The organism is Halorubrum pallidum (assembly GCF_055380345.1).
The window spans coordinates 450446-506531 of sequence record NZ_AP043945.1 but is presented as its reverse complement, the minus strand read 5'-3'; the positions used below and the strand labels follow the sequence as shown (position 1 = coordinate 506531).

General features: G+C 66.5%; 52 protein-coding genes, 1 tRNA gene and 5 pseudogenes (2 of these 58 cut by a window edge). 33 read left to right on the top strand and 25 right to left on the bottom strand.

Translation table 11 applies throughout. The features are described from left to right. A protein-coding gene (gene glmM / locus ACZ45C_RS04140) for a phosphoglucosamine mutase (protein ID WP_460559218.1) crosses the window boundary here: on the bottom strand, positions 1 to 728 show its 5' portion. It extends 637 nt beyond the left edge of the window; 728 of the gene's 1365 nt are visible here — the first part of the coding sequence; the start codon lies at positions 726 to 728; its stop codon lies off the left edge, out of view. 126 nt (positions 729 to 854) lie between these two features. Here glmM and ACZ45C_RS04135 point away from each other — a divergent pair, with 126 nt between their 5' ends. Further along, complete coding sequence (locus ACZ45C_RS04135; RefSeq protein WP_460559216.1) at positions 855 to 1442, top strand: hypothetical protein; 588 nt, start codon at positions 855 to 857, stop codon at positions 1440 to 1442. Between the two features lie 40 nt (positions 1443 to 1482). Here ACZ45C_RS04135 and ACZ45C_RS04130 read toward each other — a convergent pair whose 3' ends face one another. The 4 genes from ACZ45C_RS04130 to ACZ45C_RS04115 all read right to left on the bottom strand — a co-directional run bounded on the left by ACZ45C_RS04130 (position 1483) and on the right by ACZ45C_RS04115 (position 3858). Then, positions 1483 to 2091: a DUF7504 family protein gene (locus ACZ45C_RS04130; protein ID WP_460559214.1), complete on the bottom strand. Its 609-nt coding sequence runs from the start codon at positions 2089 to 2091 to the stop codon at positions 1483 to 1485. Between the two features lie 43 nt (positions 2092 to 2134). Beyond that, positions 2135 to 2527, bottom strand: coding sequence for a hypothetical protein (locus ACZ45C_RS04125; RefSeq protein ID WP_460559212.1), 393 nt, complete (start codon positions 2525 to 2527; stop codon positions 2135 to 2137). Then, entirely contained in the window at positions 2527 to 3222 is a 696-nt protein-coding gene (locus ACZ45C_RS04120; RefSeq protein ID WP_460559210.1) for an RAD55 family ATPase, read from the bottom strand. Before ACZ45C_RS04120 ends, ACZ45C_RS04125 begins: the two co-directional genes overlap by 1 nt. 141 nt (positions 3223 to 3363) lie before the next feature. Then, complete coding sequence (locus tag ACZ45C_RS04115; RefSeq protein WP_460559208.1) at positions 3364 to 3858, bottom strand: chemotaxis protein CheW; 495 nt, start codon at positions 3856 to 3858, stop codon at positions 3364 to 3366. A gap of 102 nt (positions 3859 to 3960) precedes the next feature. Between ACZ45C_RS04115 and cheB the strand changes: the two genes are divergently transcribed. The 14 genes from cheB to ACZ45C_RS04045 all read left to right on the top strand — a co-directional run bounded on the left by cheB (position 3961) and on the right by ACZ45C_RS04045 (position 20049). Further along, the gene (gene cheB, locus ACZ45C_RS04110) at positions 3961 to 5076 is read left to right on the top strand and encodes a chemotaxis-specific protein-glutamate methyltransferase CheB (RefSeq protein ID WP_460559206.1); all 1116 of its coding nucleotides are present in this window, start codon (positions 3961 to 3963) and stop codon (positions 5074 to 5076) included. Then, positions 5076 to 7352: an ATP-binding protein gene (locus ACZ45C_RS04105; protein WP_460559204.1), complete on the top strand. Its 2277-nt coding sequence runs from the start codon at positions 5076 to 5078 to the stop codon at positions 7350 to 7352. Before cheB ends, ACZ45C_RS04105 begins: the two co-directional genes overlap by 1 nt. Continuing rightward, complete coding sequence (locus tag ACZ45C_RS04100; protein ID WP_460559202.1) at positions 7349 to 8152, top strand: CheR family methyltransferase; 804 nt, start codon at positions 7349 to 7351, stop codon at positions 8150 to 8152. The genes ACZ45C_RS04105 and ACZ45C_RS04100 overlap by 4 nt, the downstream gene beginning before the upstream one ends. Next, the gene (locus ACZ45C_RS04095; protein ID WP_460559200.1) at positions 8152 to 9360 is read left to right on the top strand and encodes a HEAT repeat domain-containing protein; all 1209 of its coding nucleotides are present in this window, start codon (positions 8152 to 8154) and stop codon (positions 9358 to 9360) included. Before ACZ45C_RS04100 ends, ACZ45C_RS04095 begins: the two co-directional genes overlap by 1 nt. Continuing rightward, complete coding sequence (locus ACZ45C_RS04090; RefSeq protein ID WP_460559198.1) at positions 9361 to 10227, top strand: CheF family chemotaxis protein; 867 nt, start codon at positions 9361 to 9363, stop codon at positions 10225 to 10227. 348 nt (positions 10228 to 10575) lie between these two features. Further along, complete coding sequence (locus ACZ45C_RS04085) at positions 10576 to 12600, top strand: hydantoinase/oxoprolinase family protein (protein ID WP_460559196.1); 2025 nt, start codon at positions 10576 to 10578, stop codon at positions 12598 to 12600. Then, on the top strand, positions 12597 to 14225 hold the full coding sequence (locus tag ACZ45C_RS04080) for a hydantoinase B/oxoprolinase family protein (protein ID WP_460559194.1): 1629 nt from the start codon (positions 12597 to 12599) through the stop codon (positions 14223 to 14225). The genes ACZ45C_RS04085 and ACZ45C_RS04080 overlap by 4 nt, the downstream gene beginning before the upstream one ends. Positions 14226 to 14294: 69 nt before the next feature. Next, positions 14295 to 15008, top strand: coding sequence for an HAD family hydrolase (locus tag ACZ45C_RS04075; RefSeq protein WP_460559192.1), 714 nt, complete (start codon positions 14295 to 14297; stop codon positions 15006 to 15008). Continuing rightward, entirely contained in the window at positions 15005 to 15685 is a 681-nt protein-coding gene (locus ACZ45C_RS04070; protein WP_460559190.1) for a class II aldolase/adducin family protein, read from the top strand. The genes ACZ45C_RS04075 and ACZ45C_RS04070 overlap by 4 nt, the downstream gene beginning before the upstream one ends. A gap of 64 nt (positions 15686 to 15749) precedes the next feature. Next, complete coding sequence (locus ACZ45C_RS04065; protein WP_460559188.1) at positions 15750 to 16733, top strand: ribose 1,5-bisphosphate isomerase; 984 nt, start codon at positions 15750 to 15752, stop codon at positions 16731 to 16733. Next, positions 16730 to 17923 (top strand): carbohydrate kinase family protein, encoded by a 1194-nt coding sequence (locus ACZ45C_RS04060; protein ID WP_460559186.1) that lies wholly within the window; start codon positions 16730 to 16732, stop codon positions 17921 to 17923. Before ACZ45C_RS04065 ends, ACZ45C_RS04060 begins: the two co-directional genes overlap by 4 nt. A 73-nt stretch (positions 17924 to 17996) precedes the next feature. Continuing rightward, on the top strand, positions 17997 to 18527 hold the full coding sequence (locus ACZ45C_RS04055; protein ID WP_460559184.1) for a DUF5817 domain-containing protein: 531 nt from the start codon (positions 17997 to 17999) through the stop codon (positions 18525 to 18527). Between the two features lie 83 nt (positions 18528 to 18610). Further along, positions 18611 to 19624, top strand: a complete 1014-nt coding sequence (locus ACZ45C_RS04050; RefSeq protein WP_460559182.1) for a DUF7490 domain-containing protein — start codon at positions 18611 to 18613, stop codon at positions 19622 to 19624. Further along, positions 19621 to 20049, top strand: a complete 429-nt coding sequence (locus tag ACZ45C_RS04045; RefSeq protein WP_460559180.1) for a hypothetical protein — start codon at positions 19621 to 19623, stop codon at positions 20047 to 20049. The genes ACZ45C_RS04050 and ACZ45C_RS04045 overlap by 4 nt, the downstream gene beginning before the upstream one ends. 33 nt (positions 20050 to 20082) lie before the next feature. Here the strand turns inward: ACZ45C_RS04045 and ACZ45C_RS04040 are convergent, their stop codons facing one another. Both ACZ45C_RS04040 and ACZ45C_RS04035 read right to left on the bottom strand, forming a co-directional pair. Continuing rightward, on the bottom strand, positions 20083 to 20421 hold the full coding sequence (locus ACZ45C_RS04040) for a hypothetical protein (RefSeq protein WP_460559178.1): 339 nt from the start codon (positions 20419 to 20421) through the stop codon (positions 20083 to 20085). 48 nt (positions 20422 to 20469) lie between these two features. Continuing rightward, positions 20470 to 21306, bottom strand: a complete 837-nt coding sequence (locus ACZ45C_RS04035; RefSeq protein ID WP_460559176.1) for a ubiquinol-cytochrome c reductase iron-sulfur subunit — start codon at positions 21304 to 21306, stop codon at positions 20470 to 20472. 206 nt (positions 21307 to 21512) lie between these two features. On the opposite strand from ACZ45C_RS04035, the gene ppc reads away from it, so the two are divergent. Beyond that, positions 21513 to 24215: a phosphoenolpyruvate carboxylase gene (ppc, locus tag ACZ45C_RS04030; protein ID WP_460559174.1), complete on the top strand. Its 2703-nt coding sequence runs from the start codon at positions 21513 to 21515 to the stop codon at positions 24213 to 24215. 232 nt (positions 24216 to 24447) lie between these two features. Here ppc and ACZ45C_RS04025 read toward each other — a convergent pair whose 3' ends face one another. Together ACZ45C_RS04025 and ACZ45C_RS04020 are read right to left on the bottom strand one after the other, a co-directional pair. Beyond that, positions 24448 to 25134, bottom strand: coding sequence for an SCO family protein (locus ACZ45C_RS04025; protein ID WP_460559172.1), 687 nt, complete (start codon positions 25132 to 25134; stop codon positions 24448 to 24450). Between the two features lie 102 nt (positions 25135 to 25236). Continuing rightward, positions 25237 to 25740, bottom strand: coding sequence for a winged helix-turn-helix transcriptional regulator (locus ACZ45C_RS04020; protein WP_460559170.1), 504 nt, complete (start codon positions 25738 to 25740; stop codon positions 25237 to 25239). A gap of 164 nt (positions 25741 to 25904) precedes the next feature. Here ACZ45C_RS04020 and ACZ45C_RS04015 point away from each other — a divergent pair, with 164 nt between their 5' ends. Next, positions 25905 to 26258, top strand: coding sequence for a DUF7471 family protein (locus tag ACZ45C_RS04015; protein WP_460559168.1), 354 nt, complete (start codon positions 25905 to 25907; stop codon positions 26256 to 26258). Positions 26259 to 26299: 41 nt separating this feature from the next. On the opposite strand, the gene ACZ45C_RS04010 is transcribed toward ACZ45C_RS04015, so the two are convergent. From ACZ45C_RS04010 to ACZ45C_RS04000, 3 genes are read right to left on the bottom strand one after another with little or no spacing between them, the layout of a single operon-like run. Next, positions 26300 to 27166 (bottom strand): copper ABC transporter permease, encoded by an 867-nt coding sequence (locus tag ACZ45C_RS04010; RefSeq protein ID WP_460559166.1) that lies wholly within the window; start codon positions 27164 to 27166, stop codon positions 26300 to 26302. Next, positions 27163 to 27978 carry an ABC transporter ATP-binding protein gene (locus tag ACZ45C_RS04005; RefSeq protein ID WP_460559163.1) on the bottom strand — a complete coding sequence of 272 codons (816 nt, stop codon included), beginning with the start codon at positions 27976 to 27978 and terminating at the stop codon, positions 27163 to 27165. The genes ACZ45C_RS04010 and ACZ45C_RS04005 overlap by 4 nt, the downstream gene beginning before the upstream one ends. Continuing rightward, positions 27975 to 30017: a NosD domain-containing protein gene (locus tag ACZ45C_RS04000; RefSeq protein ID WP_460559161.1), complete on the bottom strand. Its 2043-nt coding sequence runs from the start codon at positions 30015 to 30017 to the stop codon at positions 27975 to 27977. Before ACZ45C_RS04000 ends, ACZ45C_RS04005 begins: the two co-directional genes overlap by 4 nt. 169 nt (positions 30018 to 30186) lie before the next feature. Between ACZ45C_RS04000 and ACZ45C_RS03995 the strand changes: the two genes are divergently transcribed. Further along, complete coding sequence (locus ACZ45C_RS03995; RefSeq protein WP_460559159.1) at positions 30187 to 30984, top strand: sulfite exporter TauE/SafE family protein; 798 nt, start codon at positions 30187 to 30189, stop codon at positions 30982 to 30984. Between the two features lie 136 nt (positions 30985 to 31120). Beyond that, positions 31121 to 31936, top strand: a pseudogene (locus tag ACZ45C_RS03990) (RNA-guided endonuclease InsQ/TnpB family protein); the annotation flags it as partial. Positions 31937 to 31949: 13 nt separating this feature from the next. Here the strand turns inward: ACZ45C_RS03990 and ACZ45C_RS03985 are convergent. Further along, on the bottom strand, positions 31950 to 33224 hold the full coding sequence (locus ACZ45C_RS03985) for an IS4-like element ISH8B family transposase (RefSeq protein WP_010890432.1): 1275 nt from the start codon (positions 33222 to 33224) through the stop codon (positions 31950 to 31952). A 116-nt stretch (positions 33225 to 33340) separates the two neighbouring features. On the opposite strand from ACZ45C_RS03985, the pseudogene ACZ45C_RS03980 reads away from it, so the two are divergent. From ACZ45C_RS03980 to ACZ45C_RS03970, 3 genes and pseudogenes are all read left to right on the top strand, one after another. Continuing rightward, positions 33341 to 33790, top strand: a pseudogene (locus ACZ45C_RS03980) (zinc ribbon domain-containing protein); the annotation flags it as partial. Between the two features lie 176 nt (positions 33791 to 33966). Next, positions 33967 to 34524 (top strand): nitrous oxide reductase accessory protein NosL, encoded by a 558-nt coding sequence (locus tag ACZ45C_RS03975; RefSeq protein ID WP_460562119.1) that lies wholly within the window; start codon positions 33967 to 33969, stop codon positions 34522 to 34524. 80 nt (positions 34525 to 34604) lie between these two features. Next, positions 34605 to 35817, top strand: a pseudogene (locus ACZ45C_RS03970) (transposase); the annotation flags it as partial. A 31-nt stretch (positions 35818 to 35848) separates the two neighbouring features. Here ACZ45C_RS03970 and ACZ45C_RS03965 read toward each other — a convergent pair. Then, complete coding sequence (locus tag ACZ45C_RS03965; protein ID WP_460562121.1) at positions 35849 to 36679, bottom strand: IS5 family transposase; 831 nt, start codon at positions 36677 to 36679, stop codon at positions 35849 to 35851. Between the two features lie 70 nt (positions 36680 to 36749). On the opposite strand from ACZ45C_RS03965, the pseudogene ACZ45C_RS03960 reads away from it, so the two are divergent. Then, positions 36750 to 37130: pseudogene (locus ACZ45C_RS03960) on the top strand (transposase); the annotation flags it as partial. A gap of 332 nt (positions 37131 to 37462) precedes the next feature. Here ACZ45C_RS03960 and ACZ45C_RS03955 read toward each other — a convergent pair. The 3 genes from ACZ45C_RS03955 to ACZ45C_RS03945 all read right to left on the bottom strand — a co-directional run bounded on the left by ACZ45C_RS03955 (position 37463) and on the right by ACZ45C_RS03945 (position 40278). Then, positions 37463 to 37918, bottom strand: a complete 456-nt coding sequence (locus ACZ45C_RS03955; protein ID WP_460562123.1) for a 30S ribosomal protein S19e — start codon at positions 37916 to 37918, stop codon at positions 37463 to 37465. An 82-nt stretch (positions 37919 to 38000) separates the two neighbouring features. Further along, positions 38001 to 39344: a hydroxymethylglutaryl-CoA synthase gene (hmgB, locus tag ACZ45C_RS03950; RefSeq protein ID WP_460562125.1), complete on the bottom strand. Its 1344-nt coding sequence runs from the start codon at positions 39342 to 39344 to the stop codon at positions 38001 to 38003. Positions 39345 to 39468: 124 nt separating this feature from the next. Next, positions 39469 to 40278: a hypothetical protein gene (locus ACZ45C_RS03945; RefSeq protein WP_460562127.1), complete on the bottom strand. Its 810-nt coding sequence runs from the start codon at positions 40276 to 40278 to the stop codon at positions 39469 to 39471. 190 nt (positions 40279 to 40468) lie between these two features. On the opposite strand from ACZ45C_RS03945, the gene ACZ45C_RS03940 reads away from it, so the two are divergent. Both ACZ45C_RS03940 and ACZ45C_RS03935 read left to right on the top strand, forming a co-directional pair. Next, the gene (locus tag ACZ45C_RS03940) at positions 40469 to 40966 is read left to right on the top strand and encodes a type IV pilin domain-containing protein (RefSeq protein WP_460562129.1); all 498 of its coding nucleotides are present in this window, start codon (positions 40469 to 40471) and stop codon (positions 40964 to 40966) included. Positions 40967 to 41464: 498 nt separating this feature from the next. Next, positions 41465 to 41807: pseudogene (locus ACZ45C_RS03935) on the top strand (IS6 family transposase); the annotation flags it as partial. 28 nt (positions 41808 to 41835) lie between these two features. On the opposite strand, the gene ACZ45C_RS03930 reads toward ACZ45C_RS03935, so the two are convergent. The 4 genes from ACZ45C_RS03930 to ACZ45C_RS03915 all read right to left on the bottom strand — a co-directional run bounded on the left by ACZ45C_RS03930 (position 41836) and on the right by ACZ45C_RS03915 (position 44836). Then, positions 41836 to 42792: a DUF7260 family protein gene (locus tag ACZ45C_RS03930; RefSeq protein ID WP_460562131.1), complete on the bottom strand. Its 957-nt coding sequence runs from the start codon at positions 42790 to 42792 to the stop codon at positions 41836 to 41838. A 281-nt stretch (positions 42793 to 43073) separates the two neighbouring features. Further along, on the bottom strand, positions 43074 to 43916 hold the full coding sequence (locus tag ACZ45C_RS03925) for an eIF2B alpha/beta/delta subunit family protein (RefSeq protein ID WP_460562133.1): 843 nt from the start codon (positions 43914 to 43916) through the stop codon (positions 43074 to 43076). 100 nt (positions 43917 to 44016) lie between these two features. After that, complete coding sequence (locus tag ACZ45C_RS03920) at positions 44017 to 44562, bottom strand: DUF1684 domain-containing protein (protein WP_460562135.1); 546 nt, start codon at positions 44560 to 44562, stop codon at positions 44017 to 44019. 199 nt (positions 44563 to 44761) lie between these two features. Beyond that, positions 44762 to 44836 (bottom strand) — tRNA-Arg (locus tag ACZ45C_RS03915). Positions 44837 to 44941: 105 nt separating this feature from the next. Here ACZ45C_RS03915 and ACZ45C_RS03910 point away from each other — a divergent pair. Next, a complete protein-coding gene (locus tag ACZ45C_RS03910; protein WP_460562137.1) occupies positions 44942 to 45568 on the top strand; it encodes an AAA family ATPase in 627 nt (208 codons plus the stop codon). Next, on the top strand, positions 45565 to 46017 hold the full coding sequence (locus ACZ45C_RS03905; protein WP_460562139.1) for an RNA-binding domain-containing protein: 453 nt from the start codon (positions 45565 to 45567) through the stop codon (positions 46015 to 46017). The genes ACZ45C_RS03910 and ACZ45C_RS03905 overlap by 4 nt, the downstream gene beginning before the upstream one ends. A gap of 39 nt (positions 46018 to 46056) precedes the next feature. On the opposite strand, the gene ACZ45C_RS03900 is transcribed toward ACZ45C_RS03905, so the two are convergent. The 3 genes from ACZ45C_RS03900 to ACZ45C_RS03890 all read right to left on the bottom strand — a co-directional run bounded on the left by ACZ45C_RS03900 (position 46057) and on the right by ACZ45C_RS03890 (position 48446). Continuing rightward, positions 46057 to 46659, bottom strand: coding sequence for a transporter (locus tag ACZ45C_RS03900; protein WP_460562141.1), 603 nt, complete (start codon positions 46657 to 46659; stop codon positions 46057 to 46059). A gap of 122 nt (positions 46660 to 46781) precedes the next feature. Next, complete coding sequence (locus ACZ45C_RS03895; RefSeq protein ID WP_460562143.1) at positions 46782 to 47702, bottom strand: DMT family transporter; 921 nt, start codon at positions 47700 to 47702, stop codon at positions 46782 to 46784. A gap of 60 nt (positions 47703 to 47762) precedes the next feature. Continuing rightward, positions 47763 to 48446 carry an ArsR/SmtB family transcription factor gene (locus ACZ45C_RS03890; protein ID WP_460562145.1) on the bottom strand — a complete coding sequence of 228 codons (684 nt, stop codon included), beginning with the start codon at positions 48444 to 48446 and terminating at the stop codon, positions 47763 to 47765. A 120-nt stretch (positions 48447 to 48566) separates the two neighbouring features. Between ACZ45C_RS03890 and gpmI the strand changes: the two genes are divergently transcribed. The 6 genes from gpmI to ACZ45C_RS03860 all read left to right on the top strand — a co-directional run bounded on the left by gpmI (position 48567) and on the right by ACZ45C_RS03860 (position 55484). Further along, entirely contained in the window at positions 48567 to 50165 is a 1599-nt protein-coding gene (gene gpmI, locus ACZ45C_RS03885) for a 2,3-bisphosphoglycerate-independent phosphoglycerate mutase (protein ID WP_460562148.1), read from the top strand. A 37-nt stretch (positions 50166 to 50202) separates the two neighbouring features. After that, complete coding sequence (gene lipA, locus ACZ45C_RS03880; RefSeq protein WP_460562150.1) at positions 50203 to 51219, top strand: lipoyl synthase; 1017 nt, start codon at positions 50203 to 50205, stop codon at positions 51217 to 51219. A 111-nt stretch (positions 51220 to 51330) separates the two neighbouring features. Further along, the gene (locus ACZ45C_RS03875) at positions 51331 to 52452 is read left to right on the top strand and encodes a branched-chain amino acid ABC transporter permease (protein ID WP_460562152.1); all 1122 of its coding nucleotides are present in this window, start codon (positions 51331 to 51333) and stop codon (positions 52450 to 52452) included. Continuing rightward, a complete protein-coding gene (locus ACZ45C_RS03870) occupies positions 52449 to 53768 on the top strand; it encodes a branched-chain amino acid ABC transporter permease (RefSeq protein ID WP_460562154.1) in 1320 nt (439 codons plus the stop codon). The genes ACZ45C_RS03875 and ACZ45C_RS03870 overlap by 4 nt, the downstream gene beginning before the upstream one ends. Next, positions 53761 to 54651: an ABC transporter ATP-binding protein gene (locus tag ACZ45C_RS03865; RefSeq protein ID WP_460562156.1), complete on the top strand. Its 891-nt coding sequence runs from the start codon at positions 53761 to 53763 to the stop codon at positions 54649 to 54651. The genes ACZ45C_RS03870 and ACZ45C_RS03865 overlap by 8 nt, the downstream gene beginning before the upstream one ends. Further along, a complete protein-coding gene (locus tag ACZ45C_RS03860) occupies positions 54648 to 55484 on the top strand; it encodes an ABC transporter ATP-binding protein (protein WP_460562158.1) in 837 nt (278 codons plus the stop codon). The genes ACZ45C_RS03865 and ACZ45C_RS03860 overlap by 4 nt, the downstream gene beginning before the upstream one ends. 91 nt (positions 55485 to 55575) lie before the next feature. Here ACZ45C_RS03860 and ACZ45C_RS03855 read toward each other — a convergent pair whose 3' ends face one another. Further along, on the bottom strand, positions 55576 to 56086 hold the end of the coding sequence (locus ACZ45C_RS03855; RefSeq protein WP_460562160.1) for an ABC transporter substrate-binding protein. It continues 881 nt past the right edge of the window; the window shows 511 of its 1392 coding nt (coding positions 882–1392); its start codon lies beyond the right edge, outside the window — the gene reads right to left on this strand; it ends in the stop codon at positions 55576 to 55578.

The window sequence follows — 56086 nt, the reverse complement described above, 5'->3', positions numbered from 1 at the left end:
GCGCGGTCGGCGTCGCCGTCGTGAGCGATTCCCACGTCCGCGTCGGAGGTCGCGACGAGCCGAGAGAGGTCGGCGAGGTGTTCGGGGACGGGCTCCGACTCCCGGCCCGGAAAGTGACCGTCGGGCGTCGCGTTCACCGTCAGCACGTCACAGCCCAGTTCGCGGTATATCCGAGGCGACGCCACCGAGGCCGCGCCGTGTCCCGGGTCGATCGCGACCGTGAGGTCAGCGTCGTCGACGGCCTCGACGTCGACCGCGTCGGCGAGTTGGGCGACGTAGTCGTCGACGACGCCGCCGACCCGCGTGGTCGCGCCGGCGGTTCGCCAGTCGGCGTGGTCGTACTCGTCGTCGAGCACGCGGCGCTCGACGCGTTCGAGCACGCCGACGGACAGCTCGACGCCGTCGTCGCCGACGAGCTTGATCCCGTTGAACTCCGGGGGGTTGTGCGAGGCGGTGACCAAGACGCAGGGGACCGCCGCCGACTCGCAGTAGTTCCCGACCGCCGGCGTCGGCACCACCCCGAGCCGGTCGACGTCACAGCCGACGGCGGCGAGGCCGCTCGCGGCCGCGTTGGCGAACAGCTCGCCGGTGGTGCGGGTGTCGCGGGCGACGGCAACGCGGTCGGCGTCCCACACCGACCCCGCCGCCTTCGCGATGTCGAGGACGAGCTCCGGCGTGAGGTACCGAAGTGCGACCCCGCGAATGCCGCTGGATCCGAACAGCTCCATGGGCGGTCATGGACCGCCCGACGGGAAAGCGGTTCCGAACCGGGTGGAATCGAGGGGAGGGACGCCGCGGCGTGACCGTCGAGGGGTCGCCGTGCGGTTCAAACCCGTGCCGCCCCACTCGCTCGCATGGAGCACACGCGACGCGATCTGTTGGGAAGCGGAACCCTCGCCGCGGTCGGTCTCGCCGGCTGTCTCGACTTCGCGGCCGGCGACGGTCCGCAGGGACCCGAGGGAACGCCGGAGACGCTGACCTGCGAGGACGATTCGTTCGTCCGGCTCGACCCCCCGATCGACGGCCCGATCGAGGGAACGGTCGTCGAGACCCCGTCGACGACGGTGGAACTGTCGAGCGAGGGCTCCGCGGAGACGTACGGACAGTCGATTCGGGTGGTGCTTCGAAACACCGGAGACGCGGCGACGACGACGCTCGGCGAGCACGCGTACGCGATACAGCGCGAGACGGAGTCGGGCTGGCTCGAGGTCAGAGGGTCGACCACGGGTGAGTCAGCGGAACTCCCGCAGTCCGAGGAGGCGTTCAAGACGACCGGCGCGTACAGCTGGGAGATACGACTCGACGAGGCGGCGATAGCGTCGGCGGTTCCCGACCTCGTTGTCGACGTCTGTCCCCCGCTCGGACCGGGAACACACCGGTTCGTCTACTGGGGTATCGTCGACGCGCCGCCGCTCGGCGTCGAGTTCGATCTGATCGGGTGAACGCGACGCGGAGGGCAGGCGGACCGCGTCCGCTCCGAACTCAGTACGGCGTCCACTCCGAGGGCTGTTCCACGCGTCCGCGGACCCGGAACTCCCGGTCGTCGCCGTCGACGCGCGTTTCGAGGACGACCTCGAACGGCTCGTGGAGGGTGTGAACGACCTGCTCGTCGTGGGCGGTCGAGTTGAGCACGCCGACGAAGGGCCACCCCTCGCCCGAGGTCTGTGAAGTCAGCACGCGGGTGAACTGGTAGATCCGCTCTGGGTCCCAGTACATCAACAGCTGCGAGAGAGAGTAGACGCCGACGGCGCGCTCGCGGCCGGCGGAGGACTCGACGACGTCGGTGAACTTGATCCCGATGTCGGTGAGGTTCCCCGCGCTGGCGACGTACTTCGTCGACGGGGTGTCGGCGCGCTTGTCGCCCTGTTCGTGCGTGACGCAGTCGATGACGATCAGGTCGTCTCCGGTGCGGCCGGTGATCGACTCGTAGTCGCTACGGACCTTCTCCGCGGTTCGGCCCGTCGAGATCACGACCGGACCGTCCGTCCACTCGGCGAGCAGTCGGGTGAACAGGTCGTACTTCCCGCTCATCGGAGGGCCGCTGACGAGGACGCTGTCCGCGTCCCGGACCGCGTCGGGAAGTACGGTCATGTGTCTGGATTGTAGCGAGGGCGGGTAAAACCCTTCCGAGGATTCACTTACGGAGCATCGACGGGAATTCGAGCGAAGACGGCGGCCCCTCCCGCGGTCGCTTCGTGAGAGACAGCTCCGTCAGCGCCCCGGGCAACGCGGCGGAGACGGGAGCGACGCGAGGCGCGCCGCCGCCGTCGACCAGCTCGTCCCACACCGCCTGCGGGTCGTCGGCGCCGGCCTCGGCGGCGGCCTCCAGCGCCTTCGTCCGCCCCTCGTCGTAGGCGAGTTCGACGAGACTCCGGTCGTACGCGCTGTCGAACGCCTCCAGCACTCGGTCCAGTTCTGCCGGCTGCCCGCGACCGATCTCGGCGGCGACGCCGAGCGCGAACGCCCGTTCGACCGCCTCCTCGCGCTCGAGGCCGTCCCAGTCGGTTCCGAACGTGCGGTCGTACATCAGTGCGTCACCGTCGCGGCCGCCCCCACGCGGAGTCCGCCGTCGGTGAACTCGACGTCTTGGATGTCCGTGTTCACGTCGGTGCCGCGCATCTTCAGCACCTGTATCCCGCGGCGCATCCCCTCGTCTTCGAGGTAGTTGTGCATGAAGACGACGCCGTGCGCGAGGTAGTGCTCCTCGGAGTACGCGCTCGGATCGGTCATCTCGGAGATGAGAAGGGTGGTCGCGTCGGTCCGCTTCAGCGAGGAGAGCAGCTGGACCATGGTGTCCTCGTCGTCGTCGAGGAGAAAACGCAACAGCATCGTGGAGTCGAAGACGACCCGGTCGATGTCGCGGGAGTTGATGAATCCGGTGAGGCGGTTCGTGACGCCGGAGTGGTCCCGACGCTCACCCGGGAGTCCGAAGAAGCGACGGCCGTCCGACGAGAACGAATCGAGGAAGGTGACCCGGTCGGTGTCGAGGGCGCGGTCGAACCCGAAATCGTACTCGCTCATGTCGCGGCGGATCCCCGCTTTGGTCTCGTGCATGCTGATGTACAGCACGTCCTCGCCGTTGCGAGCGCCCTGTGCCGCGAACTGCGAACAGAACGTGGTCTTCCCGCTTCCGGGCGGTCCGCTCACGACGTAGAGGCGGCTCTCCGGGAATCCGCCGTCGACGAGGTCGTCGAACCCGGGGACGCCGCTTGATGCGCGCATACGAAGTGGCTGGCCAGCCGCCGCATAAGGATTTGCTCCCGGTTCTCACGGGTGAGAACGGCGGGCGAACGGGAGCGTCGGGAGCACGGCGGGAGGCGAGAGCGCAGCGGTGGCGATCGGTTCCACTGCGGCGACGCCGCCCTACGCCTCGACCGACTCTCCGCCCGCGTCGTCGGACGACGAGTCGACGACGTCACCGATGTCGAGGCCGTCGACGTCCGGCGAGACCCAGACGACGAACCGGTCGTCCGACTTGACGATCCCGCGGACGCCCTCGTCTTCGACCGTCGTCCCTCGGTCGACGTCTTCGGGCGCGACGTCGCGGACCTGGAACACCTCGTCGACCATCCAGCCGACGGTACCGCCCTCGTCGATCTCGTCGTCGTCGAAGACGACGATCCGCTCGCGGGGGCCGTCCTCCTCGATGGCGAACAGCGTCTTCGGATCGACGATCGTCGTCGTTCGTCCGCGGAGGTCCATCACGCCCTCGACGTGGTCGGGTGAGTTCGGAATCCGCGTGAGTTCGCCGGCGTCGACGATCTCGTCGATCACGCCGATATCCAGACAGTACGTCCCGTCGCCCAGACCGAACTCGAGTACCTTCGTCGGTTCGGCGTCCGCTTCCGTGGCTGCCATACGAACCCGTGCGACCAAGTCACCAATAACCGTGTCCCCTGAATTATCACCAGTGATTAGCGGGGGCGTGCATTTATGCTGATTCTGCGACCGCTTCCGTGTATGAGCAGGACGACGGATCGGCGGGGGAGCCGCGACGGATCACCGCGGGTGGTTGTCGTCGACGACTCGCCGTTCATGCGCGGGCTGATCGCCGACCTCCTGACCGACGCGGGAGTCGCGGTCGTCGGGGAGGCGGGCGACGGCGCGGAGGCGCTGTCGGTGGTTGCCGAGACGCGTCCCGACGTGGTGACGATGGACGTAGAGATGCCCGGAATGGGCGGTCTGGAGGCCGTCGAACGGCTGATGGACGAGACGCCGACGCCCGTGCTGATGCTGTCTGCGCACACGGACGAGGGGGCGGAAGTGACCTTCGAGGCGCTCGAACGCGGCGCGGTCGACTTCTTCTCGAAGCCCGGCGGAGAGGTCTCGACCGGCGTCTCCCGGGAGTCCGAGCGGCTGGTCGAGGCCGTCAGATCGGTCGCCGGTGCGGACCTCGCCGCGGCGACCCGGGACCGACGCGAGAACGCGGCGACCGCGTCGGCCGGCGGGTCGGCGGAGACGCCGGCCTCGACGGGGGGGTCGACGGCCGCGACGGCGGCCGACCTCGACGAACCGCTGACGGTCGTGATCGGCGCGTCGACCGGCGGGCCGAACGCGGTCGAACGCGTCATGTCGGCGCTGCCGATGGCCGACTGCCGGATCGTCATCGTCCAACACATGCCGGAGGCGTTCACGCCCCGCTTCGCCGACCGGCTGGACGCCGCCTCGGCGTACGACGTACGGGAGGCGAGCGACGGGGCCCGGATCGGTGCCGGCGAGGCGATGGTCGCTCGCGGCGGGAGCCACACCCGGATCGACAGCTACCGCGCGGGTCGGCTCCGCGTCAAGCTCGACGAGGACGACTCGCAGTCGGTCTCGCCGGCAGCCGACGTCACGATGCGCTCCGCGGCCGAGGTCGTCGACGACCCGCTCGTCGGCGTCGTGTTGACCGGGATGGGTTCCGACGCGGCCGACGGGATCCGAGCGATGGCCGACGCCGGCGCGCGGACGATAGCCCAGAGCGAGGACACCTGCGTCATCTACGGGATGCCGAAGCGCGCGGTCGAGACCGGCGGCGTCGACGAGGTCGCGGACCTCGATGACGTCGCCGGAGCGATCGTGGGGGGTGAGGCCTGATGGACTCACATCGCGCCGCGTTCGTCGCCGAGGCTGAAGACGGGATCACGGACCTCAACAACGCGCTGCTCGCGCTCGAGTCCGACCCCGAAGACGCCGCGGCGATGGACGACGTGTTCCGGGTCGCACACACCCTGAAGGGGAACGCCGCGGCGATGGGGTACGAGGACGTCTCGTCGTTCGGTCACGCCCTGGAGGACTTACTCGACGCGATCAGACAGGGCGACCGCGAGGTGACGCCCGAGGTCATGGACCTCCTCTTCGAGGGCGTCGACACCGTCGAGGCGATGGTCGCCGAGATCGCCGAAACCGGAGAGGTGACGACCGACCCGTCGGACCTCGAAGCGCGCCTCCGCGAGATGGAAGAGACCGGGACCGTCCGCGGGAGCGGTGCCGAAGCGGCCGAAGGAGGCGACGCGGACGACGGTGCGGACGACAGTGCGGACGCCGGCGACAGGGACGCCGTCGATGCCGCCGAAGCGGACGACGCCGGCGACGGGGACACCGTCGATGACGCCGAAGCGGACGACGGCGCGGAGACGGGGAGCGACGGGGTCCCCGTTCCCGACCTCCCCTCGGGCGTCTCGGACCTCCCCGATCCCGTCGTGTACGTGGACGTGACGATAGGCGAGACCGCGATGGCGGGCGTCGACGCCGCGCTCGTGTTGCAGGCGCTCGACGGGCAGTTCGGCGAGCACGTCACGGTACCCGATCCCGAGGCGCTGGAGGACGGGGAGTACGAGGAGCGGTTCGACGCCTTCGTCGGCGGCGCCGACCCCGACGTGGTCGCCGAGGGGCTCGGCGCGCTCACGCAGGTCGAGTCGATCGAGACGGCGCTCGTCGAAGACGGCGACGCGGGCGATGTCGGAGGGACTTCGGAGGCCGGTGACGCGGCCGCCGCTGACGGCACCGAAGACATCGCCGAGACGGAAGGCACGGACGGCGATGGGTCCGAAAATGCCGAAAACGCCGGGGACGGCTCGCCCGACTCCAAGTCCGGCGACGAGATCAAGTCGATCCGAGTCGACGTCGACCAGGTCGACGAGCTGTACGGGCTCGTCGAGCAGTTGGTGACGAGCCGGATCAAGCTCCGGCGGGAACTGGAGGCACTGGACGCGCAGTCGGACGCCTTAGACGAACTCGACAAGCTCGCTTCCAGCCTGCAGGACACCGCGATGGACATGCGGCTCATCCCCTTTTCGCAGGTGTCGGACTCGTTCCCGCGGCTGGTCCGCGATATCTCGCGGGACCTCGACAAGCGGATCGACTTCGAGATCGAGGGCGACGACGTCGAACTCGACCGAACCATCCTGACCGAGATGCGGGACCCGCTCGTCCACGTCCTGCGGAACGCCGTCGACCACGGGATCGAGTCGCCCGACGAGCGCGAGGCCGCCGGGAAAGAGCCGACCGGACACGTCCGGCTCACGGCCGAGCGCGAGCGCGACCACGTCATCATCGAGGTCGCCGACGACGGCGGCGGACTCGACCCCGACCAGCTCCGCGAGAAGGCGGTCGACGAGGGGGTCAAGAGCAGGGAGGCGGTCGAGGCGATGGACGACGACGAGGCCTACGATCTGGTGTTCCACCCCGGCTTCTCCACCGCGGAGGAGATCACCGACGTCTCCGGTCGCGGCGTCGGGATGGACGTGGTGCGGACGACCGCGCGCGACCTCGACGGCTCCGTCGCCGTCGAGAGCGAACCCGGCGAGGGGACGACGGTCCGGTTCCGGCTCCCGGTCACCGTCGCCATCGTGAAGGTGATGTTCGTCGACGTCGGCGGCACCGAGTACGGGATCCCGATAAAGTCGATCGCGGAGGTCGCGCGCGCAGACGACGTGGAGGAGGTCCACGGCGACGAGATCGTCCGTCACGAAGACGATCTGTACCCCGTGATCAGGCTGAACGACCGCCTCGCCGCGGCCGGCTCCGGTGCGGGCGGATCCGCCGCTGGCGGGCCCGGCGAGGCCGCGGCACCCGACGGCGGAACCGTCGTCGACGTCGGAGACGATGCAGCCGAGGTCGTCGGAGACGCGTCCGGAGCCGTCGCCGAGAGCGATAGTGGCGGGGCCGCCGGGAGCGACGACACCGGAATGCTCGTCCGGATCCGCGAGGAGACTCGGCAGGTGGCGCTCCACTGTGACGCCGTGTTGGATCAGGAGGAGGTCGTCGTGAAACCGCTCGACGGACCGCTGTCGGGAACGCCGGGGCTCAGCGGCACGGCGGTCCTCGGCGACGGCGACGTCGTGGCCGTCCTCGATGTGGTGAGCCTATGAGCAGCGAAACCCCGTTCGAGGGCGTGCTGCGTCAGATCGACGACACGGTGCCGTTCGAGCCGGGGTACTACAACGAGTCGTACCTCGATCGGCGGATCACGGCGCGGATGCGTCGCCGCGACACCGAGTCGCACGCGGAGTACGAACGGCTGTTGCGCGACGACGAGGAGGAGCGACAGGCGCTGATGGACGCGCTCACGATCAACGTGACTGAGTTCTTCCGGAACCCCGAGATGTGGGACGTGCTCCGCGGCGTGCTCCGCGAGAAGACGGAAGAGAAGCGCCGCGTCCGCGTCTGGTCGGCCCCCTCGGCCGACGGGCGAGAGGCGTACTCGGTCGCGATGCTGGCCTGCGACGATCCCGAGATCGACGAGTCGCGCGTCGAGGTGCTCGGCTCCGACATCAGCGAGGAGGCCCTCGACAACGCTCGGACGGGCGAGTACCACACCACCAGAACGACGGACATCGCGGCGGAGCTCGAACCGCTGTCGGACCCCGACCGGTACGTCGAACGGGACGGGGACACCTTCCGAGTCAGGTCGGCGGTCCGTCGGCTCGTCGACTTCGAGACGCACGACCTGATCCGCGACGGCGCGCGCGACCCCTTCGACGTGGTGTTGTGTCGCAATCTGCTGATCTACATCGACGTCGACCACAAGGGCTCGCTGTTCGGCACGCTGGAGGCGTCGCTTTCCGACGACGGCGTTCTCGTCCTCGGGATGACGGAGAGCGTTCCGCCGGACCGGACGGAGAGGTACGAGCCGATCGACAAGCGCCGGCGGGTGTTCGAGAGGGTCTGATGTCCCTGTACCAACACGCGCGGGACGGAAACGTCGAGCGACTCAGGGACGCGATAGGCAGCGACAGCGCCGCGGTCAGGCGACGGGCGGCCGAGTTCCTCGGAGAGGTCGGCGACGCGAACGAACAGGCGACCGTCGACGCGCTGCTCCGGACGGCGACGGACGACGAGGACGGACAGGTTCGCGGTGCCGCGGTCGACGCGCTCGACGAACTCGGAGACGGTGCGCTCGAACAGTTGCTCTCGGAACTCACCGGAACGACGAGTTCGGAGGCCGAGTGGGTGACGGCGAGGAAGTTCGCGCGCGCGTTACAGGCGGACCGGCCCGAGCTGCGGATGGCCGCGGCGAACGCGCTCGGTCGACTCGACGACGCGGGCGGTCTCTCGCACCTCGTCGACGCGCTCGATGACGACGACCCGCGCGTCAGGCTCCGCGCCGCACAGGCCTGCGGGACGTTCGCGGACCCCCGCGCAGTCCCCGGACTCGCCGGTCGACTCGACGACGACCCGCGCGTCAGGCGAGCCGCGGCGAACGCGCTCGGCAACATCGGCACCGACCGGGCGCTCGCGCCGCTCTTGGACCTGCTCGACGATCCAGACGAGTCGCTTCGGCGGATCGCGGCGGGCGCGCTCGGGAAGGCGAACAACCCGGAACCAGTCGAACCGCTCGCGCGGGCGCTCGGTGACGAGAGCGCGATAGTGCGCAACGCCGCGGTGTACTCGATAATCGAACTGCTCTCGAACGTCCCGACCCAGCAGAGCCACGCGGTTCGCGACCGCGTTGTCTCCGAGCTGAAGTCGGCCGACGACGAGACCGTGGTCGAACCGCTCGTCGAGATCCTCACCGAGGGCCAACAGAGCCGACAGCGACGGAACGCGGCGTGGATTCTCGGGCGAGTCGCAGAGTCGGATTCGAAGCTGGCGGTCGAGGCGCTCGCGGAGGCGCTCGCGGACGACGACGCACAGACCGCACAGTTCGCGGCCACGAGCCTCAAGAACCTCGGCGGGCCGATAGTCGAGGACCGACTGCTCGACCGGCTCGGGACGGAACACCCCGAGGACGCTCGGGCGAAGGCGGTGTTCGTGTTGGGTCAGGTGGGCGGACAGGAGACGCTGAACCGGCTCGAAGACCTCACCGACGACGAGAGTTCCGCCGTCAGAAAGCGGGTGTTCTCCGCGGTCTCGAAGCTTCGAGCGGGGGGACCGTAGATGTCCGACAGCGAGTACAAGGTCACGGACACGCAGGGGCGGTTCGCGGTCGCCGTCCGGGAGGGGCGGAAGGTGAGCGACGTCTCGTGGACGCCGGGACGGATACTCCTCTCGAACCGACGGTTGATCTTAGCCGGCAACGACGGAAAGCGAACGATACCGCTCTCGGACCTCCGCGGGCTCGGCGGCCGACACGACGCGAACCAGTCGGTCGCGCGCGTGTCCAACTACGTGAGCTTCGACCTCGGCGATCAGGTGCTGTTGGTCACGACCGCCGAACACGAGGAGTTCGAGCGCGACGTCTACCGGGCGTTACTCGACCAGCGGACCGTGATGGCGAAACACCCGGCGATCGAGGGCGGCGTGGTTCAGGATTCGGAGTGGGAGCAGGCCCGGATGAAGATAGACGACAACGGGCTCAACGCGGCGCTCGAAGGCGGCGCGTTCGTGAAGTTCGATCTCGACGACATCAGCGGACTCGACGCGGCCAAGCGCACCGTCAACGGCGAGAAAAAGCCCGTCATCGAGGTGTCACACACCGACGACGAGGGGACGAGCATCGAGACGCACGTCGCGGGCCAGTCGAACCGTATGCGGTTCGTCGAGGCGTGGCTCCGCAAGGGCGAGGAGCGAAGCTCGACGAACGTCGATCTGTCCAGCCGCGATCGCGAGGTGTTGATGGCGTTGTACTCCGGCGTCTCGCCGTTCGAGATCCCGTCGTTCCTCGGGATGGACGTCGACGACGTCGAGGAGACGTTCGAGCGACTCATCGACATCGAAGTGGTGGAGGAGGTGCGGGTGCGACGCGAGGTGGCGTTGAACTCCCGGGGGCGCAACATCGCCAGCGAGGCGATGAACGAGCAGTGAACTACCCGGTCCCGCTTCACTCGGACGAAGCTGATCCCGCTCGTTGAGGAGGGGATTTCGCGTGGACTCATACCGGGGGCGTCGTCCGCGACGCGGAGGCCGTCGGCGTGGATCGTCTCGTCGGCTCCGAGACCCACACGCGCCAGACCGGCCGGCCCGTGCCGTGTCGACCTCCCGTTTCGCGGGCACGAAGAAGTTCGAACGCGTCGTTCGGCGTGCGACGCGAGACGCGAAATCGGCTCCGACGCCCGAGGTTAAGTTCACAGGGACACGAACACCGCCATGATCCAGCGGATCGCGGTGCCTCTCGACCGGGACGCGACGGGCAGGTGTGAGGGGGCGATGTAGATGGAGGCGAGACGGATCGGGGTCGACGTCGGCGGGACGTTCACCGACGTGGCGCTGTCGCTCGACGGCGAGATCGTGACGGCGAAGGTCCCGAGCACCGCCGACCAGAGCGAGGGAGTGATAGCCGGGATCGAGACGGCCTGTGCGGAGGCGGGCGTCGACCCGGAGCGCGTGGACGAGTTCTCGCACGCGATGACCGTCTCGGTGAACGCGCTCCTCGAAGAGAACGGCGCGCGGACCGCGCTCGTCACGACCGAGGGGTTCCGAGACGTGCTGGAGATCGGGCGACAGGAGCGGCCGTCGCTGTACGACCTCGACGCCGAGAAGCCGACGCCGCTCGTCCCGAGACGCCGCCGCTTCGAGGTGTCCGAGCGAGCGACGACCGAGGGGGTCGAGCGGCCCGTCGACGACGGCGAGGTTCGGTCGATCGCCGAGCGTGTCCGCGAGACTGACGCCGAGTCCGTCGCGGTCTCGCTGCTGCACGCCTACGCGCACCCCGAGAACGAAACGCGCGTCGCGGAGGTGCTGCGAGAGGAACTCGACGTGCCAGTGTCGGCCTCGAACGAGGTCCTCGCCGAGTTCCGGGAGTACGAGCGGACGTCGACGACGGTCGTCGACGCGTACGTGCGGCCGGCGATAGACCGATACGTCGGTCGTCTCACCGAGCGGGCGCGGGATCTCGGCCTGCCGCAGCCGCAGATCATGCAGGCGAACGGGGGGATAACCGACGCCGACGCGGTCAGGCGAAACGCCGTCACGACCGTGCTCTCGGGCCCCGCCGCGGGCGTCGTGGGTGCGAGCGCGATGGCGGGCGGAGGGGACGACGCCGACGGGCGCGAGGGGCTCGTCACCTTCGATATGGGCGGAACGTCGAGCGACGTGAGCCTCGTCCGCGACGGCGAGGTCGAGCGGACGACGACGGGCGTGATCAACGAGCGGCCTATCAAGACGCCGATGGTCGACGTCGAGACCGTCGGAGCGGGCGGGGGATCGATCGCGCGGGTCGACGCCGGCGGAGCGCTCCGGATCGGTCCGCGGTCCGCCGGAGCGGATCCCGGTCCCGCCTGCTACGGAAGGGGAGGCACGGAGCCGACCGTCACCGACGCGAACCTCGTCTTGGGGTACATCGGGTCGAGCACGAGCCTCGGCGGAGATCTGTCGCTCGACGAGGACGGCGCCTTCGACGCGCTCGCCGGACTCGCCGAGGAGGCTGGGCTGGCCGGCCCGTTGGAGGCCGCCCGCGGAGTCCACCGCGTCGCGAACGCGAACATGACCCGAGCGATCCGGTCGGTGACCGTCGAGCGGGGGCACGACCCGCGGACGTTCGGTCTCGTCGCGTTCGGCGGAGCCGGGCCGATGCACGCGATCGCGATCGCCGACGGCCTCGACATCGACCGGATAGTGATCCCGCGCGCGTCGGGCGTCCTGTCCGCGTACGGCCTGCTCGCGGCCGACGAGAAACGCGACGCGGTTCGTACGCACCAGCGCCCGCTCGCCGACGTGGATCCCGACGACGTCGACGCCGTGTACGACGCCCTGTCCGAGGAGTTGCTGACGGAGGTCAGCGACCGCGACGCGGCGGCCGTGCGTCACGCCGCGGATCTCAGATACGCCGGACAGAGCTTCGAACTCACCGTGGACGTCGAGCGCCCCTTCGACGCCGCGAACGCCCGAGAGCGGTTCGATGCGGCCCACGAGGCCGCGTACGGCTACCGGGCCGACGAGCCGATCGACCTGGTGAACTGTCGCGTGACGGCCACGGTCGCGCGGGACGCGCCGCCGGTCGCGTACGCGGCCGACGGCGATCCGCTGTCGGGCTCCCGGGAGGCGGTGTTCGCGGGCGAGGTCCGCGAGACGCCGGTGTACGAGCGGGGGAGATTGGCACCGCAGCACGCGGGTGAGCGGTCGCCGATCGAGGGTCCCGCGGTCGTCGAGGGCGACGAGAGCACGGTCGTCGTCCCGCCGGGATGGGGCGTGCGGGTTCGCGGCGACGGCGCGCTGATCGCGGAGGTGAGCGACGCGTGAGCGACGGACCGACGACGCCGGGTGGCGACCGGAAGGGCGTGGATCCGGTAACTCTAGAGATCCTCCGGAACCAACTGGAGAGCGTCGCAACGGAGATGGGACACGTGCTCATCCGCGGGGCGTACTCGCCGAATATCAAGGAGCGACAGGACTGCTCGACGGCGCTGTTCGATTCGGCCGGGCGGATGGTCGCGCAGGCCGAACACATCCCGGTCCACCTCGGCGCGATGCCCGACGCGGTCGAGACGGTCCTCCGGAAGGACCCGAATCCGGGAGACGTCTTCGTCGTCAACGACCCGTTCGCGGGCGGAACGCACCTCCCGGACGTCACGCTGGTCTCGACGATCGCGCCCGACGGCGAGGGTATCGGGTTCGCGGTGTCGCGGGCGCACCACGCCGACGTGGGCGGTAGCACACCGGGGAGCATGCCGCCGGGCGCGCGCGAGATCTACGAGGAGGGGCTTCGGCTGCCCGCAGTTCGGCTCGTCGCCGGCGGAGAGCCGAACGAGGCGGTCCTCGACCTGATCCGGGCGAACGTCCGGACGCCGGACGAGCGCGAGGCGGACCTCCGAGCGCAGCGCGCCGCGAACTCGCGTGCCGAAGCGCGGGTCGGCGAGTTGCTCGACGAGCACGGCTCCGCCCTGCTCGACGCGTTCGACGCCGTCATCGACTACTCTCGCGAGCGCGTCGAGGCCGAGTTCGAGGCGCTTCCGGACGGCACGTACCGAGCGCGGGACGTCCTCGAAGGCGACGGGGTGACGGACGACGAGGTGCCGATCGCGGTGACCGCCACCGTCGACGGGACCACGATCGACGTCGACTTCGCCGGGACTGCGGACCAGGTCGCGGGCAACCTCAACGCGCCGCTGTCGGTCGCGAAGAGCGCGGTCTACTTCGTCGTCCGCGCGATAACCGATCCGGACATTCCGCCGAATCACGGGTGTTACGAGCCGGTGTCGGTGTCGGCGCCCGAGGGGTCGGTTCTCAATCCGGAGCCGCCGGCCGCGGTCGTCGGCGGCAACGTCGAGACCAGCCAGCGGGTCATGGACGTGACGCTGGCGGCGCTCGCCGCGGCGGTCCCCGACGCGATACCGGCCGGCGGACAGGGGACGATGAACAACCTCATCATCGGCGACCGAGCCGGGTCGTTCACCTACTACGAGACGATCGGCGGCGGGTTCGGGGCCCGCCCCGGGAGAGACGGCATGGACGGCGTGCAGGTCGGGATGACGAACACGCTCAACACGCCCGCGGAGGCGATGGAGACCGAGTACCCGCTCCGGGTCGAACGGTACGCGCTGCGTCCGGGAAGCGGCGGAGACGGCCGACACCGCGGCGGGTTGGGCCTCGAACGGACCGTCACCGTCGAGACCGACGCCACCGTCTCGGTGCTGACGGAGCGCCGGCGGACGGCTCCAGCGGGACTCGACGGCGGCGAGGACGGCGCGACCGGGGAGAACCTCGTCGACGGCGACACCGTCCCCGCGAAGGCATCCGTCGACGTCGAGGCCGGGACGACCGTCTCGATCCGGACGCCCGGCGGCGGCGGACACGGCGACCCCGACGAGCGCGACCCGGCGGCGAGGGATCGCGACCGACGCGACGGGAAGGTAGACGATCGGTGACCGGCGTCGGTGTCGGTTCCGTCGGCCGGCGAACCACGCTTAAGTCACCGCCGCGCCGAGGTGGACGACATGAGCTACGAGGCGGTCTGCTTCGACCTCGACAACACCCTGTACCCGTACGCGCCGTGCAACGAGGCGGGCAAGCGGGCCGCGCTCGCCGCCTTCCGCGAGCGAGGATACGAGATGGACCGGCAGACGTTCGACGACCTGTACGCGGCCGGTCGCCGAGGAGCGAAGCGCGAGACCCGCGGTACCGCGGCCTCCCACTCGCGGCACATCTACTTCAAGCGGGTCCTCCGGGCGTACGCGGACGAACACGACGCCGAGGCCGCGCTCGCGGTCGGCGACGCCTACTGGGACGGCTACCGGGACGCGATGACGCTCTGTGACGGCGTCGAACGCACCCTCGACGCGCTCTCAGACGTCGGGATCGCAGTGGCGGTCGTCACGAACCTCACAACCCGCGTCCAGTTGCGGAAGCTCGTACGGCTGGGGATCGACGACCGGGTAGACCGGCTCGTCACCTCCGAGGAGGTCGGCCGCGAGAAACCGAGCGCACTCCCGTTCACGACGGCGCTCGCCTCGCTCGACTGCCGCCCGAGCGACGCGCTCGTGGTCGGCGACAACGTCGAGACCGACATAGGTGGCGGGAACGCCCTCGGCATCGACACGGCGCTTTTCGTCGCCGACGGCGACGCGCCTGCAGTCGATGACGTCGGCGAGCCGCGGCAACCGGACGTTCGACTGGGCGCGTTCGACGATCTCAGAGAGGTGGCGCTTTGACCCGCGACGGTCTCGCGGACGACCCCGACCGCCTGCGCGCCGCTCGCGAGGCGGTCGTCGAGTACGCGCCGGCGCTCGCGGAGCTGACGCCGGGGCGGACCGGGAACCTGAGCGTCCGCGACGGCGACGCGATCGCGGTGACGCCCACCGGCGTCCCGTACGACGCTTTCGACGCGGCCGACGTGCCGGTGGTCTCGCTTTCCGGCGAGCGGTTGGCGGGGTGGATGACCCCGTCGAGCGAGGTGCCGATGCACACGGGGATTTACCGACACGACCGGCCGGGCGCGATCGTCCACACCCACTCGCCGTGGGCGACGACGATGGCGACGCTCCACCGGAAGCTCCCCCCGGTCCACTACATGATCGTCGCCGTGGGTCGCGAGGTCCCGCTGGCCGACTACGCGCCGTACGGCACGGAGGAACTCGCCGCGAACGTCGTGGGCGCGATGGCCGAGGCGGGCTCCGACGCCGCGATCCTCGCGAACCACGGGCTCGTCGTCACCGGACCCGATCCGGAGACTGCAGTCGAGAACGCGCGCCACGTCGAGGACCTCTGTCGTCTCTACCTCCGTGCGTCGTCGGTCGGCGAGCCGCACGTGCTCACCGACGAGCAGCTGGCGACCGTCGAGGAGCGCTTCGAGAGCTACGGTCAGCGGTCGGGCGTCGACGAGGCGTGACCTCGAACCGGGGACGGAACCGCTCGCCCGATTGTATAAATACCGGGCGGGACACCGGATCGGTATGCCCGACAGAGAGTCGGCGGCCGCGGTGCGGGAGACCGCCGAATCGATCGCGACGATGGAGATCCGGGGCGCGGCGACCATCGCCTCGGCGGCCGCGGAGGCGCTCGCCGCGCAGGCCCGAGAGGCCGCCGACGGGGGTGCGGACGGAACTGCGGCCGCGGGCGGTCCGGAGGCCTTCCGCGCGTCGATGCGGGCGGCCGCCCGGACGCTCCGCGAGACCCGGCCGACCGCGGTGTCGCTGCCGAACGCCCTCCGGTACGTCCTCCAGCGGATGGAGGGCGACTCGGTCGAGGCGCTCCGCCGGAGCGTCGTCGACGCGAGCGAGGCGTTCGTCCGGCAGCTCGACCGCGCACAGGAGGACCTCGGTCGCGTCGGCGCGAACCGCCTCGCCGACGGCGACACGGTGATGACGCACTGCCACTCGACGGACGCGCTGGCGTGTATCGAGGCCGCCGTCGCGCAGGGGAAGTCGATCTCGGCGGTCGTCAAGGAGACGCGCCCGCGGCGACAGGGCCACATCACCGCAGAGCAGTTGCGGGACGCCGGCGTCCCCGTCACCCTCATCGTCGACTCCGCGGCGCGTCGGTACCTCGACGAGGTCGACCACGTCGTCGTCGGAGCCGATTCGATCGCGGCCGACGGCGGCGTGATCAACAAGATCGGCACCTCCGGGCTCGCCGTCAACGCCCGCGAGCGCGGCGTCCCGATCATGACCGCGGCCCAGACGATCAAGCTACATCCGGAGACGCTGACGGGTCACACCGTCGAGATCGAGATGCGCGACGAGAGCGAGGTGATCGACGCTGACGCGCGCGAGGATATCGGCGACATCGCCGTCGAGAACCCCGCGTTCGACGTGACCCCGCCCCGGTACATGGACGCGATCGTCACAGAACAGGGGCAGTTTCCCCCCGAGAGCATCGTGACGCTGATGCGAGAGCTGTTCGGCGAGGGAGTCGCGGAACCGTGGGCAGAACCATGACCGGCGAGGACGAACGCGTCGACGAGACCGACGGGGAGCCCAACGACTGGGACGCCGAAGTGGCGGAGTGGGACGAGGAGGTCGCCGAGTGGGAAACCGACAGCGCCGGCTCGGCCGGAGACACTGACCCCACGGACGGCGGCGACACGGTCGAGGACACCGGCGAGTCCGACCACCCCTCCACTGACGACGAAGAACCCGTCGACGATCCCGACCTGGAGCCCGAGTCGACCGGCCGCGTCCCGAAGGTGGTCTCGGCCGGCCACATCAACTGGGACGTGACGATCCACGTGGACCGGCTGCCCGAGCCGGACGGCGAGACTCGCATCGAGCGGCTCGAACAGTCGGGCGGAGGCAGCGCCGCGAACGTCGCGGTCGGGCTCGTCGGACTCGGCGGCCGGTCGGTCGTCTACGGCAGCGTCGGCGGCGACGAGTCGGGCGCGCTGGCGCTCCGCGAACTGGCGAGCGCCGGCGTCGACCCCGGACAGGTGCTCGTCGACGCCGACGCGCCGACCTCGGTGACGTACGTGATCGTCGACGGCGACGGCGAGCTGCTGATGCTGGCGAACGACGGCGCGAACGAGTCGTTCTCGGCGTCCGAGTTCGACCCGGACACGCTCCGAGCCGCCGACCACCTCCACCTCACCGGCCAACGGCCGGAGACCGCCGCGGCGCTGGCGACGGCCGCTGGCGAGGCGGGCGCGACCCGGAGCTTCGACCCCGGTCGACGCGTCGGCGACCGCGAGTTCGACGCCGCGCTCCACGCGACGGACCTCCTCTTTCTGAACGACCGCGAGGCCGACGCGCTCGCGGCGTCGACCGACATCGATCCGTGGGAGCCCGAGGACCGCGTCGTCGCAATCAAACTCGGGAGCGACGGCGCGACGGTCCGGACGCCCCACGGGGACGTCTCGCATCCCGGATTCGACATCGACCCCGTCGACACGGCGGGCGCGGGCGACGCGTTCGCGGCCGGGTTCCTCGGTGCGGCCCTCCGTGACCCCGACGTGACCGAGGGCGGGTTCTCACACGACCCGCGCGACTACCAAGTTCCGCTCCTCGTCGGCAACGCCTGCGGCGCGATCGCGGCCGAGGCGGTGACCGCCCGCGTCGACCTCTCTTGGGACCGGGTCCGCGAGATGATGGGCGACTCGCCGGAGTCCGACCTGCTGATCGAGATCCGGACGTGAGGTGACGGCGGCGGGTACCCCCGTCCGCGGCCGCGACCGAGGGTTCAAATCCGATCCGGTCGAACCCGGAGCCATGTACGCGGTCGTCGGCTGCAACGAGTGTGCGGCCATGTGGCTGCTCTCCGACCCCCGAACGAGCGACAGCGCGGCCTGTCCGCGCTGCGGAAAGACCCATCGCACGGCGAAGCTCAAGCGCCTCTTCGAGTCCGACGACCGGGCGGCGGCCCGCGAGGCCCGCGCGGCGCTGCTCGCGAAGAAGCGCGACGAGAGCGCTGCGTTCGCCGACGTGGCGCACGTCTCGGAACTCGAACGCGCCGTCGAGGACGCCGGTATCGACGACGACGAGTACCTCGACGCCTCGGGGATCGACGCGGACGCGGTCGCCGACGCGGGTGCCCGCGCGGAAGGCGGGAGATCGGGCTCACCGAGCCGCACCGAGATCGTCCGCAACGCCGTCGAGGCGGCCGACGAGCCCACGGAGGCGGCCGTCGTCGATCGCGCGGCCGATCACGGAATCCCCGCAGAGACCGCCCGAGAAATCCTCGAGAAGCTGACGCGTCGCGGGGAACTCTCTGAAACGGGCGGACGGTATCGCGTGCTCTGAGGCGTCGGGCCCGGGTTCGGACGCCCCGCACATCGGGCGGGAGTCCGACAAAGCATATATGCCGTCGTTTTGACGTGTCGTACATGGACACCCGAACTGCCCTCCTGGCGGCCGCGGCCGCGCTGCTTTTCGTCACCGCGATCGGGGCCGTCGCCGCGCCGGACGCGCTCGCCGATCCGCGGTCGGACGACGAGCGCCCCGGTCACGTTCGCATCGTCGACACGGTCGTTTCCCCCGGTGAGGTCCGCGGAGAGACCGCCGAGCTTCGGCTCGGCGTCGATCTCCAACACAGGGGCTCGGCCGTCGAGAATGTCACCGTTCGCCACCGCGCGATCGGCGCGGATTCCGGCCTCCTCATCGACGAGACGACGGTCGACGTCGGCGAAGTCGACGGCGGCGGCGAACGGACGATAAACGGATCGGTCGACGTCGAACGCGCCGGCGGCTACCGCATCGAGACGGTCGTGTTCGCGGACGGCGAGCGCCATGCGAGCCAGACGACGCGGATCAACGGCCTGAGCGCGCTCACGCCCGAGTACGCCGATTCGCCCGTCGGCTTCACGGACGGTCGGGTCTGGCCGACCGTCGCCGTCAGCGTCCGAGAGGCCGACAACGAGACCGCCACCCTGTCGGTGTCGCTGTCGGTGACCAACCGAGGCGACGAGGCGTCCGATCCGCTCGAACTCCGCGTCCTGATGCGACAGGCCGAGTCGAACGTGGTCGCCGGCGAGGCCACGGAGACGGTGGGGTCGGTGCGGCCCGGCCGGACCGACACCGTCACCGTCACCGCGGAAGTCCCGGCGAACTACAACTACTACGTCGACGGCGCGCTGTGGAGCGACGACGTCCTCATCGACGAGACGCAGGGCGTCGCCAACCTGAACCCCCGAGAGACGATCAGCGCGGACGAGACGGTCGAAGACGTCGAGTTCTCCGTCGAGGACTTCGAGCGCGGCGCCGGCCAAGACGGCGCCGACGAGAGTCCGGACAGCGGAAACGACGGCGGGGGCACGGACGGCTCGACTCCCGGATTCGGTCCCGTCGCCGCGCTGCTCGCCCTCGCGAGCGCGGCGCTGGTCGCACGGAGGCGGCGATGACGACCGACGACCGACCGCCCGGTGACGACGCGGACCGCGAATCGACCGACGAGACGACCCCCACGAGCACCATGACAGACACGACACCCGACGACTCCGACGACAGAACTGCCAGCCTCGGCGACGCGAACCGCGCACCGAGCGGAACCGACACCGGTCAACGGGACTCGGCCGACGGGTCGGGGCTCGACCGCCTCGGCACGGAGCGGCTCCGCGCGATCCTCGATCGGGTCGGGCTCGCCGCGCTCGTCCTGCTCGCGTTAGTCGCCGGCTGGAGCTTCTACGGACAGACCGGGACGGCGATCCGGACGTGGCTGGATCCGGCGTATCAGCCCATCACGCTCGCGGCGTTCAACCTCGCGGTGCTTTTGGTCGCGATCGCCGGTATCGTCCACCAGCTCGCGCGGATCCGCACGAACGAGTAGGTGCGGGACGGCCGCCCCGTCGAGACCGCGACGTCACTCCTCGGGGAGGTCGTCCGTACTCGCCGGGATCCGCTCGACCTGTCCCGCGAGCGTCGCGGCGTCGCCAGCGACAGTCGAGGAGTCGACTCCCGTCTCGTTCGCGACGAGTCGGACGTGCGCCGCGAGCAGGGCGAGCGCGCGAAGTCCCTCCTCGCTCGTGTCCTCTCCGTCGCGCTGTGCGAACGTGGTGTCGACCTCGCCGTCGCGGACGACGCCGACGTGGAGGGCGTCGACACGCTCGGCGTCGAGGAGTTCGCGGGCGCGGTCGAGCTCGGCGGAGAAGGGGTCGTCGGTCGCGTCGGACGCGTCGGCCTCGGGGGGGTCGTCGCTCATGGAAGTCGTACGGCGAGCCGGGGGAAAAACACGGCGGGTAGTCGAGCGCTACTCCGGCCGGGGGCGAGCGACGAACAGCGCCTCTTCGAGGGTGAACGGGTCGTACGTCGACTGGTGACAGACGCAGTACGTCCCGTCTGCCGCGCCGTAGCGGGCGGACTCTTCGAGCGCCTTGTAGTCGGGAATACAACAGAAGTGCGTACAGACGTTGAGGTACGCGACGAATCCCTGATCCGTCGAGGCCTGTAGCCACTCGTTGTTCTGGGCTGCCTCTTCGATCTGCGTCGAACGGATCACGACGACGTTCAGGCTGGCGTCGGTGTCCTGAGAGCGCCAGGTGACGTTCGCCGGCTTGCCGACGCCGTCGCTGCCAATTCCGTTGCCCCACTCGTCGTAATCGTCGAAATCGTCGACGTGAATTCGGTCGCCGGCCGAGTACGTGTCCGACTGCCACGTGTACGGCGGGGCGCTCGCCGAGCGGAACAGGTTGTCCGACTCGAACCCGGGCTGGATGTTCTCCTGAGACTCGACGCCGCAGTACTGGAACCACGCACCGGAGTACGTTCTCCCGCCCAGTTCCTCCTGTGCGACTTCGACCTCCTGTCCCTCTTGGGTGATCGTCGTGGTCTCTGGCCAGATACCCTCGATGTACCCGTCTTCGGTCACTTGCACGGGTATCTGCGGGAGTCCGCGCGGTGCCGGACCGCCGGTCTGCGCGATCGTCATCGCGGTGGTCGATCCCCCGCCGACGCCGCCGGCCGTCGTCAGGGTGTTCACTGTCGCCGACCCCATCGCGCCGACCCCGGCCAGGGCCGCGCCGCCGACGACGCCCTTGACGAAGCGCCGCCGTCCGGACTCAGCCGGATACTTGTCGGACTGACTCATACGCGTGGTTCAGGCTGGACCGGTAAAAAGGGTGACGAACCCTCCACCGGAGCGGGAAACGCGTCGATCCGCACGCAACCGGAGCGTACGGCCGCGGTGACCATTGACTCGGATACCACACGGCCGACACAGATATTCACTCGATTCCGAGGCAAACATTCGTCTAGACCGCGGTTTTAACCGACTCGGCGGGTAGTTACCGTGGTATGCAGTTGCACAACAGAGACGTCCGCACGGACGTTCGGGAGCTCGGTGCGCTCGTGGGAGACGTCCTCGCCGCGCAGGCCTCGACCGAGGCGTACGAGACGGTAGAGGAGCTACGCAACGCCGCGATCGACTACCGACGGGGGGACGCGGCGAGCCGGGACCGACTCCACGAGACGGTAGACGACCTCTCGGAGGTCCGCGAGGGCATCGTCGCTCGGGCGTTCACGACGTACTTCGAACTGATCAACCTCGCCGAGGAGCGCGAGCGAGTGCGCGCCATCCGGAACGCCGACGACGAGGGGGCCCTCCACGACTCCTTCGAGGCCACGATCACCGAGTTCGCCGAGCAGGGCGTCGAGGCGGACGAACTCGAAGACCTACTGGCGGACGTGCTCATCGAGCCGACGTTCACCGCGCACCCGACCGAGGCCCGTCGGTCGACCGTGAAATCGAAGCTCCGATCGATCGCGAACCACCTCGGGGAACTCGACGAGCGCAACCTCACCGAGCGCGAGCGGAACGCGATCTGGCGCGACGTCACCGCCGAGGTGACGAGCCTGTGGGGCACCCGACAGGTGCGCCAGCGCCCGCCGGAGCCCGAAGACGAGGCCCGAAACGTCCAGTGGTACCTCGAGAACACCCTCTTCGACGTCGTGGGCGACGCCTACGAGGAGTTCGAGGAGACGATATCGAAGGAGTACGGCGACGTGGACTGTCCGAAGCTCTTCGAGTTCCGGTCGTGGGCGGGCTCCGACCGCGACGGCAACCCCTTCGTCACGCCCGAGGTGACGGACGAGACGCTCGAACGCCAGCGCGAGGTCGCCGTCGAGAAGTACCGCGACCGGTGTAAGCGTCTCTCGGCGGTACTGAGTCAGGACGGCGAGCGCTACGCGGTCGACGACGCGCTCACCGCGTCGCTCGCCGCCGACGCAGATCGGTTCCCGACGGTCGTCGGGGAGGCGCGGGAGCGGTACCCCGACGAGCCGTACCGGCAGAAGCTCCGACTGATGCGCGAGCGTCTCGACCGCGTCGACGACGTGCGACCGGGCGGGTACCCCGACGGTGACGCGTTCCTCGCCGACCTCGACGTGATCGCCGACTCTCTCGCGGCCGACGGGCAAGACGCGGCCCGCGAGTCGTTCGTCGAGCCCCTCCGTCGGCAGGTGGACACCTTCGGACTCACGCTCGCCTCGCTCGACCTCCGCGACCACCGCGAGAATCACACCGACGCGGTCGCCGAGGCGGTCGCCACAGAGGGGGTCGACTACCGCACGATGGACGAGGACGACCGTCGGGAGTTCCTCACCGAGGCCGTCCTGCAGGAGGACCCGGTGATCGACGTCGACGACCCCGGCGAGGTCTCGGAGACGACCGAGCGCGTGCTCCGACGGTTCGAAGCGCTCGCCGAGTGGCAAGACGAATACGGCGCACAGGCGATAGACACCTACTGCATCTCGATGACTGAAGAGCCGAGCCACGTGCTCGAAGTGCTCTTTCTGGCCGATCAGGTCGGTGTCGTCTCGCTGCCGGACCACTGCGGGCTCGACGTCGTCCCGCTCTTAGAGACCGAATCGGCGCTCAACGGGGCCGAGCGCATCCTCGGAACCCTGTTCGACAACGAGGCGTACGCGACCGCGCTCGACGTGCGCGGCAGCGTGCAGGAGGTCATGCTCGGCTACTCCGACTCGAACAAGGAGAACGGCTTCCTCGCCGCGAACTGGGACCTCTACGAGAACCAGCGTCAGATCGCGCGGTTCTGCAGAACAGAGGACGTTACGCTCCGGCTGTTCCACGGTCGCGGAGGGTCCATTTCTCGGGGCGGCGGGCCGATGAACGAGGCGCTGCTCGCGCTTCCCAACGAGACGGTCACCGGACAGGTGAAGTTCACGGAACAGGGCGAGGCGATAGCCGAGAAGTACGCCAATCCGCGGATCGCCGAGCGCGAACTCGAACAGATGCTCGACGCGCAGATCCGCGCGCGCCACGAGGCCAACGCCGAGCCCACCGAGAACGTCCCCGAGCGGTGGGTCGACGCGATGGAGACGATGGCACCGGCGGCCCGCGAGACGTACCGCGACCTGCTGTCCAGCGACGGATTCGTCTCGTATTTCGGGCAGGCGACGCCCATCTCCGTCGTCGAGGATCTCAACCTCGGCTCGCGGCCCGCCTCCCGCTCCGGCGAGCGAACCGTCGAGGACCTGCGCGCGATCCCGTGGGTGTTCTCGTGGACGCAGACGCGACTCATCCTCCCCGGCTGGTACTCGCTCGCCTCCGGTATCGACGCTTATCTCGACGCGGTCGGCGAGGAGGAGGGCCTAGAGACCCTGAGAGAGATGTACGAGGAGTGGCCGTTCTTCCAGACGACCCTCGACAACGCCGGCCTCGCGCTCGCGCGTACCGAACCGGAAATAGCCGCCGAGTACGCCGATCTCGCGGACGACGAACTGCGCGAGCGGTTCTTCCCCGAACTCATCGGCGAGTACGAGCGCGGTTGCGAACTGGTTCTCACGATCAGCGGCCGCGACCAACTGCTCCGCCGGGAGTGGCTCGAAGAGAGTCTCGATCGCCGGAATCCGTACGTGGACCCGCTGAACCTGCTGCAGGCGAACCTCCTCGGCCGCACCCACCGCACTGACGAGGAGGAACGGACCCTCCGACTCACCGTCAACGGCATCGCCGCCGGGATGAAGAACACGGGGTAGCAAGCGTACCGAGCCGGACCGCCCGCCGCTACCCGAGGCGGTCGCGCTGCCCACAACCTCGGAGGATGATTTTGATGCGTGCCTTCTGTTTAGAACTATTTTGTATGAATCAATAACTGGGCTCAGGTGCGTCTCTGCTACTGAGTGCCTCGGACACGTTCCCGGACGCGACGAGGCTGGCACCTCCGAGTACACCCGTGCTGGCGAGTCTGGAGAGGAGGTGACGACGTTTTCATACAGTGGATACGCGTTCAACGTCGCTCACGAGCTGCTCGATGTCCGTCTGTGGCCCTCTCGGATACGCGCGCTCGACGATTCCCTGCTTATTTGCGAGGAGGATCAACCCGTAGTGCGGGAACTGGTACTCAAGATTCTCGTATTGGTCGGCCGCTGCCTTCTCGATTGCAAGTCCAAAATGCTCGTCTAACAATTCCTGTCCCCGTTCGTAGCTCTCCGGGCGAAGGAAATGCCAATTGCTCGCATCGAGGTTCACCCCCTGCTGGCCGGCGTACTCACGGAGCGTTTCGGCGGTGTCGCGCTCGGGGTCGAACGTCTGCGCGAGAAATACTGCTTCACTGCTGAATCCCTCTTCGGAAGCAGCCTCCTGTGCGCGACGAAGTCGGAGGATGAGCGCGGGACACACCCCGTCTGGGCAGTTCGTATAGAACGATGTCCATAGGATGGCCTGTTCACCCTCATACTCACTGATTGAGATTTCTTCAGTAGTGATCGGTTCCGGGACGGTGAAATGTGGCATTTCGTCGCCGTAGCTCGGGTGGGCAGCTTCGCTAAAATCCTGTTCTGGGGGACCGAGAACAGTTCCTTCAGCACCGCTGTCACCGAGTACGCCGAGACAACCGGCGGTACCGATGGTCGCACCTATTGCTCCAGTCGATTTACAAAACGTTCGTCTGTCCATACTCGATCGTGGTAGATCTGTGGACTTGAGGTATCTGGTGTGATCCTCGAATGCTTGTGCCCGCGTCCGATCTGCCCTATGTTCGACCTGCTGAGGCGGTGGTCACTCAAAGAGCTCGTCGACGGTCCGAACGAACCGATCGACGAGCCGATCCGGTAGCGACGGCGACACTATCTCGATGAGTTCGGCCGTGCGGTCCGGACGGTTCAACGTGAGCGTCATCGGTCGATCGTCGGACTTCTCAACGATCCTGTTTTCGGCGAGTGTCGAGACGTGCCACGAGATCGTACTTCGTGCGAGGTCGAGATCGCTCGCGAGCGTTTTCGGTCGCTTCGGGCCGTCGGCATGAAGCCGGACGAGGATCTCTCGGGGAGTCTCTCGTCTGAGAAACGCGAGAGCCCGTCGTTCCCACGGATCGAACGACGGCTCGAAGTAGTGTGTACGGCCGCCGATCCGCTCGACGGCGAGTTCGTCATTACGGACGAGACGACGGAGATGGTACTGTACTTGCCCGGTCGCGATATCGAGATCGCGGCCGACTTGGTTGAAGTGGACACCGGGTGTGTCGCGAACGTGGCGTCGGATCTGAGTCCGGGTGTCCGGCATCTGTGGTCAGCCGACATAACCGTTACCCGAGTAAAACGTGTGCGTTCGTTATCTCTGTTTGGGAACGGACGAAACCGCGGTGTTAGCCGACAAATCGGTTCGGAACGACACGGGAACCTCGTTCGAAGGGTCGTTTTCTTATTCATCCCCGTTCAAAGGCGGTTGTGACGCAGCCAATCGTCCTCCTGTTGTCCGCGCTCGATGGGTGGTCCGTGGAGGGATCACTACTGCTGCTCGCGGCTGCACTCGTCGCCGGAATGGGTACGGGTATCCTCTTCGTCGTCAGCGTCGTCGCGTATCGTCGTCGTCAAGGGGCACAGTACCAGCTGATCGCTGTCGCGGTCAGCATGCTGTTGTTCCGATCGATTGTGGGCACTGGAACGATTCTCGGTATCGTGCCGATGCCGGTCCACCACTTCCTCGGACATAGTCTCGACTTTTTGATCGCAGCGATCATTCTCTACACAGTGTACACACATGCGCCGGGATCGGTCGGTAACGACACCGTCTCGGATTGAACAGCGATACTTGCCGAAATGACTGGGAATAGAGTTTCGCCTCAGTATCCTCCGAACTGCTCCCGAGCCCGCTCGACGACAACGTCGATCCGAGCGGCGTACGTGAGCGTCGTGACAGCGACCACGATTCCGGCGAGGATCCAGCTGACGAGTGAGCCGACCGCGCGACCAGTTTGAACGAACCCTCCGTCGGGCGCGAAGGCGACGCCGATCACGTGTTCAAACACGAGTCCACGGAACGCTCCGTTCGGTGTAAGCGCGAGCAGTCCGGGGATTTCGCCGGGAGAAGCACCACCTGCGAGCGAACGGAGGATCGCGAGGTCCCCGCCGAGGACACCGATGAGTAGCGCGAGAAGCCCGAGCGCGATCGCGCTCCGTCGACTCGACGCTATCGCCGAGACCGCCGCTGACACCGACAAGTACGCGGTCCCGAGGAGGAGGACGAACGCGAGGAATCGCACGAACAGAAGCGGCGAGTCCACTCCGCTGTGTGTCGCAAAGATCCCCGTGTCCGGCGCCGCAGTCATCCAGACGTACAGCCCGACCAGCGTGAAGGGAACACCCACGATCGCGACAAGCGCGGCTACCCGCGCCAGTAACACACCGAGAACGTAGCCGACGGTATTCACGTGATAGGTCCGAATCACGGCGAACTCGCCGCTCGTGGCGTCGGTGAGCAACGTGCGGTACCCGAGCAGGATTGCGAGAAGCGGAACGAGTATTTCTGTCGGGAGCAGAAGGTCGACGACTGCCGGCACGAACCCTGTCCCCCCGCCACCACCGACCGCGACGAATCCGCCGAGCACGATGAGAATCCCGACCGCGAGGACGACGTAGCCGGGAGTCCGTCGAACGGTTACCAGTTCGCGACGGAACACGGTCCCGATGTCCGCGAGCAACCGACTCATCGGTCCGATACCCCCGTGACGTGGACGGACTCCGACGTGGTTTCATCCGCACCCTTGGATCCCTCGTCGCCGTCTGTGTCACCGCTATCGATATCGCTCTCGGCGCTCGCTCTATCGCTGACGACCGCGCGGTACAGATCCTTCACGTCGTCGACCCCGTAGTCATCGATCAGACGATCGCGGGAGCCCGCCACGGCCACGCGACCGCGGTCGAGTACGATGACATCGTCGGCGTACGTGTCGACGAGGTCGAGGTCGTGGGAGCTGACGACGACGGCAGTGTCGTCGCTCGCACGGGCCGCTGCGGCTCGGAATGCTCGCTCTCGCATCTCCGGATCGAGCCCGCTTGTCGGCTCGTCGAGCACCGCGACCGCCGGGTCGCCGAGCGTCGCCTGTGCGATCCCGAGGAGACGTCTCATCCCGCCCGAAAGCGCCGACACGCGCTTGTCGCCCGCGTCGGCAAGTCCCACGTCCGCCAGCGCCGCGTCGGGATCGTCACCGACGAGCGCTGCGTAGAAGCCGAGGGTCTCTCGGGCCGTGAACTCATCACGGAACGGGACCCGTTGCGGGAGGTAGCCGATCCGTTTGCCATTTCCGTCGTCAGCATTCCCCTCGTGAGCGTATCGTACTGCTCCCGTGGTCGGCTCAACTGCCCCCGCGAGGACGCCGAGCAGCGTCGACTTCCCGGACCCGTTCGGACCGATGACTGTAGTGATGCCGGGGGTGATCGAGAGCGAAACCTCATCGAGAACCCGAACCCCGCTGTAAGTCCGAGTCAGGTCGACGGCCTCCGCGAGTGTACGCTCACTCATTTGTAGTCACCCACTGCTCTGGCGGTGTTCCGATTTGTCGTATTCTCATGAGCCGTGTCTTGTCCGTCGGTGAGCGAGCTAAGTTCGGCTCTCCAGTCCGCGTGGACCGGCTCCGCGCCTTCGGAGTCGGGACTCGTCACCACGTCGATTCGTTCAGGGTGGTACGGTGTCGACGCCGGTACTGGGTCGATGATGCTCCCGGAGCGGGCACCGGGCACGGTACCACGAAGGTGGTTGAGCAGGACCGACGCGGGTGACTCGCGCACGGCGACGGCCGCGATCTCGCCGTGGAGCACGGCGTCGACCGGCGAAGTCGGACGATACGCCCGCTCGCTGGACGGCTGTTGTCCGACGTTTGCTCCCTCCCAGTAGTTACCGCGGTCGCCGTCGGCCCAGACACGGAGTGCGCCCGCACCGGCGGCGGCGTGGTCGTCGTTGCCGACGAAGTCGTTCGCGACGACTCGGCTCGACGGGACGATCGTGGTCGCACGCGCCCCGAGCTCGTTGTCGACGACCACGTTGTGTTCGTACAGCGACCCGCGTGCGCTCGTCGAGAACCCGAGTTCGTTGCCGACGAGCGTATTGTACGCGATGTACGTCCGCGTCCCCGACGACTGGATCCCCGCACTGGAGTTACGCACGTCGTTGCCGACGATCGTGTTCCCCGACGGGCGGGTCATCACGGTGATCCCCGCGAACAGTTCGTTGCGGGCGGTGTTGTCCGCGACCAGCGCGTCACCGGTGTACATGAGATGGATGCCGTACCGATTGTCCGTGAACGTCGAGTTCCGGATGACCGATCCGTCCGCGCGATGGAGGTAGATCCCGTCACGACCGCCCTCGAACCGGCTGTCAGTCACGGTTACACGCGACTCCATCCCCGTGATCCCCATGAATCCGTTCTGCCATGTCTCGGACCCGTCGACGCGGAGGTCACGGACGACCGTGTGTGATCCATCGCGCAACAGGAGCCCGCTCGCGTTCGTTTCGATCATGACGTCGTCGACGACGAGCCCCGGCGCAGCGATCGCTCGGATCCCGGCATCACCGTGGCCGTACCCGCTCTGGATGTTCGCGTCCCACGCCTCGCTCTCCTCGTCCCTGGAGGCACGCGCCGCCTCCGGGTCTCGCGTCCGGTTTCCGACACCGTCGATCCGGAGTCCTCGTATGGCTACATCGGCCGCCCGAACGGTGACGACCGATCCGTTGCCGTCACCACTGATCCGTGCGTCGTCGCCCGCAATGGTCACAGATTTATTGATCGTCACCGTCTCGTGATAGACTCCTTTAGGGACGACGACCGTCGTGTTCGACGGTGCCGCCTCGACCGCCGCGTCGATCGTCGGCGCGTCCTCCCCGACAACTACCGAGACCGGACGGTCCGCGGTTCGTTCCGCCTCGGTAATCCGATCGTTGGCCGTCTGCCACCGACTCGGTGCGAGCGATCGCACCGTCGCCGCGGAGTCGATGTCGAACGAGCGGTTTCGGATCGACTCCCAGTCGACTACGGTTCCGCTGTGGTCGGCCGAGAACGACTCAGCCACTTCTCGGTTTCTAAAGGGTATCACGGCCTCGCCCGCCGGTGTGCGAGCGTCGCTGTCGACGACGTAGTACGCCTCCTCGGCCGGAGTCCACCCGCCGGCCCCGGTCGCCGTGAACAGCCCGCCGTCGGCCGTGTCCGGATCGCGGTGATCGAAGGTTTCGACGTACGCGATAAGCGGATAGCCGAACTGGCGCTCGGTTCGTCTGTCCGACAGCGACGCCACGAACGAGCCGATCCCGTTGTATCCGACGACGTACTGTAGCTGCGAGTAGAACACCTGCGTCCGCGGGAGCGTTGCGTTTCCGGCCATCATCGCGTCGGTCTCCGACGAGAGCCCCAGTTCGGTGGTGTCGTCGTACGCCACCGGATCGGGAACCGACTCGGCCGGATCAATGACGAACGCGCCCGCAGTTACGACCACAGCGAGGGTCATGATCGCGGCGATCGCGAGGCGAACACGTCGCGACCGGTTGTCATCGGGAGCGAAAACTGCCACACAGTTACGTCGGTCTGTGGTGACTTATCGAATCTGGTGTGACTCTCGAACGCGCGCGATTGCGGGTCCGCAAAGCAAGAATTCTCAACTGTCGTCGCAGCACTCGACCGGATCTGTTTGTCGAGGATCGCACCAGACGACACAAGCCGGTCGGTAACTGACACTACGTATGATCGAGTCGCTGTTCCGGATCGACCTCGCGCTGTTCGTTCTCATCGGCGTCCTCGGCGGCGCACACTGTATCGGGATGTGCGGTCCGCTCGTTACGATGTACTCGAAACAGATGACGCCGCAACCGGACGGCGGAACTACGACGGTCAACGATGGACGGGCCGGGCATCTCACGACCTACGAAGTTCGACAGCACTTCCTGTTTAACATCGGCCGGGCGACGACGTACGCGGTTCTCGGGGCCGCCTTCGGTGCGCTCGGGAGCGTCGTGTTCGTCACCACCGACCAGCTGACGCCGGTCGCCGATGTCCTGCGAGGTACTGTAGGCCTCGTGGTGGGCGGGTTCATCGTGGCGACAGGGGTTCGGTACGTTATCGGAGGAAGCGGCGGCGATATTCGCATACCCGGCGTACAGCGCGTAACGTCGTGGCTCGCAGCGAGAGTTCACCGCCACGTGAACAGCCCGAGTATCGTCGGTCTCGGTGCCGTTCACGCGTTTCTCCCCTGTCCGATGCTGTATCCCGCGTACCTGTTCGCCTTCGCGAGCGGCTCCCCAACGACCGGCGGGATCGCTCTCGGTGCTCTCGGTGTCGGAACGATTCCGGCTGTCTTCCTCTATGGAACCGTCATCCAGTCGATCGATGTCACCCACCGGCGTCGCGTTCATCGCCTGCTCGGTGTCGTGTTCGTCGTGCTGGGGTACGTCCTGTTCGCGCACGGACTGATGGCGCTCGGCGTACACCTCCCACATCCGATGTTCCCCCACTACCAGCCGCTCGGCGGGATAGGGCACTAACGTATTCAACTGAAGCGGTAGCGCGGAGTCCCCTTCCTCAAGGAGCGACCGGAGGGAGCGAGTAGGGAGGGGAGGAGCGCGTTTGTGTTGGTCGCAAACACCAACCCATAAGTAGCCTATCAATCACATTGAACACGTGGCAGACGACTACGTACGTCGGACGGCAATCACTCGTCTTGAAGTAACAGACGAGCAACGCGACCTCCTCGAAGACACGATCTCTGAGTGGAAGCGTGGTTGCCAGCTCGCCACCGACATGGCGTGGGGCAAATACAACGCGAAAAGCGACGTACAGCCCCTCGCATACGACGACGTGCGCGAACACACCGACCTCGGAAGTCAGCACGCGATTCTCGTCACCCATCAAGCCGCACAAGCCATCACCGGCTGTATCGAACGGAAGGCGAAGGACAAGAAGGTGAGTAAGCCCACCTTCACCGCACCCACGGTGAAATACGACACCCGGACCATGACGGTATTTGATGATGATACGGTGTCGCTCTCCACCACAGAGAGTCGCGTCCGGTGCGATCTCGCCCTCTCCGACGCCGACGATGGCTACCAACGGCAGTACCTCGACTCCGACAACTGGAGCGTCACGGAAAGCACGCTCACCGTCCGTGACGGCGACTACTTTTTACACATCGGCTTCCGCCGACCCAAGACCGACACCGAACGGAACACCGCCGAGGACGGAACGGTCCTCGGGGTTGACCTCGGTATCGAAAACCTCGCTGTCACCAGCACCGCCTTCGTTTTCAGCGGGCGGGAGTTGACTCACGACCTCCGCGAGTTCGAGAAAGTACGCGCCGGACTCCAACAGACCGGGACACGAAGTGCCCACCGAACGCTCGAACAGTCGAGTGGCCGGGAACTTCGCTACGTCCGTGACGTACTTCACCGAGCGTCGAACGCGATAGTAGACGAAGCACTTCGGTATGAGTGCGACGTGCATTCGTCTTTAGTTAAGACTCACACCTCGGTTGTGTAGCGGTAGCGAGCGTCTCTTGTAAGATCGGTCGTTGCTTGTGGATCTTCTGTGCGTCCTCGATCAGCCGCTCCAACAGCGGCGGTGGCGAATAACCGAGGTGCTCACCGAGTTCGTGGAGGATGAGCTGGGCGTGCGACCGGAAGGTCGCCGCCCAGCGTTCCGGTGGAAACACGAGCTCATCATCCGCCTGCTCGGTGACCAGATCCAACAGATCACGGCTCACAAGCAGTGACAGCAACGCTGCGTACAGCAAGATCTTCACCACGTGCTCGTTGCTCGTGTCGAACTCGTCCAGGTCGTACTGCGTCTTCAACTCACGGAACAGCAACTCCACTTCCCACCGACACCGGTAGATCTGCGCTAAATCCGCCGGAAAGAACTCCTCTCGCGACAGATTTGTCACGTATAGATGGTAGTCGTCGGCGTCCTCGTCGCGGACGCCGACGACGCGGAACCGCTTCGTATCCAGCGACCGCGTCCCGTTGTACGGCCCGCGCTTGAACTCGACTTCGACTTCCACATCGATGTACGTCCGGTCGAGATCGTCGAGCACATCACGGAGTTGCTTGCCCTCCAAGGGAATGGCGCGGCCGCGCCATTCCCGTAATTCATCCGTAATCACCGGATTCGCGTTCTGTTTCAGCCGGCTCACGAAGGAGCCGCCGTTCTCGTCGATCCGCGCAAACCGTCGGTACTTGAAGTACGCGAGGTCGAACAATACGAGGCGGTTCTCAAGCCACGACCCTGTCTTGAACAGCGTGCTGTCGTGTGCTTTCTCGTCGGTAACGTCGATCCGTTCAATCGTCTGTTCAGTGGCATTGTGGAGCAGGTGGAGCTTCGCTCCAGCCTGCTCCTCGTGGCGGGCTTCGAACTGATCAGCGAGAAACTCGTGTAACCGCAACACCGTTCCATCAGCGATCATTACATCACTGAATCGGTCGATGTCAACGTCAACAGTGTCGGGAACAGCGACCTCGTCGAGACCGTGCTCGACGAGGTCGCGGAAGTACTCCGCGAGCGTCGGCGTCAACCGCTGATAGAACCCACCCGGTGAGATCGGCTCGTCAGCTGTGGAGTTGTAGCTGCGTCGAAACCCTGCGAGTGTTCGGCGTTCGCCTGCGGCGAAGCCGAACACGAATGCCCAGACGAAGACGGGAATCTGGAGCTTGCGGTCGCGTTCGACCACGCCGAGTTCCTCGGCGTGCTCTTCGAGGAATTCGGAGGGAAACAGTGTAGTGAGCCGACGCATAATCCGTGATGAGGAGGTTTCGTTGTGCACACTCGACACCTCCTCATTCCTTCCGAAAAGTAGCCTCGATAAGCCGCCACTGTCACGCGGTTCGTCTCCTAACTAAAGACGGATGGTGCGACGTGATAGCCTTCGAGGACTTAACCCACATTCGCGACCGAACAGGTGCATCGTGGGGTCACAAGTGGGCGTTCCGAACGCTGTACGAACAGGTGGAATATAAAGCCGAAGCGGAAGGTATCACGGTGAAGCAAGTGGGGTCGGCATACACATCCCAACGGTGCGCCGAGTGTGGATTCACGGCAGACGAGAATCGCCGAACTCGCACGGACTTCCGGTGCGTGAAGTGTGAGTCGGAAGCGAACGCGGATTACAATGCGGCGAAGAACATCGGGATGCGGTATGTCCGTCGAGGCCAACAGTCGTCTCGGCGGACGGGCGACAGTCAACTCGCCCTGAAGTCTGGAACGGTGACACCGAGTGGCGGATTCACCGCCCACCCGGACGGGTTTGAGGCCGAGCTCACGGACAAGCCCCACCCTCAACGAGCGAAGTCAGTAGACTGAGCGAAGTAGGGTGGGGTAGTTGACCGGTTCGCTTGCCTCATTAAACAGCCGGCGTTAGACGACCGCACCAGAATGATATTCGGTACGTGGCCGAACGATAACGTATGAATCTCGAGTTCGGCCAGCACTCAGTATCTCGTCGGCACACTGTTCAGGCGATCGGTACAGGAGTTGCGATGGGTCTCGCTGGTTGTCTCGGCGGGTCTGGCGAGTCGGTTCCTGACCCAGTAGATCTGTCGGGGCAGAAAACAGACTACCAAGGTGGAATGGTGATCGGAGACCACGGCGGACCGAACGGACAGGTCTTCTACGCCGACGCACACCCGGAACCCAGACAGGGGCCCGCCGAGAACGCAGAGGACACTGCGCATCTCGCTTGGTTTCACACGCTTGCGCACGGACTCTTTCCGTATCATTTCGACATGACGGATGATGGTGCAGAGGCGACCGCGATCTACGTCACGGACTACTCTCGCGTCGATTGGGCGATCCCCGAGGGAACCGAACGGAAGAAGATGCCAGCGCCCACCGCAGCGGACACCTTCGCCGATGCGACTGTCCTCACCTACGCCGTCGAAACGGACGTGATGGGAGGAATGGGACCGGATCTACTGCCGTTCTCTAACAGCGATGAAGCCGAAACGTTCGCGGAGGCTCACGGTGGGCGAACTCTCGGGTACGATGATATCGATCGACCACTCGTTGAGGGAATTCAAATGACTGAGATGGAGTAGGTTGGTCTCTTTACTCACGTCTCCACCTCAACAATCGTATGGACAGTTCTAACAGACCAACTTACGGCAAGTGTCTGCGAATGAACCTTTTGTGCGAAGCGTACCAGTGCGGGATCGCTATCCGGAACGAGCTTGAAGGATCGGACCTCGTTACTGCGTTCGAGAATTTCGATCACGCGATAGACGCGATCGAAGACGGGTATCCAGCGTGGCATCCTGCGCCGCTCTCTTTCCGCGCGACGGTCCTCTCGTTCCTGTTCATGAAGATAACGGGTGACTCGTATGCCGAGTTCTCTCGACGACTCACTCGGCAACCAGAAGTAGCGACTATCTTCGGCTTCAGCCGAGTGCCCGACGAATCGGCGTTCTCGCGGGCATGGCGGAACCGGTTCGACGACGCGACCCACGAATACGTCCACGCTGCCTCCAACTTCGTTGTCAAAGAGGTCCACGATCGCAACATCTCAGCGCCGGAGGTGCGGCCAAAAGCAGAGATCGTCGACGATACCCAAGAAGATACAGACTCAGTAGAGGACGATCCTTTCTCACAGGAGGAGATTATTCAGACGACGCGCCTCGCGCGTGATCACGCCTTTGGAAACTTCGACTCTGATCGGGCGCCGAACGCCTCGTACGAGGACACACAATTCTTCGAGTTACAGACGTTCATGGGGTGGTTAGGTGCGGAACTACACAGGAGCGAATCGCTTCCAGTATCGTCGTGGTGAAGAGTACGTCCCCCACGGTGATACTCATCTCCGCGCAGTCAAGCAGTTCGATCCTGACGAGCTCGTCGACGGCTTCAACGAGACGACGGATCGCTTGCTCTCGGTCATCGCTTCTGAATTCACATTCCGCCGTCCAGTCACTGCGGCGATCGACATCACCACCATTCCCTACTACGGAGAGGTCGAAGGAATGCCGATGGTCAGCGGGACGAAAGATAGAGACGGCCGAGCGTTCAAATTCGCAACCCTCTCGATCATCGGGCAGAACATCCCGATCGTTCTGGCGGTTGAGCCGGTCCGTGAGAGTTCCGAGTGGGATGAGAACCCGTCGAATCAGATCCATCGTACTGTGCGACGGCTTGTTCGACGAGCGAAAGAACACGTTCCAATCGAGACAGTGCTGTGTGATCGAGAGTTTGACTCGATACAAGTGTTCCAGACGCTCTCAAACCTCGATGTGAACTACCTCATTCCGAAGCGGGTCTCCAGCTCCGAACGGGATGTGCTCGAAAAAATGGAGGGAGACGACCAAGAGGTGGCTGTTGAGTCGGCTTCTGTCCATGTGGCTCTATTGAATCCGCAGAGGGCGACGGGATTCACTGTTTAACGGCTTGTTCAACGTTGTAGACTGCGGTGGCGAGCACGATCTCACGGAACTGGCGGTACCAAGCCCGCGCTCGGACGGCGGAGCCGTACGAGCGCTTGATAACCGAGTTCACAGTCTCACACACCGATCGCTGGTTGTAGAGATCATCGTCGATCCGCGCGTTGTGTGCGTGATCGTACGGCGCGAAGACGCGGTGCTTGATCAGCGGTCGGATGCCTTCTGCGCGAAGTACCTCGCGGAAGCTCATGTCGTCGTAGCCCTTGTCGGCGGCAAGGCTCCGCAGGTCGCCTGCGTTCCGCAGGGCGACCTGCGGGCCGACATTCGTCCCGTTTGGCCACTTCGCACTACAATGAACGTCGATAACCGCGCCCTGCGCGGTATCGACGAGAAACGTAGCTTGGACGGTCTGTACCTCACGGTCACACCGCTTGAGATAGTGGTTCGACGCCTGTCGGCGGTCGAAGTAGGTGGCGTCGATGGCGGCGTGGCCGGATTGATCGAGCAGCTCTGACGAGAGTCGGAGCAGCTCTCTCCAGATACGCATCGGAGCCCGATCGAACGATTTGCACAGCGCAGATGGGCCGGGGAACTCGCCGCGCTCGAGAACGAGCGCGGCTCGTACCCGCTCCATCTCCTCGGCCCAGTCGAGGACTTCTTGGAGTGTGGCTTCCATGTGAAGCCGGAGAAAGTGCAGGACGGCGTGCTTCCAGCCGGCGACGCCGTTGCCGGCTGGATGGCTGATCTGCATCAGCGCAGCATCAGTAAGTTTTCGTGCTATCGAGACAGCTTGTTTAACGAAGCGGAAGAGTACCTTTTGCACAACTGTACTCTCCCGCTTCACTTCCAACGTTCTGACGACTCGTCCCTACGCCGTCCGTGGATTCAATAGAGCCGTCCATGTAGAATCTGGATCGCATCCAATGCGGCTCCTGTACGTGCCGTCGACGAGTGGGGAGGGAACGGCCGTCTTCGCGACGAATCTCCGAGTCGGTCCGGAGGAAGCTGAGACATTCTGTCAGCGCTACAGCCGTCGGTGGCAGATCGAGAGTGAGTACAAATCGATCAAAGGTGATTTTCTCGCGAAGACCTCCTCGAAAGATTACCGTGTTCGCCTATTCTACTTCGTGTTCGCGGTCCTCTTGTACAATATCTGGCGGCTGACCGACTTCCTGCTGAAAGCGGATATCGACGGCGAGATGGACTACGCACCTGTGATTACTGCGGGTGAGTGTGTTGAACTCGTTGCCTCGGCGTTGATCCCACACGACTAATCGGCTGAGCTCTCGCTGGGCCCGCCGCTCAAGAGTGACAACCGTATTCAGCAGCGCCAAAATCCACGCAATTTCGTACGCTCGTCCGGTAGTTCGAGAGTAAAGATTCAAAATCGAACCCCGATCGCTGAGAATAACCACGACTTGATGGCGATTCGATCCAAAACTAGCCTATCCTCCGAAACTGTGGCCGCCGTCGTATCCAGAATTGATATATCGAAATGAAATATATCAACCGCCACGATACAACTCGACGAACGAGAGACACGGAAACCCGACGCGGCGAGAGCCGAGGCTAGGCAGTCAAATCGACAGAAAATCGAATCGACGATCTACGCGTAGCGTTCGAGTTCCGGACGGTCGAGCTCTTCGAAGACCTCGGTGGCGACCTCGGTGAGGAAGGCCTCGCCGTCGTCGGAGAGTCGGCGACCCTCGCCGGCGGCGGTCGTCACGAGACCCTCGTCTTCGAGCGCCTGAAGCGACGCGCGGATGAGCTTGCGCGAGCCGCCCTCGTGCTCGCCGGGTCGGACGACGTAGCGGTTCGAACCGCGCTTTTTCGACCCGTATTCGGTCGCGAGCCGCTCGATGCCGATCGGTTCGTTCTGTGCGACCTTGCGGAGGAGGCTCGCGGAGCGGACGTACCAGAAGTCCTCCTGTTCCGGCGGCAGTTCCTTCCCCGCGCCGCTCTTGGCGAACTCGACCCACTCCGGCTCCTCGATCCGGTCTTCGAGTCGTGCGGCGACCGCCTCGATAAGGGCGTCGGCCGGCACGTCGTAGATGGTTACCATTGAGGTGAGATTCAGCCTAACGTCGTTTAAACCCATCGTATTCGAGAGGCGTCGTGTGACCCGTTTTCACGGGGAATAGCGACTATTCGACGTACTCGTACTTCCGCTCGTTCATCCGACCCCAGCCGGTGAACACGAACTCCGCGTCCGGTTGGGTGAACTCCTCGATTTCGCGGCCGACGTCCATGTCGTACTCGTGGACGTCGTGGACGTCCTCGTACTCGCTCCACGTGAGGTCGTACCGCGCTGCGAGCTGGTCGTCGATGTCGAGCCCCTCGATCTCCTCGCGCCAGCCCTCGCAGATGGTCTCCGCGTGAATCTCGGCTTGCGCTCCGGAGCCGTACGAGGCGACGAGAAGGGTGTCGCCGACGAACGATCCGTCGCGATCGAGGGCGTCACGCAGCGCGCTGACCCGGGCGAGGTGGACGGAACTCGTGTACCAGTTGCCGACCTCGCGCGAGAGGCCGAGCGTCGGTTCGACGACGGCGTCGTACCACGACTGGTACTGATCGGTTCGTTTCAGTTCGTCCATGTAATCGCGTATCGCCTCCTCGTAGGACTCGCGGTCTGCGAAGTCGTCTTCGCGTGGCTGTCGACCGATCTCGTCGGCTAGCGCGTCCTCGTGGGCGGTGTCGCGAATGACGTGTCGGTACGCCAGAAGCGCCGCCTTCCGGACCATTCCCGGGAACGGCGTGTGGAACGGGGCGTACGCGAAGTCCTCAAGTTCGATGTCGTCAGTGACCGACTCGTAGTCTTCCAGCGCCTCACGCATCCGCGAGAGGTACACCTGCACCGAGCGCTTGCCGTCGACGCTCGGGAACTGCTGGTTCGGCTTCAGGAAGTCAGTCTCGTCTTTCGATCCGTATCCCTGTTCGGTCGAGAGTTCGACGATCGAGGGGTCCTCGTCGATCAGCATCGCGACGGCACCGGCTCCCTGCGTCGCCTCGCCGGGGTCGCCGCGCTCGTACAGCGCCGTGTCGGTCGTGATGACGATCGCGGGGCGGTCGCGATTTCGGCCCGCCCGGATCCAGTTGTACGCGTCGTCGATGGCCTGTGTGCCGGCGAGGCAGGCGAACTTCCGCTCGCCCTTGTTGGCGTGGGTGAAGTCGCCGTCGTACACCTGTTCGAGACAACCCGCGATGTACGTCGAGACGGGCTTGGAGTGATCGAACGCCGACTCCGTGGCGACGTCGATCCGACCGATGTCCGCGGGTTCGAGCCCCTTGCGGTCCATCAGTTCCTTCGCCGCGTTCGCCCCCATGGTGACGATGTCCTCGTACACGTCCGGGAACGAGGAGTTGTTGAGGCCGAGGCCCTTCGTGTACTTCTCCGGGTCGTCGCCCTTCTCGGGCGCGAACGTGCCCGGAAGATCGAGTTTGAGATTTCCGGTCCAGATTCCGACACCGTCGATGCCGACTGCGGTCATACACGGTCGTTCATACGGACGGCATATGGCTTTGTCGATGGTGGTTTACGTCGATCGTCGACTGTCAGGTCGTCCGATCGCGTCGTACGTGCCCGGTCCGGGCCGCAGTCCGATTCAGACGGCCCTACGGCGGTTTCCCGAGACCGACCGCGGGACATCGCACGTCGTACGTGCTGTTGAACCCCTGGATCCGGACGGTGTCGTCGTCGATTTGAGTCGCGTTGAGTCCGCTCTGGCCGCCGGTGAGCACGCGCTCGTTCCACTGGTTCGCGGGGAGGTCGCTCCGAAGGGTGACGGTGACGTCGTTCACCGTCGCGGAGTTCTCGGATCCTCCGGGGACGGTGATCTCGAGCGGGAGCGTATCCGTTCCGGACTGCCTCGGTAGCGTTCCAGACAGCCGGTAGAGGGAGATCACGTCGTTCCCGTTCTCCCTCTCGGTGAGAATGGGCCGCTGTTCGAGCATCGCGTACGCGTCGTCTTCCGTTTCGACGTAGAGCAACCCGTTCTCGTACCGGATGTCCGGCTGGGTCGTGACCTGGTAGTTCGGCGAGTAGACGAGTCCGGTAGTGTCGTTTCCGCCGCAGATTTCGGTCGCGTTCGCCCCGTCGATCCGGATCGTCCCCTGCGTGCTGCTCCGGATCGACCCCGACGCGGGCGGCGGGTTGAGAAACAGCAGTCGCGGCGGGTAGTCCATCCCCAGATCGACGGGGACGAGTACCTGCCGGTCGCTCGTGGACCTCTCGGGCGTAACGATCTCGGCGTACAGACCCGTCATGTCCTCGCGGACCTCCTGATAGTGCTGGTACTCGACCTCCGCGTTCTGATTCGGAACGACGTACGCCTGAACGAGCGAGTAGCTGACCAACAGGAACCCGAAGAGGATGATGAACCCGACAAGGTTCGCTTGGCCCCGATCGCTCGGCGTGGCGTCCATGGAGCCTCGTCCACGCCCCACGAACATAAACGCTCCACTGCCGTGGCTCGAAGACTGCCCGACCTCGATGCCGAGTCGAGCCGACAAAACACTTTACCTGCTCGTGACGTAGGCGATACACGCATCGCTCCGACCGTCGACCGAGACGCGACGGTATCGTCTCGGTCGTTCGACGGACGGGAAAAGGACTATGAACGACCGAGCCGTCACCGAATCGATCGGCGTTATCCTACTCGTCGCGGTCCTCGTAGTGATATCCGTGACGATCGGTTCGGCCGCGCTGGTCCAGACGAACGCCGTTCGGGACCAGGGCGACGCCACCCGAATCAACGTGAAAGCCGAAGTGACGGACTCGTCTGTCACCCTTCGCCACGTCGGCGGTCCGAGCCTCGACACGGAAGACGTCCTGTTCCGTCTGAGCGGAGACGGCGGTCGCGTCGGGCCGTACACGCTCGCGCAGATCGACAACGACGAGGCCAACGGGACCTACCTCGACATATCTGACGGAAGCGACACGTTCGACGTCGGCGACGAGGTGACGCTGAACCACTCGTTTACGGGCTACATCGACATTTCACTCTTCGACTCCGAGAGCGGAGATCTGGTTGGCGGAGGAGAACTAGTGTACGGTCCAGATGGCGTCGATGCCGAGCCGAGCGACGAAGATGATGACGGACGGGTGCCATAGGGGCATCAGTAGGGTAGCTTCGGTCGAGAGAACTTCGCCGCTAATGCTGGAGACGTTGATTGGCTAGTTCTGGAACCATGTCTCAGGGCACGAGGGTATCTGAAGATTATAGGACACCAAATAGACGAGAAGAGGTCGAGACGCGGAGCGGTGGGTTTTCGACGAAATTATAAATTGTATATCGCAATATAGAAGTCGGTTCCTCTGATGCTCCAGACTTTAAGGTGTACTTCTACAAACCACCATTTCGATTATATTTTGTAGACACTGCAGGGCAAAGCGATTGCGCATGAGTCGGGGGTGTCACTGCTTTCTGTCCAATTGACCTATCTGACAACATCCAGTTCGAGGTTAACTTGGGGTTTCCGAGTGTTTCAGACGAACCCTCGTGGGGTTGAAGCTTAACGAGGCGGTGTTCAGATAACGCTTGAAAGGTGAGACGGTGCATTTCAAAGTGATCTATGCCCGAAAACGACCGCCACGGCGGTTGTTCACCCGTACGCTGCTGTCGATCCGGAAACGAACGATCTGCTCCACACAAAGCTTGAACCGACAACAAATAACGCTCTCGCAGATCGGTTTTTTGCTGAACACCGTGACAAACACGATGTAGACGACGCAACTGTTCTCGTTGATGGTTCAGATTCACTTCAGCAAGCCTGTCGGAAACACGATCTCGATTTCAGATACGAACGACGTGGAATCGAAACAGTATCGAACGTGTCTTTCGTGAAATAAAACGTCGACTGCCAGTTTCTCAAACTGTTTCAGCAACACCGAAGCAGAAACCGCCGACGGCTGGATCAGATCGTCCAGCTTCGTATGGAACCAGCTTATCTGAACACTACGGCTGCAGCGCAGTTATCGCTCTATCGGCCGCGAGCGAGCCGGCTCGCGACGTGGTCTCGGTCCGATCGGATCCGATCTGCAAGCTCCGCGAGCTGCGACAGCACGGGATAGTTCGGTCCGTCCGTCGGCCCGTAGAGGTATTCGTAGAAGGCTCGATCGCCCTCCACGTCGAGGGGTGTGTCCGGCCGCAGCGGCGGATCGTCGAGCGCCGTCTGTCGGTCGCCGGCGAGCGCGTCGCACTCGCGTTCGAGGTCGTCGAGTCGCCGCCACACGTCGATGGCGGCGTCCGTCGGATCGCGGTCGATCCCGTCGAGGTGTTCGATGAGTCGACGCCGACGGCGGTCCACGCTCGCGAGTTCGCTGTCGACGCTCCCGAGTGCATCGATTTCGGTGCCGATCGCGTCGGCCAGCGACGATCGGGCGTCGGCCGCCTGCCGGCTCCGCCTGACGAGCGCCGACTGCGCGCCGGCCGAGAGCGTGCGGTCCGACGCCAGCGCGGTCGCCGTGTCCGGTCCCAGTTCCGCAGCGAGGCTCTCCGGGAGCGTCTCGTCGTACTCCCGCTCGTAGTGCGGCAGTGACATCACGGTGTCTCTGTACGCCGAGAGCACCCGTCTGAGCGTGACATCGTCCCCGCTCGACCGATCGACGGTACGGACGCCCGCGACAGGCCCCTCGAAGGCCGCCGTCGTCGACCGCGCGGGCGGCGCGGGTTCGAGCGACGAGACGCGGTCAGCGAACGACTCGAAGGCGTCGCGCTCGGCCAGTACACGGGTCCGCTCCCGTCGACAGTCGTCGGTCGCATCGCGGACGTACGCGAATGCGAGAAACGCCACGAGTCCGACGAGGACGACCGCAGTGACGGCCCCCGGCTCGGTCGCCACCGCCCCTAACTCACACGAGAGGGTTGTACACTCCGCGACCGCTGGATCGGCGCTCGGGACCTGAAAGACCCCGGTCGCGCCCGGATTCACGCTCATTGTGAGTGGTAACACGGTACATACACAAAGCGTTTGTGTACCGTTCACAGCCACTGATACTCGGTGTGCTGAAAGCTCTGGGACGCTCTCGACCGACGACCCAATCGGTGGATTCTCGACCGCGGACTCCAGCCGGCCGCCGAGAGTCGACCGGTTACGGGAGATTCGAGGCGAAATCCTCGCGCTTCAGGGCGTCACCAGAAACCTGCGGTTTCTGGTTGTCCGCCAGAACCAACGTTCTGCAGGTGATTCTGGCGACGGGGATGAAGCCGACTCCCGTTTCACTCCATCACGCCGTCGTCGGTGATCACGGTGTCAACCATGCCGATGGGCGTCGCGTCGTAGCTCGGGTTCTCGATCGTGACGCCCTCGACCGGTTCGCGCATCACCTCGACGGCGTCGCGAAACTCGTTTTCGAACCGGAACTCCTCGATGGTCTTCGCGCCGGAGCCGACCGCGGTGACCGGGACGCCGAGTTCGCGCGCGGTGACGACGAGCGGGAAGGTGCCGATACGGTTGTAGTAGGTCCCGCCGGTGATACACGTGATCCCGAGCAGGACGCGGTCGCAGTCGCGGAGCGCGTACCCCATGGCGCTGTCGACGACCATCCGGGTGTCGACGCGCGACATCCCGGCGAGCGCACGGGCCGTCTTCCGGCCGAGGGTCCGCGGGCGCGCCTCCGTGACGTACACCGTCAGGTGCGCGCCGTCGCGCGCGGCGTTCTCGATCGATTCGAGCACGGTCGTCGAGTAGTCATGGACGAGGATGGTGTCGCCGTCTTCGATGCGTTCGGCGGCGTTGGCGGCCGCCTCGCCCTTCGCCGTCTCTATCTCCTCGGTGACGCGCGCGATCACGTCTTCGAGGCGCTGCTTCGCCGCTTCGACGGACGTGACCTCGCCGACGATGGAACGCTCCACGTCGCGCATCGCGTTGTGGAGCGCGGCGTGCGAGGGGTTCGAGCGCCGCAACACGCCGGCATTGTGTTCGAGGTCGCGCTCGAACTCGTCGACGGTCACGTACTCTCGGTCGAGCAGCTCCGCGAGCGACTGCGTCGCCTTCACGGCCACCGCGGACGTGCTGTGGGTTCGCATCGCCCGTATCTCGGCGACGGTCTCGTCGATCATACGTGCCCGTCGTCGCCCCCGGTGAAATGGATTCCGGGGCACGCTCTCGCCGACGCGCTCGCGGCGCTCCGACGACGCGGTCCGACCCGGCGCGCCGCCGTCACTCGAGGCTCGGAGTTCGCTCGCCGGCCGGCACCACGATCTCGAGCCAGTTCTCCTCGGGAGGCAGCGGACAGGAGAACGTCTCGCTGTACGCACAGAAGGGGTTGTACGCGAGGTTGAAATCCAACGGTACGCTCGCGCCGTCGACGAGGTCGGCGTCCGGCTCCAGCTCCATGTACCGGCCGTGGTGGTACGTCTGCTGACCGGTCGTCTTGTCTCGGAAGGGGACGAATATCGCCCCGTCATCGCCCTCCTGTCGGTACCCCGCGAGGGCGTGTTCACCGCCGTCGACCTCGAACGAGAACGTGACGGTCCGGAGGTACCGGACGGGGTTGCTCGCGGTCGTCTCCATCTCTACGGGGTCGGGGTCGTCGTGGACGGTCAGCGTCGACTCGACGCGGTAGTCCGGGTCCGGCGGGAAGTAGTCGAGCCCGTCGAACTCGTCGCGCTGTTCGGGCGGGATCGGCGACTGAGGGTGCTCGGCGAAGAAGTCGTCCTTCTCGCGGCGGTTCGCGCGGAGCCGCTCTGCGTATTCGTCGCTCATATGCGGGCAGACGGTCGGGAGGGGTTTCAGGGCCGCGGTCGACGGTTCGAGTCCGGTGCCGTTACTGCTCACTTCGTTCGCAGATAACGGGCACGGTGGGATTCGAACCCGATGGCGAGACTCGCTGCGCTCGTCTCGCGTGGTTCGAATCGCCTGCGTGCCTCGATTCAGCACGCCTCGCCGTCGCTCGGCGGCTTCACGGGCACGGTGGGATTCGAACCCACGACCGTCGGATTAGAAGTCCGACGCTCTATCCTGGCTGAGCTACGTGCCCTCACATTGAGTTCGCACGCCCGATATAAAAAACGCCGACGGTTCGCGCCGGCGGCACAGCGTCCCAACAGCAGACCTAAGTCCGCGAGCGGACTAGCCGCGGCCAATGAACGTCATCGGAACCGTCGGTCTCCCCGGTAGCGGCAAGGGAGAGGCGGCGAACGTGGCCGAGGCCGCGGGCATCCCCGTGGTCGTGATGGGCGACGTGATCCGCGCGGAGTGCCGCCGTCGCGGTCTCGACCCGGCGGAACACCACGGCCGGATCGCGGGCGCGCTCCGCGAGGAGGAGGGCGACGACGCCATCGCCGCTCGCACGCTCCCCCGGATCCGCGAAGCGGCCGACGAGAGCGACCGAGACACTGTCCTCGTCGACGGTCTCCGATCGACGGTCGAACTGGAGCGCTTCCGCGAGGCGTTCGGCGACGATTTCACTCTCGTGGCGATCCGCGCTCCCTTCGAACTCCGCGCTGAGCGCCTCGACGCCCGCGGCCGCGACGAATCCGACTCGGACCTCGAAGCGCTCCGCGAGCGCGACGCCCGCGAGATCGACCTCGGTCTCGGCGAGACGCTCGACCGCGCCGACGCCGAGATCGACAACACCGGCACGCTCGCGGCGTTCCGGACTCGCGTCCGCGAGGTTCTCGGGATCGAAGACGAGGAGACAGACGACGACGGATCCGCTCGCACGAGCACCGATCCCGCGACCGCCGACACCGGAGGTGACGGAACGTGATCTACAGCGTCGACGTCGACATCAGGGCCGCGGTCCGCGACACCGAGGTGACTGACCGCGTGGCCGACGCGATGTCGAACGTGTTCCCCGACGCGGAGTTGACTCACGAGGACGGCGCGCTCGTCGCCGAGACCCACACGCTCGACGCTTTCTCCGACGTGCTTCACGAACAGGAGATCCTCGATACCGCCCGTCGGGTGTTTCTGGACAACGCCACCGACGACGGCTTCTCGTTCTCGCTGAAGAAACAGGCCGCCTTCGAGGGCGTCGTCAACTTCGCGGTCGGCGAGTCCGACGAACTCGGCGAGATCGACGTCGAGGTCCGCGTCCGCGAGCCGGACGTCGAGACCTTCATCGACTACGTCGCACCCGAGACCGACGAGGGACGACCGGTCGACCCGGTCCGCGAGTACGGCGACCGGTTCGATCCCGAAGACGCGGAGTACTGAGAGTCGGTCGGACGCCTCGAACTCGCCGGATCCCCTGACTCACTCCGCACGCGTCGACGAGGCCGCCGCACCGATCGTCCCGCCGATCGAACCGAACACCGCTGGATACACCGCCCCCGCGAGCAGGACGGCGGTGACGAGCGTGGGGGCCACCGCGCCGTCACCGACCGTGAACCGGAACAGGAACGCGCCGAGTGCCGCGAGCGGGAGATAGCCGACGGCGACGAACGCGCCGGACCGCGCTCCCTCGATCGCGCCGGTCGCGCCCGCGAACCGCCCCGCGGCGAGGCCCGCCGCGAGCAACAGCAGCGGCGGGAGGACGAACAGCCAGCCGAGCGAGCCGCCGTCGGCCTGCGAGATCAAGTTCACCGACCGGGCACCGCCCACCAGCGCCGGAACCTCGGTATCGACGAAGTGAGCATTATAAAAGACCCAGCCAACCCTCTGCCACGTCGGGATCGGGTCGCCGCCGAACAGGTCGGCGAAGGCGTTGAAGCCCCGGAGCTGCGCTTCGATCCGGCCGCTCTGGGTGAGGAAGGTGATCAGGTAGCCGAGGACGTAGGCGACGGCACCGACGCCCGCGCCCGCGGCGACGCGCTCGGCGATTCCGTTCTGTCGGCTCGACCCATCGGGGACTGACATGTGCTCGAAATCGAGGCGGTGGCGGTAAGTGCTTGGTGGCTCGCAAGATGCCCGAAATCGGAGTTTTCGGCCGGGAGATCGACGGCTTGTCGACTACGGTACCGGCGACGTCCGGCCGAAACTCACCCGACGACGCCGTACTCGCGGAGCGTCGCCCGGAGCGCGGCGCGTTTTACCAGCGCGAAGCCGACGCAGATGATCGCGAAGCCGGCGACCGTGGTGGCCGTGACGCCCTCGTCGAGGAACGCCCAGCCCGCGAGCGCGGCGAAGGCCGGGGCGACGTACGAGACGAGGTTGATCTCAATCGGCCCGAGCCGGTCGAGCAGCCGGAAGTAGATGAGGAAGCCGAACCCGCTCGCGGCGACGGCGAGGTACGCGAGCGAGAGGAGCGCTTCCGACGACCACGTCACGTCGGCGACCGACTCGCCGAGCCCGAGCGAGAGCAGGTGCGTCAGGGCGGCCCCGACGAGCATCGACCACGCCTCCATCGTCTCTATCGGCATGTCGGTGTCGGCGGCGCGGGTCAGCACCGACCCGAGCGCGAAGGCGGCGGCCGCGAGCAACACGAGGAACTTGGCGACGGTGCCGCTTCCGGTCAGGTTCGCCGGGTCGGGCGCGGCGAGCACGACCGCGCCGACGAGCCCGACGAGCAGGCCGAGGACGCCGACCGCGGTCAGACGTTCCGAGGGGAGAAACACCCGGGCGAACACCGTCGTCAGGACGGGCGAGAGGCTGACGATCACGGCCGCGACGGCGCTCGTCACCGCCGGGTCGCTCTCGCCGACGAACAGGAACGCGTGGTACGCGGCGATGATCAGCGTCGCCCCGATCGCCACGACGGTCCACTCGTCGCGGCCGCGGGGAAACGGATCGTCGACGGCGTACGCCGCGTACGCGAGCATGACGACGCCGGCGACGTCGAAGCGGAACGCCGCGAACAGCACCGGCGGGAAGTACGCCAGCCCGGCGTTGATCGCCATGAACGCCGATCCCCAGACGGCGGCGAGAGTGAGAAACAGTCCGAGCGTCCGTATTCGGCTCACGTGGATCGTCTCCCGGGAGCGAGCCAAAAGGTTCCGGAAGCGGTCCGCGATACTGGAACCTTACCGGATTCGATAGCGGTTTGGGCTGTCTTCTCCGCCGGCCTCGCGGGCGACTACGCCCACGTCGGCGAGCCGAGAGAGGGCGTCGGCGACGGTACGTTCGCGAGCGCCGACCTCCTCGGCGACGGCGGCGGGCGTACCGTCGGTCTCGATCAGCGCGGCGAGCACCGCGGCGAAAAACCGGCTGTCCGCCTCGGTCCCGAGTCGGTCGTCGATCCGTGAGAGCGTGTCTTCGACGCGCCCCTGCACCCACCGCTGGGCCAGCGAGAGCTCGCGGTCGAGGTCCTGCAAGCGAGCGAACTCGTCGGCGAGGTCGGCGAGTTCTGTCGACGGACCGACGCCGGACCCGTCGGAGAGTTCGATGGAGAGGTGCGGACACCGCCCCGACATGTCGAGGCTGCTCTTGGCCGGGTACGCGCTCTTCGCACCGAAGCCGTACGGGGAGACGCTCACCTCCAGTCTGAGGCTGCGCGTGATCCTGAAGTACTTGCGGCGTTGATCGTCCGTCGTCGACTCGATCAGACCGGCCTCCTCCAGCTTCCGCAGGTGGTCGATCACCGCCTTCGGGCTCACGTCGAGGTACTCCGAGATCTCCGTGACGTAGCAGGGCTTGGTTGCGAGCAGCCGGAGGATGCGCCGCCGGTTCTCGTTGCCGAGGAGATCAAGCAGTACCGCGGAGTCCATTAACGTATGGTTAGCGTCGAGCAGTGATAAGGCTGACTTCCCGACGGCGTCGGCGCCGCGTCCGGTCGTGATCCCGCCGGGTAGCGAAGGGTAATTATCCCGCGGCGGGGAAACGCGTGCATGGAGACGGCGCTCATCATTCTCGACGGTTGGGGGCTCGGCGCGGGTTCCGAGCGCGGCGAGGCGGACGTGACCGGCGATCCGGAGCGCGGCGACGACGGCGCGACCGGTGACCCCTCGGGACGCCCGGTGGGCCGAGACGCGGTCGCGACTGCCGACACGCCGACGTTCGACGCGGCGACCGAGCGCGGGGCCGACGGCCGACTCGTCGTCCACGGCCGTCGGGTGGGCCTGCCGGAGGGACAGATGGGAAACTCCGAGGTAGGTCACCTCAACATCGGCGCGGGACGGGTCGTCAAGCAGGCGTACACGCGGATCTCCGACGCCCTCGCCGAGGGCTCGCTCGGCGACAACGACGCCGTCGCGGACGCGTTCGAGCACGCGGACGCGACGGGCGGACGAGTCCACTTCATGGGTCTCGTCTCGGACGGCGGCGTCCACTCCGACGTCAAGTACCTCCTCTCGCTGATCGACGCGGCCGCCGACGCCGGCATCCCGGCGACGTCCCACGCGTTCACCGACGGCCGCGACACTGCGCCCGAGATCGCCGACGGCTTCCTCGACGCAGTGACCGCGAGGGCGGACGAGTGCGGGACCGGCCACGTCGCGACGGTGACGGGGCGATACCACGCGATGGACCGCGACGAGAACTGGGAGCGCACCAAGAAGGCGTACGACGCCATCGTCGACCGAGAGGCTCCGCACTCGGCCGCAAGCGCGGTCGCGGCGGCCGAGGAGGCGCACGCCCGCGGCGAGACGGACGAGTTCATCGAGCCGACGCTCGTGGAGGGCGAGCCCGCGCTCGCCGACGGCGACGCGGTCGTCTTCTTCAACTTCCGGGCGGACCGCGCCCGTCAGCTCGTCCGGATGTTGACCGGCACTCGGCCGGACTGGGAGTTCGATCTCGATCAGCCCGACGTCCGGATGACGACGATGACGGAGTACGACGAGACGTTCGAGTTCCCCGTCGCCTTCCCGCCGCAACAGCCGGAGAACACGGTCGGCGAGGTCGTCTCAGACGCCGGCCTGACGCAGCTCCGGACCGCCGAGTCGGAGAAGTACCCGCACGTGACGTACTTCCTCAACGGCGGCCGCGAGGTGGAGTTCCCCGGCGAGATGCGGACGATAGTCGAGAGCCCGGACGTGCCGACCTACGATCAGCTCCCGGCGATGTCCGCCGAGGAACTCACCGACGAGGCGGTCGCGACGATAGCGACCGACGACCCCGACCTCGTGGTGTTGAACTACGCCAATCCCGATATGGTGGGGCACACGGGCGACTTCGACGCCGCGGTCGAGGCGGTCGAGGCGGTCGACGAACAGCTCGGCCGGCTCCTGAACGCGGTCGCGGACGCGGGCGGCCACGCGGTCGTCACGGCCGACCACGGCAACGCCGACGACATGGGCACGCCGGAGGACCCCCACACCGCCCACACGTTCAACCCCGTTCCGATCGTCTACCTGACGCCCGACGGCGACGGCGGGGGAAGCGAGATCCGCGACGACGGCTCGCTCTGTGACGTCGCGCCGACCCTGCTCGATCTGATCGGCCTCGACCGACCCTCGGAGATGACGGGCGAGAGCCTCCTGTCGGGCTGACTGGATTTGCATCGCTGCGCGCTCGACCCGCACGCTTTTGCCGTCCGCTCGCCGTGTTCCGGACATGCAACGCGGCCGTCGGAAACCGGACTGGCTGAAGTCGCGCCCCCCGTCCGGCTCTCGGTTCACGGAGATCAAAGCGAGCCTCCGCGAGCGCGACCTCCACACCGTCTGTGAGGAGGCCAACTGTCCGAACATGGGCGAGTGCTGGTCTGGAGGCGCGAACGCGCCTCCGAACGACGAGGCGGCCGACGCCGCCGAGGGCGGCGCGAACGGGCCGGGCACCGCGACGTTCATGTTGATGGGCGACCGCTGCTCGCGCGGCTGTAACTTCTGTGACGTCGAGACCGGCGGGATGGAGCCGCTCGACCCCGACGAGCCCGAGAACGTCGCGGATGCGGTCGCGGAGATCGGCCTCGACTACGTCGTCCTCACGTCCGTCGACCGCGACGACCTCGCGGACGGCGGGTCGGCGCATTTCGCCGAGACGATCCGCGCGATCAAGCGGCGCGACCCGGATATCCTCGTCGAGACGCTCATCCCCGACTTTCAGGGCGACCCGGAGGCCGTTCGCCGGATCGTCGACGCCGGCCCCGACGTGATCGCCCACAACGTCGAGACGGTCGAGCGGCTCCAGTGGCCGGTCCGAGACCGGCGGGCCGACTACGAGCAGTCGCTCGCCGTGCTCGATCTGGTCGGTCGCGAGTCCGACATCCACACGAAGACGAGCCTCATGCTCGGCGTCGGCGAGTACGACCACGAGGTGTACCGCACGCTCGGGGACCTCCGGGAGGTCGGCGTCGACATCGTCACCTTCGGACAGTACCTGCAGCCGTCGCGCTCGCACCTCGACGTGTTCGAGTACGTCCATCCCGACGCCTTCGAGACGTGGCGGGCGGTCGCTGAAGCGGAGTTCGACTTCCTCTACTGCGCGTCCGGCCCCATGGTCCGCTCCTCGTACAAGGCCGGCGAGCTGTTCGTCGAGGCGCTGCTGCGAGAGGGGCGTTCGGCGACGGACGCGAGGCGACGAGCGCGGGCCGCCGGCGGTGACTGACAGCGGGCGCACGATACCTGACGGTATACCGACGGTTTCGGCCCGCACGTCCCTCGAAACAGCGAATTATTTACCTCTCGGTGTCTGAGACTGCGTCAGTGAGACGCACACATGGGAACGACTGAACCGTCACCGGTCGACACGATGCGGGCCAGACCGGGGCTCCTTCTCGTCGCGCTCTTCGGCGGCCTGCTCCTCGTCGACCTCATCGCGAAGCTCGCGGGGGTGTCGATCGGGCCGATCGGGGGCGCGCTCTCCGTCGGACGGCTCCGGTCGAACCTCTGGAGCGGGCTCGTGATCGGACTCGTGATCGGGCTCGCCGGGATCGGGCTCTCGATGACGTACAGCATCCTCTCGTTCGCGAACTTCTCGCACGGCGACCTCGTCTCGACCGGCGCGTTCACCGGATGGGGCGTCGCCTTCCTGCTCGCCGGCTTCGGCGACGTGCCGGTTCGCGCCCTGCTCACCGTCCGCGACGCCGGCAGCGCGTCTCCGGGCGACATCGGCGCGCACATCCTCGCCACGCCGGGGGCGATCCTCGTCGGGCTCGTCGCCGCGTTCGTCGTCACCGCCGCGGTCGCGCTGGCGCTCGATCGGGCGTTCTACAAGCCGATGCGCGACCGCGACGGGATCTCGATCCTGATCGCCTCGATCGGCGCGGCGCTCGTCGTCCGGTATCTGCTGCAGTTCGTCTACGGCTCGGACCGGCGGGGGATCACCGCGAGCGTGGACGCGTCGAGCATCGTCTTCGGTCCGCTCGGCGTCTCGATCAACGCCCACGAGCTGACGATCGTCGTGGCGGCTATCGGGCTGATGCTCGCGATGCACTTCATGCTCCAGCACACGAAGCTCGGCACCGCGATGCGGGCGATGGCCGACAACAAGGACCTCGCGCTGATCACCGGGATCCCCGCCGAGCGCGTCGTCACCGCGACGTGGATCATCGGCGGCGGGCTCGCCGGCGCGTCGGGGTACCTCTACGTGCTCTTGCGCGGGACGATCCAGTTCGACTTCGGGTGGCTCCTCTTGCTTCTCATCTTCGCCGCCGTGATCCTCGGCGGGATCGGGTCGGTGTACGGCGCGATCGCCGGCGGCCTCGTCATCGGCGTCGTGTTCACCACCTCGACGATCTGGATCCCCTCCGACTTCAATCAGGCCGCGGCGTTCGCCGTGATGATCCTCATGCTCCTGTTGCGCCCCGAGGGGCTCTTCGGAGGTGTCTCGACCGCATGAGCGACGCGGACTCCCGACCCGCTGCCGGCCCCGACAGCGCGCTCGGCGCGTTCGCGGACGCCGCGCGCCGCAGCGACCTCGGACTCGTACTCGGGACGCTCGCGATCATCTACGCCGCCGCGACGGTGCTGACCGCCACGAGCGGGCTCAACAGCGTCGTCGGCCTGCTTGAGACGCTGACGTTCCTCGGACTGGTCTATGCCCTCACCGCGCTCGCGTTGAACCTCCAGTGGGGGTACACCGGACTGTTCAACATCGGCGTCGCGGGCTTCATGGCCGTCGCCGTCTACACGATGGGGATGGTCGTCAGGTCGCCGGACCCCGCGTTCGGCCCGCCCGGACTGGGGCTCCCGCTCCCCGTCGGTATCGTCGCCGGCACGGGAATGGCGGCGCTCGTCGGTGCTATCGCGGCGCTGCCGGCCCTGCGGCTCAAGGCCGACTACCTCGCTATCGTCACGCTCGGCCTCTCCGAGATCATCCGGCTGACGCTCCAGTCGAGCGCGTTCGACGCGTTGCTGCGGGAGACTATCGGCGTCGGCACCGGCGGCGGCCGCGGAATGGGCATGCCGGCCAACCCCGTCCGCGAGCTGTTCCTCGTCGACGGACAGGCGGGGACGCCGACGCCGTTCGGCGACCTCGTCTTCGGCGTCTTCGGCGACGGCGGGCTCGGTATCGCCCACCCGATCCTCATCGGCTGGGGGTACATCGCCGTCCTCGCCGTCGTCCTCGTCGGCTACTACCTCCTGCTCGAACGCCTCGGTCACTCGCCGTTCGGGCGGGTTCTCAAGGCGATCCGGGAAGACGAGACCGTCGCCGACTCGCTCGGGAAGAACGTGAACCTCGTGAAGATCAAGGTGTTCGTCATCGGCTGCGCGCTGATGGGGCTCGCCGGCATCCTCTGGTTCGGCAGTCAGGGCAACGTCTCGCCGACGCCGCAGTTCATGCCGCTTTTGACCTTCTACGTATTCATCGCCGTCATCATCGGCGGCTCCGGGTCGAACACCGGGTCGGTGATCGGCGGCCTCGTCTTCGCGGCGGCGCTGTTCGAGGGGCCGCGGCGCGTCGGCGGCACGGTGCGCGGGCTCATCGACGCGCAGACGCCGCCGTCGTTCGCCGATGCGGTCGCGTCGCTCGATCCGATCACGTTCCTCGCGTACGCGACCGAGAACGTCGCGCCGCTGCAGTTCGTCTTCTTGGGGCTCGTGCTGGTGTTCATCATCCACCGGCGTCCCGACGGCATCCTCGGCGACCGGATCGAGACGGCCGCCGCCGTCGACCTCGCGGAGCGACCGAACGGGGGTGACGCCGATGAGTAGCGCTCCCGACGACCCGACCGACGTGGAAGGTGCGGACGCCGCGACCGGCGGAGCAACGGCCGACGCGGAGACGCAAGACAGCCCGGTCGAGGAGGCGGCGAAGCACACGCCGACGGACGTTCCGCTGCGCGTCGAGGGGCTCGTCAAGCGATTCGGCGGCGTCACCGCCGTCGACGGCGCGACCTTCGAGGTCGAACGCGGGAGTCTGACCGGACTCATCGGTCCGAACGGGGCCGGCAAGTCGACGACGTTCAACTGCATCACGGGCGTCCACGAGCCCACCGCGGGGACGGTCCACTTCGAAGGCGAGGACATAACGGGGCTCGAACCGTATCAGATCGCCAGAAGGGGACTCGTTCGAACGTTCCAGATCGCCCGCGAGCTGTCGGAGATGACCGTCTTGGAGAACCTGATGCTCGCGCCGAAAGGCCAGACCGGCGAGTCGGCGATACGCGCCGTCACGCCGGGGCTCCGGGGCGAGGTCGTCGAGCAGGAGGAAGCGCTCCGAAAGAGAGCGTGGGAGACGCTCGACTTCTTCGAGATCGACCACCTCGCGACCGAGCATGCCGGGAACCTCTCCGGCGGGCAGCGCAAGCTCTTGGAGATGGCTCGCGCGCTCATGACGGATCCGGAGATGGTGCTCCTCGACGAGCCGCTCGCGGGCGTCAATCCGACGCTCGAAGAGAAGATCCTCGATCGGATCCACCAACTGCGCGCGGACGGCTACACGTTCCTCCTCGTCGAACACGATATGGACGTCATCATGGAGAACTGCGAACGCGTCATCGTCATGCATCAGGGAAGCGTCCTCGCCGAAGGGACCGGCGACGAGATACGAACCGACGAGCGCGTCATCGAGGCATACCTGGGGGAGGACATATGAGCGACGACGAGACGGTGGCGGAACCGACCGGCGAGGCGGAGGAACCGACCGAGCCGGGCACCGGAGAGTCGGACACCGGGGAACAGGCAGCGACGGCCGACGCCGGCACCACCCACGTTGTCGACGACGACGCGATCCTCAGGCTCCGCGACGTGGACGCCGGCTACGGCGACCTCCAGATCCTCTCGGACGTCGACCTCGACGTCGCCGAGGGCGAGTACGTCACGGTCGTCGGCCCCAACGGGGCCGGCAAGTCCACGGTGATGAAGACGGTGTTCGGGCTCACGACACACATGGGCGGCACCGTCGAGTTCGAGGGCGAACAGATTCAGGGGCTCCCGCCCGAACAGATCATCCGCGAGGGGATCGGATTCGTCCCGCAGACAGACAACGTCTTCCCCGGACTGAGCGTCCGCGAGAACCTGGAGATGGGCGCGTACATCCTCGACAGCGTCCCGGAAGACCAGATCGAGGCGGTCTACGACCGGTTCCCGATCCTCCGGGAACGGAGCGACCAGAAGGCGGGCACGCTCTCCGGCGGCCAGCGACAGATGGTCGCGATGGGCCGGGCGCTCATGCTCGACCCCGACCTGTTGTTGCTCGACGAACCCTCCGCCGGCTTGGCTCCCGACCTCGTCTCCGACATGTTCGACCGGATCGACCGGATCAACGACTCGGGGACGGCGATCTTGATGGTCGAACAGAACGCCAAAGAGGCGCTTCGACGCTGTGACCGGGGCTACGTCCTCGTCAACGGGGAGAACAGGTACACCGACTCCGGGGACGTCCTGCTCGCCGACGACGCCGTGAGGAAGGACTTCCTCGGCGGGTAGTCGCCGGCGTCGGTCTCCGAGCGGCGCGCACGTCGAGCGTGGGAAAACCGGGGTCGTCCCCGTCTCGCGGACGCCGATCGGGACTACCGATTCACTGGTTCAGCACGTCCGACCACTGGCTGCTGTAGGTCGGCTGGTTGGGCTCGAAAGAGACGCGCTGGCCGACCGTCCCGTCGCGCTCTTCGAAGGCGTTGACGTACGACTCTTCGAGCGACTGACCGTAGGCGTCGTTGAGGTACAGCGTTCCGGACGACGACGCGCCGACGTTGTCACCCACTGCGAGATCCGCCATCGCGGGGCCCTGCAGGAGGTCCGAGGGCGCGGTCCGGAAGATGAACCCGTTGTCGTCGAGGTCGGTCACGTTCGGGTCGGTCGAGGACGGCGAGATGCCGACCACGCCGTTGGGGATGAACACCTGATCGGCCACCTGGAGGTTGACGTTCGAGGAAGCCGGTCCGACGACGGCACCGAACCCGTCGTTGACGAGCGCGTTCGCGCCCGAGATTCCGGCCTGCGGATCTGTCTGGGTGTCCTCGACGCGCGTCTCGACGGTGACGTTCAGGTCGGCGTCGTTGACCTGCGTGGCAGCCAGCAGCGCGCCG

Excerpts from the sequence above, each read along its gene's own strand:
- ACZ45C_RS04135 (WP_460559216.1), top strand. The coding sequence starts at position 855 with ATGGAGCACACGCGACGCGATCTGTTGGGAAGCGGAACCCTCGCCGCG.
- ACZ45C_RS04130 (WP_460559214.1), bottom strand. The coding sequence starts at position 2,091 with ATGACCGTACTTCCCGACGCGGTCCGGGACGCGGACAGCGTCCTCGTC.
- ACZ45C_RS04125 (WP_460559212.1), bottom strand. The coding sequence starts at position 2,527 with ATGTACGACCGCACGTTCGGAACCGACTGGGACGGCCTCGAGCGCGAG.
- ACZ45C_RS04120 (WP_460559210.1), bottom strand. The coding sequence starts at position 3,222 with ATGCGCGCATCAAGCGGCGTCCCCGGGTTCGACGACCTCGTCGACGGC.
- ACZ45C_RS04115 (WP_460559208.1), bottom strand. The coding sequence starts at position 3,858 with ATGGCAGCCACGGAAGCGGACGCCGAACCGACGAAGGTACTCGAGTTC.
- cheB (WP_460559206.1), top strand. The coding sequence starts at position 3,961 with ATGAGCAGGACGACGGATCGGCGGGGGAGCCGCGACGGATCACCGCGG.
- ACZ45C_RS04105 (WP_460559204.1), top strand. The coding sequence starts at position 5,076 with ATGGACTCACATCGCGCCGCGTTCGTCGCCGAGGCTGAAGACGGGATC.
- ACZ45C_RS04100 (WP_460559202.1), top strand. The coding sequence starts at position 7,349 with ATGAGCAGCGAAACCCCGTTCGAGGGCGTGCTGCGTCAGATCGACGAC.
- ACZ45C_RS04095 (WP_460559200.1), top strand. The coding sequence starts at position 8,152 with ATGTCCCTGTACCAACACGCGCGGGACGGAAACGTCGAGCGACTCAGG.
- ACZ45C_RS04090 (WP_460559198.1), top strand. The coding sequence starts at position 9,361 with ATGTCCGACAGCGAGTACAAGGTCACGGACACGCAGGGGCGGTTCGCG.
- ACZ45C_RS04085 (WP_460559196.1), top strand. The coding sequence starts at position 10,576 with ATGGAGGCGAGACGGATCGGGGTCGACGTCGGCGGGACGTTCACCGAC.
- ACZ45C_RS04075 (WP_460559192.1), top strand. The coding sequence starts at position 14,295 with ATGAGCTACGAGGCGGTCTGCTTCGACCTCGACAACACCCTGTACCCG.
- ACZ45C_RS04065 (WP_460559188.1), top strand. The coding sequence starts at position 15,750 with ATGCCCGACAGAGAGTCGGCGGCCGCGGTGCGGGAGACCGCCGAATCG.
- ACZ45C_RS04060 (WP_460559186.1), top strand. The coding sequence starts at position 16,730 with ATGACCGGCGAGGACGAACGCGTCGACGAGACCGACGGGGAGCCCAAC.
- ACZ45C_RS04055 (WP_460559184.1), top strand. The coding sequence starts at position 17,997 with ATGTACGCGGTCGTCGGCTGCAACGAGTGTGCGGCCATGTGGCTGCTC.
- ACZ45C_RS04050 (WP_460559182.1), top strand. The coding sequence starts at position 18,611 with ATGGACACCCGAACTGCCCTCCTGGCGGCCGCGGCCGCGCTGCTTTTC.
- ACZ45C_RS04045 (WP_460559180.1), top strand. The coding sequence starts at position 19,621 with ATGACGACCGACGACCGACCGCCCGGTGACGACGCGGACCGCGAATCG.
- ACZ45C_RS04040 (WP_460559178.1), bottom strand. The coding sequence starts at position 20,421 with ATGAGCGACGACCCCCCCGAGGCCGACGCGTCCGACGCGACCGACGAC.
- ACZ45C_RS04035 (WP_460559176.1), bottom strand. The coding sequence starts at position 21,306 with ATGAGTCAGTCCGACAAGTATCCGGCTGAGTCCGGACGGCGGCGCTTC.
- ppc (WP_460559174.1), top strand. The coding sequence starts at position 21,513 with ATGCAGTTGCACAACAGAGACGTCCGCACGGACGTTCGGGAGCTCGGT.
- ACZ45C_RS04025 (WP_460559172.1), bottom strand. The coding sequence starts at position 25,134 with ATGGACAGACGAACGTTTTGTAAATCGACTGGAGCAATAGGTGCGACC.
- ACZ45C_RS04020 (WP_460559170.1), bottom strand. The coding sequence starts at position 25,740 with ATGCCGGACACCCGGACTCAGATCCGACGCCACGTTCGCGACACACCC.
- ACZ45C_RS04010 (WP_460559166.1), bottom strand. The coding sequence starts at position 27,166 with ATGAGTCGGTTGCTCGCGGACATCGGGACCGTGTTCCGTCGCGAACTG.
- ACZ45C_RS04005 (WP_460559163.1), bottom strand. The coding sequence starts at position 27,978 with ATGAGTGAGCGTACACTCGCGGAGGCCGTCGACCTGACTCGGACTTAC.
- ACZ45C_RS03995 (WP_460559159.1), top strand. The coding sequence starts at position 30,187 with ATGATCGAGTCGCTGTTCCGGATCGACCTCGCGCTGTTCGTTCTCATC.
- ACZ45C_RS03985 (WP_010890432.1), bottom strand. The coding sequence starts at position 33,224 with ATGCGTCGGCTCACTACACTGTTTCCCTCCGAATTCCTCGAAGAGCAC.
- ACZ45C_RS03975 (WP_460562119.1), top strand. The coding sequence starts at position 33,967 with ATGGGTCTCGCTGGTTGTCTCGGCGGGTCTGGCGAGTCGGTTCCTGAC.
- ACZ45C_RS03955 (WP_460562123.1), bottom strand. The coding sequence starts at position 37,918 with ATGGTAACCATCTACGACGTGCCGGCCGACGCCCTTATCGAGGCGGTC.
- hmgB (WP_460562125.1), bottom strand. The coding sequence starts at position 39,344 with ATGACCGCAGTCGGCATCGACGGTGTCGGAATCTGGACCGGAAATCTC.
- ACZ45C_RS03945 (WP_460562127.1), bottom strand. The coding sequence starts at position 40,278 with ATGGACGCCACGCCGAGCGATCGGGGCCAAGCGAACCTTGTCGGGTTC.
- ACZ45C_RS03940 (WP_460562129.1), top strand. The coding sequence starts at position 40,469 with ATGAACGACCGAGCCGTCACCGAATCGATCGGCGTTATCCTACTCGTC.
- ACZ45C_RS03930 (WP_460562131.1), bottom strand. The coding sequence starts at position 42,792 with ATGAGCGTGAATCCGGGCGCGACCGGGGTCTTTCAGGTCCCGAGCGCC.
- ACZ45C_RS03925 (WP_460562133.1), bottom strand. The coding sequence starts at position 43,916 with ATGATCGACGAGACCGTCGCCGAGATACGGGCGATGCGAACCCACAGC.
- ACZ45C_RS03920 (WP_460562135.1), bottom strand. The coding sequence starts at position 44,562 with ATGAGCGACGAATACGCAGAGCGGCTCCGCGCGAACCGCCGCGAGAAG.
- ACZ45C_RS03910 (WP_460562137.1), top strand. The coding sequence starts at position 44,942 with ATGAACGTCATCGGAACCGTCGGTCTCCCCGGTAGCGGCAAGGGAGAG.
- ACZ45C_RS03900 (WP_460562141.1), bottom strand. The coding sequence starts at position 46,659 with ATGTCAGTCCCCGATGGGTCGAGCCGACAGAACGGAATCGCCGAGCGC.
- ACZ45C_RS03890 (WP_460562145.1), bottom strand. The coding sequence starts at position 48,446 with ATGGACTCCGCGGTACTGCTTGATCTCCTCGGCAACGAGAACCGGCGG.
- gpmI (WP_460562148.1), top strand. The coding sequence starts at position 48,567 with ATGGAGACGGCGCTCATCATTCTCGACGGTTGGGGGCTCGGCGCGGGT.
- ACZ45C_RS03875 (WP_460562152.1), top strand. The coding sequence starts at position 51,331 with ATGGGAACGACTGAACCGTCACCGGTCGACACGATGCGGGCCAGACCG.
- ACZ45C_RS03870 (WP_460562154.1), top strand. The coding sequence starts at position 52,449 with ATGAGCGACGCGGACTCCCGACCCGCTGCCGGCCCCGACAGCGCGCTC.
- ACZ45C_RS03865 (WP_460562156.1), top strand. The coding sequence starts at position 53,761 with ATGAGTAGCGCTCCCGACGACCCGACCGACGTGGAAGGTGCGGACGCC.
- ACZ45C_RS03860 (WP_460562158.1), top strand. The coding sequence starts at position 54,648 with ATGAGCGACGACGAGACGGTGGCGGAACCGACCGGCGAGGCGGAGGAA.